Below are 44,085 nucleotides of genomic sequence, written 5' to 3'. Positions count from 1 at the left end.
AGCGGCCTACCCCGGCAAGCTGTAACGCTCGGCAAAGTACTGCCGAAAAAAGTCCACCGCCACCCGCACCTTGGCCGAACTGGCCAGCGGCGAGGTGTACACCGCCCAGATATCCGCTGGCTGGTGATAGTCCTCCAGCACCTGCACCAGCCGCCCGTCCTGCAGGCTGTCGTGCACGTCCCACCACGACCGCAGCAGTATTCCCCGCCCGTCCAAGCACCACTGGTGCGCCACTTCGCCATGGTTGGTCGACAGGCCGCCGGTCACCCGCACGCTTTCTTCGCCGTTAGGCCCCATCAGTTGCCACACACCAAACGGGTGATCACGCTCCTTGATTACCAGGCAATCATGGCTGGCCAGGTCGCCCAGCACCTTGGGCGTACCGCGCCGCGCCAGGTAGGCCGGCGCGGCGCACAGCACCCGGCGGTTACGCGCCAGCGGCTTGGCAATCAGGTTGGGGGCAATGGCATTACCCACGCGGATGTCCAGGTCCACGCCCTCCGCAATCAGGTCCACCAGGCGGTCGTGCACGTCCAGGCGAATGTCCAGTCGCGGGTAGCGTTCGGCCAGCTCCGACAAGGCCGGCGCCACGAAGCGCCGGCCCAGCCCCAGGCTGCTGGCAATACGCAGCTGGCCGGCCGGCTCGCGGTGCTGGGCGCTGATGTCATCGCCCATGCGCTGCACGGCATCGAATATCTGCAACGCCCATTGATACACCCGCTCGCCCTCCTCGCTCACCGTTACCCGCCGTGTGGTGCGGTGCAGCAGCCGCACCTCCAGGGTTTGTTCGAGCATGCGAATGCGTTTGCTGATGTACGCCGCCGACATACCCAACTCGTCGGCCACGGCCGCGAAGCTGGCACGTTTGGCCACCTGCAGGAAAATGTTGAGGTCGTCGAGGCTGGGCAGATTATTCACGTAGCGTGTTCCAAGAATCCATGATTGGCCAGATTATCTCCGAAGCAAGCCCTTATAGCATGGCCAGCACCTGTTCCCTAGACAACGAGTGCACCCCATGAGCAAGACCTTCAGAATCGCGGCAATCCCTGGCGACGGCATCGGCAACGAAGTACTGCCAGAAGGCATTCGCGTGGTCGAGGCCGCTGCGCGCAAGCACGGCCTGGATATCAGCTTCGAGTTCTTCGAGTGGGCCAGCTGCGATTACTACCTGGCCCACGGCAAGATGATGCCGGACGACTGGTTCGAACAGCTCAAGGACTTCGACGCCCTGTACTTCGGTGCCGTGGGCTGGCCAGACAAGGTGCCGGACCACATCTCGCTGTGGGGTTCGCTGCTCAAGTTCCGCCGCGATTTCGACCAGTACGTGAACATTCGCCCGGTGCGCCTGTTCCCGGGCGTGCCGTGCCCGCTGGCTGGCCGTGAGCCAGGTGACATCGACTTCGTGGTCATCCGCGAAAACACCGAAGGCGAATACTCCTCCCTGGGTGGCCGCATGTTCGAAGGCACCGAGAACGAGTTCGTGCTGCAGGAGTCGGTGTTCACCCGCCGCGGTGTCGACCGCATCCTCAAGTATGCCTTCGACGTGGCCCAGACCCGCGAGCGCAAGCACGTCACCTCGGCCACCAAGTCCAACGGCATGGCCGTGAGCATGCCGTACTGGGACGAGCGCACCGCAGCCATGGCTGCCAATTATCCGGAAATCAGCTGGGACAAGCAGCACATTGATATCCTCTGCGCCCGCTTCGTGCTGCAGCCCGACCGCTTCGACGTGGTTGTAGCCTCGAACCTGTTTGGCGACATCCTGTCCGACCTCGGCCCGGCCTGCGCTGGCACCATCGGCATCGCACCGTCCGCCAACCTCAACCCCGAGCGCAAGTTCCCGTCGCTGTTCGAACCGGTACACGGCTCGGCACCAGACATCTACGGCAAGAACATCGCCAACCCGATCGCGATGATCTGGTCGGGCGCACTGATGCTGGACTTCCTCGGCAACGACGGCGCCGATCCACGTTACCGCGCCGCCCACGACGACATCCTCAAGGCCATCGAGCAGGTCATCGCCGCCGGTGAGGTGACCCGCGACATGGGTGGCCAGCAGTCCACCCAACAAGTGGGCCAGGCCATTACCGCACTGGTCGAAGCCTGATGCACAGGGGCCGATTGTCAGAACTGTCTGACAATCGGCCCCTTGCCTCTTGCGAGCGGCGTGGATTGTATGCAAAATCTGTTAACCGTTAGATTCTAGTCAACTAAAGGTTAACAACCAAGGAAGGAGCAGCACCGCAGTACCCCGGATGCCTGCCGGGTATAACAAGTACGCCAACGTCCAGGAGACGATGATGTCGCACAAGAATAAAAAGATTGATGTGTTCCTGATTACCGTGAGCCTGATTGCCGTACTGCTCACCGTGATTGGCCTTGCAGCCTTCCCCGCCCAGGCTGAAAGCGCCGCCAACCAGTTGTTCGAGCTGTCCACCCGCACCTTCGGTACCAGCGTGCAGGTGCTGGTGTTCGCCAGTACCCTGGCCGTGCTGTACCTGGCCTTCAGCAAGTACGGCAACATCCGCCTGGGCAGTGGCAAGCCGGAATATGCCACCGCCACCTGGGTGTTCATGTTCATCTGCGCCGGCATGGGGTCGTCGACCCTCTACTGGGGTGTGATGGAGTGGGCCTACTACTACCAGACCCCGGGCCTGAACATCGCCGCCGCCACCCCGAAGGCGCTGGAATACAGCGTCGGCTACTCGTTCTTCCACTGGGGTATCAGCGCCTGGTCGATCTACGCCCTGGCTTCGCTGGCCATGGCTTATCACTTCCATGTACGCAAGAAGAGCGGCCTGAACCTGGCCTCGATCGTCGAAGCGGTGACCGGCTTCAAGGCCACCGGCCCGGTGGGCCGCAGCGTCGACCTGATCTTCCTGCTGACCATGATGGGCGCACTGACCGTGTCGCTGGCCCTGACCGCTTCTACCCTCACCCGTGGCCTGCATGACCTGACCGGCACCCCAGACACCTTCACCGTGCAACTGATGGTGATCGGTGGCGTGGCGGTGATGTTCTCGCTCAGCTCGTACATCGGTATCGATGGTGGCCTGCAGCGCCTGAGCAAGATGGTGTGCATCGGCGCGCTGGTGTTTGCTGCCGTGATCCTGCTGGTCGGCCCGACCCAGTTCACCATCAACAACACCGCCAACTCGATTGGCCTGATGATCCAGAACTACGTGCACATGAGCCTGTTCACCGACCCGGCCGGCGACGGCGCCTTCACCCGCAACTGGACGGTGTTCTACTGGCTGTGGTGGGTGTCGTACGCACCAGGCGTGGCCATGTTCGTCACCCGCGTTTCGCGTGGCCGGCAGATCAAGGAAGTGGTGCTGGCCCTGCTGCTGGGTGGCAGCTTCGGTTGCTGGTTCTTCTTCGGCGCGCTGGAAAGCTACAGCATGCACCAGTTCATCACCGGCGCGGTGGATGTACCGAAGATGCTCGCTGAACAAGGCGGCGAATCGGCCGTGACGCACTTGTTGCTGGCCTTGCCGTGGGGCCAGGTGTTCCTCGGTGTGTACCTGTTCATCATGGCCATCTTCTGTGCTTCGCACATGGATGCCGCAGCCTACGCGGTGGCCGCCACCAGCACCCGCAACCTGCGTGAAGGCGACGACCCGACGCCAACCCACCGCCTGTTCTGGTGCGTGGTGCTGACCCTGGTGCCGCTGGCCATGCTGTTCGCCAAGGCCTCGCTGTCGACCATGAAGACGGCCGTGGTGCTGACCGCGATCCCGTTCATGGTGATTTTGCTGGTGAAGATCTACGGCTTCTTCAAGTGGATGATCGCTGACTACGGCCAGGTATCGGCCCACGTCATCGAGGAAGAAGCTGCACGCATGGCTGGAGAGGAACCCACCGAGCATGCCCCGCGCAGCGCTGCTGCCGTGCATTGATTGAATCATCGGGGCTGTGCCACAGCCCCTTTGCAAGGCTGCAAATTTTTTTGCCTGATCTGTTAACCAACAGATACGCGTTAACCAACAACTATAAACCGAGCTTGTGAGATACCTGTCATGAACGACTTCAAACGCCTGCCCGCCGATTTCTGCGCGAATGCCGACGAGGCCTTCACCATCCCGGCCAACTTCTACACCCAGGCCGCCGTGTTCGAGCACGAGAAAGAAGCCATCTTTGCCCGCAGCTGGATCTGCGTGGGCCACCGCAGCGAAGTGGCAGACAACAACGCCTACATCACCCGCGAAGTGATTGGCGAAAGCATCATTGTCGTGCGCGGCCGTGACAGCGTGCTGCGTGCGTTCTACAACGTCTGCCCGCACCGTGGCCACCAGCTGCTCAGCGGCAGCGGCAAGGCCAAGAACGTCATCACCTGCCCGTACCACGCCTGGACCTTCAAGCTCGACGGCGAGCTGGCCCACGCCCGCAACTGCGACAACGTGGTCAACTTCGACAAGGAAAATTCCACCCTGGTGCAGCTGCGCGTAGAAGAATACGCCGGGTTCATCTTCATCAACATGGACATGGACGCCGGCTCCGTCGAAGACCAGCTGCCAGGTATGCAAGCCCGCATGCGTGAAGCCTGCGCGGTAATCGACGACCTGCACCTGGCCGCGCGCTTCGTCAGCGACACCCCGGCCAACTGGAAGTCGATCGTCGACAACTACCTGGAGTGCTACCACTGCGCCCCGGCGCACCCGGGCTTTTCCGACTCGGTGGACGTTGGCCAGTACAGCCACAGCCTGCACGGCAACTGGACCCTGCAGTACGGCCTGGCCAAGCCTTCGGAGCAGTCGTTCAAGTTCGACGAAAACGTGAAAGACCCGTCGTTCGCCGGCTTCTGGGCCTGGCCATGCACCATGTTCAACGTGCCGCCAGGGGCCAACTTCATGACCGTGATCTACGAGTTCCCGGTCGATGCCGAAACCACCCTGCAGCACTACGACATCTACTTCCTCAACAAGGACATCACTGAAGAGCAGCAGAAGCTGATCGACTGGTACCGCGAAGTGTTCCGCCCAGAAGACCTGCGCCTGGTCGAAAGCGTGCAAAAGGGCCTGAAATCGCGTGGCTACCGTGGCCAGGGCCGCATCATGGCCGACCGCGAGCGCAGCGGCATGAGCGAACACGGCATCGCCCACTTCCACAACCTGATCGCCGTGGCCCACCTCGACGATTGATGGCAACCGCTCCACGTTAATGTGCATGTAAAGGTGCGCGGCAGGGCCTGCCGCGCACCCCGGCAGTCGAGGTGAACCATGGCCAACACTTATGAAATGTTCAGCGTCCGCGTAACCGACGTGGAACACGCCACGCCGCTGATCAAGCGCTTTACCCTGGCCCGCGAAGACGGCGCGGCGATGCCCGCCTTCACCGGTGGCAGCCACGTCATCGTGCAGATGCAAGGCGCCGACGGCAGCCAGTTCAGCAACGCCTACTCGCTGATGAGCGACCCGCGCGACACCCGCAGCTACCAGATTGGCGTGCGCCTGGAAGAGCAGTCCAAGGGCGGCTCGGCGTTCATGCACCAGCAGGTGGAAGTCGGCACCCGCCTGACCATTTCGTCGCCCAACAACCTGTTTGCCCTGGACCCTTCTGCTGGCCGCCATGTGCTGATTGCCGGCGGTATCGGCATTACCCCGTTCCTCGCGCAACTGCATGAGCTGGAAGGCGGCAGCACCGACTACGAGCTGCACTATGCCTTCCGCGCACCGGAACACGGCGCGTTTCAGGAGCAACTGGCCAATGGCCCGCACGCGGCCAATACCCGTTTCTACATCGACAGCCTCGACCGCAAGCTCGACCTGGCCGCCTTGTGCGCCGGGCTGGACGAGCAAGCGCACCTGTACGTGTGCGGCCCCAAACCACTGATCGACGCGGTCATCGCCTGCGCGGCCCAGGCCGGCATTGCCGAGCACCGCGTGCATTGGGAACAGTTTGCCGCCACCCCCGTCACCGGCAGCGCCTTTACCGTGGTGCTGGCGCAGTCGGGCGTGGAGTTGCAGGTGGAAGAAGGCATGACCATTCTGCAGGCCATTGAAAAGTCCAAGGCCGCCAAGGTCGAGTGCCTGTGCCGCGAAGGCGTGTGCGGTACGTGCGAGACCGCCATTCTGGAGGGCGAGGCCGAGCATTATGACCAGTACCTGAGCGACGAGGAGAAGGCTGCCCAGCAGAGCATCATGCTGTGCGTCTCGCGCGCCCGTACGGCGCGGCTGGTGCTGGATCTGTAAGTTAGCGTTGCAAAGGCCGTCAACCAAAAGTTGACGGCTTGCGTATACTGGCAGGCTCTTGGCCCAGATCAGGACACCCTGCCGATGTTGGAAAACAGCTTTGCCTTCCGCCTCAAGGAACTGCTTGAGCATCACAAGCTGACCCTGCAAGCCGTGGGCACGGCCTTGGGCATCTCGCGCACCGCAGTGCACAAGTGGACCCGTGGCGGCGAGATCGACTACGACAACCTGCGCAAGCTGGCCGACTTTCTCAAGGTCAACTGGATCTGGCTACGCTATGGCGACGAAGCCCTGCAGAACATCCAGCAACCGCAGGTGGTCGAACTGCCGATGACCGACCTGCGCCGGCGCCTGACCGCCGAGATCATGGAAAGCGAAACGCGCATGAAGCTGGCCCAGGAAGGCGCGCGCATCGTCACCTGGGAGTGGAACCTGATCAGCGACGAAGTCACCTACTCGCCTAACGTCGAGCAGGTGTACGGCTGGCCGGTGCACCACAACGAAGACTTCTGGAAGCACCTGCCCGACGAAGACGTGCAGCGCATGCAGGCGATGTACGCCGAGGCGGTAGCCGAAGGCACGGGTTGTGAGTGCGACTTCCGCATCACCCGCCCCGATGGCGAAATACGCTGGATTTCCTCCCGCGCCACCGTAGTGCGCGACAGCGCCGGGCGCTCGGTGAAAATGGTCGGCATCAGCATGGACAACACCGAGCGCCAGGTGGCCCAACAGGCGCTGAGCCAAAGCGAGGAACGCTTCCGGGCAATCTTCGAACTGGCCTGGGGCGCCCTCGCCTACATCGACCCGGACGGCACCTGGCAGCGGGTCAACAACAGCCTGTGCGAGCTGCTGGGCTACCGCGCCGAAGAGCTCTACGGCATGACCTTCCAGCAGATCACCCACGCTGACGACCTGGCGCAGAACCTGCAGCTGTTACAACGCATGCTGGCCGGTGAAACCGAGCGCTACGAAGTGGAAAAGCGCGTGCGCCACAAGAACGGCGCGTACATCTGGGTCCGCGCCCGCACCTCGTTGCAGCGCCATGCCAATGGCGAGCCGGAACACCTGATCAGCGTGTTCGAAGACATCAGCGCCGAGCGCCTGGAACATGAACGGCTGCAGGCGCACATCGCCGCGCTGGAGGCTCGACTGGCCTCCCGCTAAGCACCCTATAGGTCGCCTTCGAAAGCCGAGCGCACAGCCTGCACAACGCGCTCGGCCCGCGCAGCATCCTCCAGTTGTGGATAAGCTTTTTTCAATTTACCGGACACGTGCCAGCCGTTTTCCTTGAGCGAGCGGATGATGCGATTGGCATCCTGATCGGGCATTTCCAGCACGTCCTTCAGGCGCTCCTGTGCACGCCGGAATACCACCAGCACCCGCGCTTCATCGGCCATTTCCTTGCGCACGGTTTGCGCAACGACCTGAGCGGTATACAGCACGTGTGCGGTCAAGTCCGGGTATCGCCAGGCTACGGCTGCATCATCGTACTCATCGAACATGAAGTTGCTCGACGTGCCGTCAGCGTATGTAGTGGTTTTGCCGAAACGGTACGACGCCCCATAGCGCTGCATGAACGGCCTGGAAAAAACATCCAGCACTTGGTCGTAGCCCACACGAAATGCGATTGAGCTGGTGATCGTGGCAGACACCGGCAGGATGACCCCAGCCGGCATGGCCTTGTCACGAATCAAGGTGTCGTTGATGAGAAACCGATGAATCCGACCGTTGCCATCACGCATTGGGTGGATGTACACGAAGCCGAATGCCAAAACTGCAGCTCTGGCTAATGATTCAGCACCCCGTGTAGCAGCTTCGAAGGCCTTGAGCCCCTCAATCAGCTCCGCGACCTGCGTGTAATGGGGCGCAATGTAGTGCACGATATCTTCGCGCATGGTCGCTTGCCCAACAAAAACAGGGGACTGCCGCAACCCTAGGCCAAGCGCTTCGTGCCCCAATATCCCGGCCTGTAATTTGTGCAGTGTTCGCTCGCTCAACGGCTCTTCGACAATGCCACAGTACCTGGCAATGACATGTGCAAACCGTTGGATTCTGTCAGCTTGGTCGGCTTCTTTTTCGATCAGAAAGCTGGCGCGCGACTCCTTGAAGGTCAACCAACTCGCACTGCGCATCAGAATGTCGGCACCAAATGCCTGGTCGAGTTCACCCAGCGCAGCCGTCAGGTCGAATGCCAACGCGTTTTGAATCTCCTCAGTACGGCGCAACATCGGGCAAAAGCCAGGCGTGCCAGGCAGGTTGTCATTTACCCGCCAGCGACGCACACGCAATGGCAGGGTACGTACCAAGTACTTTTGGCTGGCAACAGCATCGCAGTAAGCACCATTGCCAATATCCGGTATATCCAGACGGGTTGCGGTGAGCCATTCGTAGAAAAAACCGGTACGCCGGGCAAACTGGCCAAAGGGGGATTGCCTGCACCAGGCCTCGATCGGCTCAGGCCCCACGGCTGCGAACAAGCGCGCAAAGAATTCGAGGTGAATTTCCTCGTACTTAAGACCGAATTCGAAATGGCCTGCAAAGCTGTCGGATGGCCGATAGCTTGGCGGGTACTGATTCACAATGAGCCCGTCGCTGTCACGGCTCACCCGGGTCGTCCCGATCATCGATTCGACGCGAAGCGGCTGCACCATCGTGATGCCATACCGATCGGCCAACGCCTTGAAGCCTACCTGCATTGCTGAATCCTTTACCTTCGGTACGAAAACACTACCAATTAAAAGAATTTACGCGAAAACGCTAACCGGGTACGCACGAATTGACTAACGGCGTTGCGAAAACTTTAACAAAAGGCAGTTTCTGACGAAAAAAGCTAACAGAAAAGCATCAAGCGACCACCACCGCACTCCCCTGACGCAACCAGTCGATAAACCGTGCAAACAACTCGGACTGGGAGTTGATCTCCAGCTTCAGGTACAGGTTCTTGCGGTGCATGCGCACCGTCTCAGGCGAGATACCCAGCTCCAGCGCGGTGGATTTTACCGAGTGTCCGCGCAGAATCATGTGTGCCACCTCGCGCTCGCGGTCGGTCAGCACCTGGCAGCCAAAGCTGTCGAACGCCGCCTGCAAGCCGCCGCGCTCAACCGATGCGGTGCCAGGCTCCAGGTTATGCCGGGCATAGCGCCCCAGCAGTTCGCGCACCATCGGCTCCAGCGCCCGCAGCAGGTCGACCTGCCCGGCACTCAGGGGCGTACCGCTGCAACCTTGGAACAGGCTCAATGACAGCTTGCGACCCGCGCTGAGGTCGACGATGTAGTAGCTGTCTTCGCTGCAACCGGTGGCCAGGTAATAAGCCTTGTAGTAGTCGCTGTCGAGGAAGTTGTCGGGGGCGATTTCCTGCAGGTGGTAAAAGCCTTCTGCCAGGCCGCCTTGCACGGCCAGGCAGAACGGGTCAAGCAGGTAGCCGGCGCTGAAGTAGCGTTCCAGCACAGCGGCACGGTGCAGTTCGGGGATGCCTTGCTGGTACAACAGCTGCGGCGCCCGCCCCTGGCACTCCAGGCTGATCATCATCGATTCCACCTGCACCAGCTGGCCGATGGCAGCGGCCACATACTCCAGCGCCTCAGGCGTTTCGCTATTGGCCAGCGCGCGCTGCAACGCCGCATGCCATTGCTGCAGCGCGCCCATGGTGAGGGTAAGCGGGGTGTCGGGGGTGGCCTGGGTCATGCCCGGCAGTCTAGCCTGCCAGGCACGCCCCCGCACAGCCCTTTGCGCCAGGCTCATCGGCCCCGGTACAGGCCAAGCGCGGTGAGTTCGCGCGCGGTTTCGATGATGCACTGGCGCAGGGTCTCGACGATTTCATCCACCTGCGCATGGGTGATGATCAACGGCGGCGACATCACGTTCAGGTGCATGATCGGGCGTACCAGCAGCCCCTTGGCCTGGGCCTTGCTGTGGATACGCTCGCCGATGTTCACCTCATCCGGGAACAGCGCCTTGCTGGCCTTGTCGGCCACGAACTCGACGCAGGCCATCAGCTTCATGCAACGCACATCGCCCACCAGCGGCAACTCGCGCAGGCTTTGCAGGCGTTGCTCCAGATAGCTGCCAACGTCCTTGACGTGCTCCAGCAACTGCTCGCGCTCGATGATCTCGATGTTCTTCAGCGCCGCCGTGCAGCACACCGGGTGACCGCTGTACGTGAAACCATGGGTGAAGCAACGGCCCTTGCCCGGCTCGGCGATAACCTGCCAGATGCGCTCGGAGAAAATGCACGCGCCCAGCGGCAGGTAGGCCGAGGTCAGGCCCTTGGCGGTGGTGATGATGTCGGGGGTAACGCCAAACAGTTCCTCGCTGGCGAAGAAGGTACCCAGGCGCCCGAACGAGGTCACCACCTCGTCGGCGACGAACAAGATGTCGTAGGTCTGGCACAGCTGCCACATGCGCTGGAAATAGCCTTGGGGCGGAATGATCACCCCGCCCGACCCCATGATTGGCTCGGCGAAGAACGCCGCCACGTTGTCGGCGCCCAGCGAGAGGATCTTGTCCTCGAACTCGGCCACCAGGAAGTCGAGGAACTCGGCCTCGTCCATGTCGTCCGGCGCACGGTACGGGTTGGGGTTGGAGACGTGGTGGATCAGGTCATGGTGATAATCGAACTCCGGCACCCGGTCGGCGGCCTTGTTGCCGATCGACATGGTCAGGGTGGTGGAGCCGTGGTAGGCGTTGTAGCGAGCAATGATGTGCTTCTTGTGTGGCTTGCCGCGGCAGTTCTGGTAGTACTGGATCAGCCGGTAGGCGGTGTCGACAGCGGTCGAGCCGCCGGTGGTGAGGAACACATGGTTCAGGTCGCCGGGGGCCAGCTGCGCAAGTTTCTGGCACAGCTCGATGGCCACATCGTTGGCCATGTCGGAGAACGGGTTGGAATAGGCCAGTTGGCGCACCTGGTCGGCGATGGCCAAGGCCATTTCCTCACGGCCCAGGCCGATGTTGGTGCACCACATGCCGCCAACAGCATCAAGGAAGCGGTTGCCGTGGGTGTCGCGAATGTACGCGCCCTCGCCGGCGACGATGTTCAGTGCGCCTTGCTCGCGGTGCTCGTCGAACACATGGTAGCCGTGCATGTAGTGGGCCTTGTCGGCTTCCACCAGCGGGTCGTGGGCGATGGCGAATGCTTTGCTTGGGGTGGCCATGGGCAGCTCCTTGGCGGGAATCGTTGGGCAGTGTTCAGAAACCGGTCTTGACCGTGCTCCAGACCCGGGTAATGGCGCGCATGTCCTTGGGGCTCTGGTTTTTCTGCGCGAACAGGCGTTCGCGGGTGGATGAATCGGGGTAGATGGCCGGGTCCTGGCGGATGTCGTCATGCACCAGCGCTGTGGCGGCGGCGTTGCTGTTGGCGTAGTGGATGTAGTCGGTGACCTTGGCCATGGTCTGCGGCTGCAGCAAAAACTCGATGAAGCGGTGGGCGTTGGCCGTGTGCGACGCATCCTTGGGGATGTACAGGTTGTCGAACCAGATCAACGAGCCTTCCTGGGGGATGAAGAACGACAGCTTGATGTCCTTCTTCGCCTCCACCGCACGGGCCTGGGCGGTGGCGTAGTCGCCAGACCAGGTCAGTGCCAGGCAGACATCGCCATTGGGCAGGCTGGTGAGGTAGTTGACCGAGTCGAACTTGCGAATGTAGGGGCGGATGCTCAGCAGCAGTTGTTCGGCAGCCTTGAGGTCGGCCGCAGATGCGCTGCGCGGGTCCTTGCCCAGGTATTGCAGGGCCAGCGGGATGACCTCGGTGGGCGCGTCCATCAGGGTGACGCCACAGTCGGCGAAGCGCGAGACGATCTTGGGGTCGAACAGCATGGCCAGCGAGCCGATGGGGGCGTCGGGCATGCGTGCGGTGATCTTGTCGACGTTGTAAGTGACCCCCGAACTGCCCCAGGTGTAGGGCGCCGAGTACTTGAGGCCTGGGTCGTAGCCCTGCAGGTTGTTAACCACTTGCTGGTCGAGGTTGTGCCAGCTGGGCAGTTGCTGCTTGTCCAGCGCCTGGAACACCCCGGCGCTGATCAGCGGGGGTACCAGGGAGGCGTTGAGCATGACCAGGTCGTAACCGGAACGGCCGGTGAGCAGTTTGGTCTGTACCGTTTCGTAGCCGTCGAAGGTGTCGTAGATGACCTTGATGCCGGTGGCCTTCTCGAAGTCGGCCAAGGTGGTTTCGCCGATGTAGTCGGTCCAGTTGTACAACCGCAGCGTGTTGCCGCTGTCCACCTCTGCCGCCTGGGCAAGGCTGGCGCCAGACACCAGCAGCAGACCACCCATCACCTTCAGTACCTTGCGCATGGCAACTCCATCGTGTGAATGCTCCGGATCGAGCCGATGGGTTCACTATCGGGGGATTTGCCGAGGGGGAACATACCCCGAATGTGTGGGTGGTCGTTTTTTAGCAGGTGGATCTCAACAGCCTGCCGAATCTTTGGGGCTGCTTTGCAGCCCTTTCGCGACACAAGGCCGCTCCCACAGGATTACCGTCAGCTTCGATGCCTGAGCTGTCCTTGTGGGAGCGGCCTTGTGTCGCGAAAGGGCCGCAACGCGGCCCCTATGGTCAGTACAGGAGAAAGGTCAGGTCAGCGGGTACAAAGCCTCATCGAACTGCGCCAACCGCGGGAACACCAGCGGCTGATCATCCGAGAGCTGCTCCAGCCGCTGTCGGTATTGCTGCAAGAAGCCCTGGCGCGCCTCATCGCTGATATACGGCACATGCCAGGCCACGAACGGCGGCAACACCTCGAACCCCACGTAGGCCAGCGTACCCCGCAGAATCGGCCGCAACATGTCTTCCAGCGGCCCATGAATCGCCCCTTCGCCAAACATGTGCTCGCGCCCGCCCAGGGTCACGGTCACCAGCGCCTTCTTGCCCGCCAAACCACCCTGGTCGTAGAAGCGCTTGCCGCCATAGCACACCCCCGACACCAGCACCCGGTCGATCCAGCCCTTGAGCATGGCCGGCGCCGAGAACCAGAAGATCGGGAAGTTAAGCACCAGCAGGTCAGCCCACAGCAGCTTGTCCAGCTCCTGCTGGATGTCCTCGGCAATGGCACCGCGCTTGACCCCCTGGCGTTGCTCCAGGGCATACACCAGATACTCCGGGTTCTCACGCTGGGTAAAGTCTTCGGCACTGGCCACCGGGTTCCAGCCCATGGCGTACAAGTCGCTGACCTGCACCTGGTGGCCCTGGGCACGGAAGGTTTCCACGGCCTGGTCGCGCAGTGCGGCGGTAAACGATTGTGGCTCGGGGTGAGCGTGGACGATCAGTACATTCACTCGTGTTCTCCTTGCACAAAACAGGTTGTCTGGCCGCCGTCGCTTAGCCTTGCATCAGCTCGCCGGCACAGCGGGCGATGCGCTGGCAGGCATCGACCAGCGCATCGTTACCCAGCACCAGCCCCAGGCGAATATGCCCGGCGGCGCTGGGGCCAAAGGCTTCGCCGGCCAGTACCGACACGCCCTGGCTGTCCAGCAGGCGGTTGGCAAAGGCCTGGGCACTGAGGCCGGTTTCGCGGATATCGACCATCACGAACATGCCACCATCGGGCTTCAACGCCTTGAGGCCCGGGCAGCCAGCCAGTTGTTCGCACACCAAGTCACGGCGCTGGCGATAGGCCTCGCGCATGGCGTCCAGTTCGGGCAACTGCTGCTCCAGCGCCACCACTGCAGCGTCCTGGATGAAGTCCGGCGAACCGTACAGCATGCACAGGGCGAGGTTTTCCAGGTGCGTGGCCAGTTCCTTCGAGCCGACCACCCAGCCCATCCGCCAGCCGGTCATGGCATGCGATTTCGACAGGCTGTTGAGGGTGGCGGTACGTTCAGCCATACCCGGCAGGCTGGCTGGGCTGACATGTTCGCCTTCGTACAGCAACTCGCTGTACACCTCGTCGGAGATCAGCCACAGGTCATGGGCGATGCACAATTCGGCGAGTGCTTCCCAGGTCGCACGGGGCAGGCTTGCACCCGAGGGATTGTGCGGGCTGTTCAGGGCCAGCGCGCGGGTGCGCGGCGTGATGCGCTCGGCCACGTCTCGCGGGCAGACGCGAAAACCGTTCTCCGGCTTGACCGGCACCGGTATCACCTTGGCACCACAAGCACCGAACACGGCCTCGTACGTGACATACATGGGCTCGGCAACGATCACCTCGTCGCCCGGGTCCAGCACGCACTGGGCCACGCAGTACAGCGCGCACTGAGCCCCCGCCAACACGGTCACCTGGTCCGCACTGACGGCTTGGCCGCTGCGCTGCCGGTGGCGGTTGGCGATGGCCTGGCGCAAGGCCAGCTTGCCGCGCACATCGGCGTAATGGGTGTGGCCCGCTCGCAGGCTGTCGATGGCCGCCTGGACAATCGGCGCAGGGGTGTCGAAGTCCGGGTCACCCACCGACAGCAACAGGATGTCCTTGCCCTCGGCCTGCAGCGCCAGGGCGCGGTAGTGGATGTCCCAGGCAGCAGCCCCGTCGCCGGCGATGCGTTGGGTGAGCGTGGCGTAGCGCATGGCAATCTCCCTTCAATGGCGGGTTCAGTCGACGAGGATCTTCGGGTTGGAACTGCCCCACACGGTGTACAGGTCGGCGAGCAACGCGCCGTTGATGTCTTCCATTTCGGCCTGAGTGATCTCGCCCCCAGCCTGCTTGCCGAACAGCACCACTTCGTTGCCCCCTTTCACATCCGGGAAGTCGGTGACATCGACCATCAGCGTGTTCATCGACACCTTGCCCACTACCGGCACACGGTGGCCGTTGATCAGCACATGGCCCTTGTTGGTGAACGCCCGGCGGTAACCGTCGGAGTAACCGACGGTGATGTTGGCCAGCCGAGAGTCACGAGCCAAGGTAAAGGTGCGGTCGTAGCCGACGGTGTTGCCGGCCGGGTAGCTGTGCACGGCAGCCACACGCGACTTGAACTGCATGGCACGCTGGTACTCGGTGTGGCTCGGCACGGTGTCACCGAACAGCGCGCCACCGGTGCGCACCATGTCCAGGCGCGCTTCCGGCACCTCCAGCGTAGCGAACGAGTTGGCGGCGTGCAGGGTGAGCTTGCTGCGGTCGAGCTTGGCGTGCTTGATCAGCCAGTCGGTCTGCTCGTTGAACGCTGCCAGGCCCTTGCGCACATCGTCCTTGTCTTCCACCGCAAAGTGGGTCATCAGCGCAACCAGCTTGAGGTGCTTCTGGTCGGTGATCTGCAACGCTTCGCCACGGCCGGACCAGGTGCTCATCTCCACCCCGTTGCGGCTCATGCCGCTGGAATTGAGCGCCAGGTGGATGCGCAGGGGCTTGCCATGGCGCTCGGCGATGGCGTCGAGCTGGCGGGCGAATTCGGCACTGCCCACCAGTTCTTCCATGTCGTACTGCAAGGCCTCTTCCACTTCGCTGAGGCTGGCCAGGCGCACCCGTACCAGTTGCCCGGTAAAGCCACTGGCGCGGACCACGCGGGCTTCCTCGTTGCTGGCCACCGCCACACAGGGCACGCCCTGGGCAATGATCGACGGCATCACCAGGCCGACACCGTGGCCATAGGCATCGGCCTTGAGCACGGCACACAGCTTGGACTTGCCGGCCAGTTCGGCCTGCAAGGTGCGGATGTTGTGTTGCAGGGCGCTGGCGCTGATTTCGACCCAGGCGTTGCTGTTTTGCACGGTCAAAGCGGTGGTGCCGTTGTCCATCGACAGCGGCGGCGCAGCGTACAGCGGAGCCTGGCCAGTGATCAGCAGGGCCAGGGAAGCGGCCAGAAGGGTACGGCGAAATGGCATGGTGGTTTCTCTTGTTATGGGTGTTGTGCGCGGTTTAGCGCACACAGGTATGTTTGAGTTCGATAAAGGTCACGCCAGGTGTGGCGAAGCCAATGGCCAGGTCGGCCTGCAGCGCGTCCAGGTCTCGCGGCTGGCGCACTGCGCAACCAAAGGCGCGGGCCAGGCCGATGAAGTCCGGGTTGCGCGGCAGTACGCCGACCGGTTCGATGTCCAGGCCGAGCATGTCGTCACGGATCTGACCGAGGGCGTCATTGTTCCACAGCAGCACGACCAACGGGCGGTCCAGTTCTTCGACCGCAGTGGCCAGTTCCTGGGCGGTGTAAAGAAAACCGCCGTCGCCCACCAGCACCAGGCCTGGGCGGTGATCGGTGGCGAGCATGCCGCCGATGCCGGCCGGCAGGCCGTAGCCGAGGGTGCCGTAGCCGGTGGGGTGCAGCCAGCTGCGTGGCGCCCGGCTGGCGAAAGCGTAGTTGCCGGTGTAGGCCAGCTGGGTCATGTCGCTGCTGATGAACGCGTCGTCGGGCAGCACGGCGGCAATGCGGTCCAGAATGGCCTGGTGCGTGGCCTGCAATGGCGCATGCCCGTTGCGGATGGCCTGGCGCAGGTTGGCCACGGCGTCGTGGGCCTGAGCCGGTTCGCGGGCGAGCTCCGGCAGGTGGTCGAGCAAACCGCACAGGGTTTGCCGGGCATCGCCGTGCAGGGCCATGGCACAGGGGTAGAAGTCGTTGAACTTGCGCGGGTCGATGTCCACGCGCAGCAGTTCACCCGTGATCGGCAGGCGCTCGCGCCAGAAATCGGTGTCGGCCATTTCGGTGCCCACGGCCAGCACCACATCGGCCTCGCTGATGAGTTGCCAACCGGGCTCCACGCACAGGCTAGAGCCGGCATTGAGTGGCGCGTCCGGTGGCAGCAGGCCCTTGCCGGCCACGCTGGTGAACACCGGTGCCGCCAGGCGAGTGCTCAACTGCTCCAGTGGCTCGGCAGCGTGCAGCGCCCCCCCGCCGGCGATGATCATCGGCCGCTTGGCCGCCGCCAGCTTCAGGGCCGCCCGGTCGAGGGTTTCCCGGCACGGCTGGCCACGGCCGGGGCGGCGCACCACCTCGTTGCTCCAGTCGCGGCTTACCGGTGCGGCCAGCACGTCCAGCGGCACCGAAATGTGTACCGGGCGCGGCCGTTCGCTGTCGAACACGGCCCAGGCGCGGGCGATCAGCTCGGGCAGGTCTTCGCCGCGCAGGGCCACAGCGGAAAACGCGGTGATCGGCGCTGTCATGGCACGCTGGTCCTGGGTTTCGTGCAGGCAGCCCCAACCCTTGCCCAGGCTGGCGGTGTGGTTGACGCTGGAAATCACCAGCATCGGGATGGAGTCGGCATAGGCCTGGCCGATGGCGGTGGCGGCGTTGGTCACGCCCGGCCCGGTGATCACAAAGCACACCCCAGGCTTGCCACTGACCCGGGCGTAGCCGTCGGCCATGAAGCCGGCGCCCTGCTCGTGGCGGGTCAGCACATGGCGAATGCCACTGCCCGGCAGGCCACGGTACAGCTCCAGGGTATGCACGCCGGGGATGCCGAACACGGTCTCCACGCCGTAGTTGGCCAACAGCCGTACCAGCGCCTGACCGGCAGTCATGCTGTGGTTATTCATGTCGTTCTCCTTGCGCCTGGCCGAGACGGATCAACGCGTCGACCGCAGTGGTGCCACGGGCCCCCACCATCAATGGGTTCACATCCAGTTCCAGCAGGTGCCCGGCGTTTTCGCAGGCGTAGTCGGCCACCGCGCGGATGGCTGCAACCAGGGCGTCGAGGTCGGCGGCCGGGCGACCGCGGAAGCCTTGCAGCAGGCTGGCGCTGCGCAGGTTCAGCAGTGCGGCACGGATGGCGCTGTCGGTGGTGGGCAACAACAGGCTGACACTGTCTTTGAGCAGTTCGACCAACACGCCTCCGGCCCCCATCACCAGAGCCAGGGCAAAGTCGTGCTCACGCTTGATGCCAACGATCAGCTCGGCCAGCGGCGGCTCGGCCATGGGTTCGAGCAGTATCTGTTCGAATGCTACGTGCGGGGCGTAGGCGGCGATGCGCTGGCGCATCTGCACCAGTGCGGCTTCCAGCGCAGCAACATCGCGCAGGTTCAGCGCCACCGCACCGGCTTCGGTCTTGTGTGGCAACTGCGCGCTGACGGCCTTCAGCACCAGCGGGTAACCCACGCGTGCGGCGTCTGCCACGGCACGCTCGGGCGTGCTGAGTACGCCCGCGGGCACCGGCAAGCCAAAGGCGCGCAGCGCTTGCTTGGATTGCCATTCATCCAGCAACCGGCTTTCGCCCGTGAGCGCCTGCGGGCATAACGGGACGTGTGCGGCCTCGCCCTGCTCCAGCAGCCGCTGGCGGTTGCGTTGGTAGCCGACGATGCGGCCCCAGGCCGCCAAGCCGTCCTCGACGCCCTGCAAGGCAGCGATGCCGCGTGCATGGAGCCGCTCACGTGCGCTGGCGGGTAGCAATTCCGGGAAGGCCGAGGTAACGAAGCCGATCTTGCCGTGGCGTTCCAGCGCATCGCAGTAAAGCGCCAACAACAAGTCGCACTCCTTGCGTTCGCCGGTAAAAGCCGCCGGGTAATCCAGCACCAGCATGGCCGCGTCGGCTGCGCCGCTCAGCGTGCTGTCGAGCATGCGTTGCAGGGCGGCTTCATCGCCCCAGATGGCGGTGGTGAAATCCAGTGGGTTTACCAGGTTGGCATAGGCTGGCAGCACGTCGGCCAGTGCGGTCACCTGTTCTTGTTGAAGGCTTGGCAGGTTCAACTGGTTGCGCTCGGCATAATCGGCAATCAGGCCGGCATCACCACCTGAACAGGCCAATGCGATCAGCTCGCCGTCGACCGGCAAGCGTCCGCAAGCGGCGGCCTTTAGCGTTTCGACAAAACTGACCGGGCCACTGACACGGATCACCCCCAAGCGCTGGAACAGGCTGTCGTACAAGGCATCGGAGCCGGACAACGAACTGGTGTGGCTGAGCGCCAGTTCAGCACCGATCTGCGACACGCCCGTTTTCAGGGCAATGATCGGCGTGCCCTGTTGCAGCGCTTTGTGAGCGGCACGCGCGAAGCCCGGCACGTTTTTCAGGCCTTCCAGATGCAGGCCGATCGCCGTTACCCGTGGGTCGTCAAGCAGCACGTCCATCAACTCGGCCACACCCAGTTGCGCCTGGTTACCGACCGAGGCCATGTAGGCCACCGGCAGCGAGCGGTCGCTCATGGACAGGTTGTAGGCGAAGTTACCGCTCTGGGTGAGAATCGCCACGCCCTTCTCCACCTGTTTGCCGCCATGGGCCACCGGCCACAGGGCGGCCCCGTGCAGGTAGTCGAGCAGGCCGTAGCAGTTGGGGCCGAGCAAGGCCATGTCGCCAGCAGCGTCAAGCAGGCACCGCTGCAACTGTCGGCCCTCCTCGCCACACTCGGCAAAGCCCGAGGCATAGCAGATGGCGCCACCGGCCCCGCGGGCAGCCAGCTCGACCACACACTGCAAGGTCAGCTCGCGGTTGGTGGCGATGAACACCGCGTCCGGGGCATAGGGCAAGTCGGCCACCCGCGCTACGCAAGGGATGCCCTCCAGGCTTTCGTGCTGCGGGTTGACCAGCCACAGCCCGCCACCAAAGCCCCCTTCGGCGCAACGCTTGAGCGCCCGCGCCATGCTGCGCCCACCCACGAAGGCCAGGTGCCGGGGCGCCAGCAGGCGCTTGAGGTTGTCACGAATCGATTGCGACATGTGCGTTCTCCAGGCCGGTCAGCGCAGCAGCGGGCGCAGCAGTTCACGGGCGATGATGTGCCGCTGGATTTCCGAGGTGCCCTCCCAGATGCGCTCGATGCGCGCATTGCGCCAGATGCGCTCGACCGGCCCTTCATCCATCAGGCCCATGCCACCGAAGATCTGCACGGCTTCGTCGGCCACCTTGCCCAGCACTTCACTGGCGAACAATTTGGCCATGCCCGCCTCGCCATCGGTCATGCTGCCCTGGTCCATCTTCCAGGCAGTGTGCAGGGTAAGCATTTCGGCAGCGCGGATCTGCGTGGCCATGTCGGCCAGCTTGAACGACACACCTTGATAGCTGCCAATGGCCTGGCCGAACTGCTTGCGATCGGCGGCCCATTGCAGCGACAGGTCGAGGGCGCGCTGGGCCTGGCCTACGCAGTTGGCGGCAACCATCACCCGGCCGGCGGTGAGCCAGGCGTTGGCCACTTCCCAGCCTTTGTCGACTTCACCCAGCACCTTGCTGGCCGGTACCCGGCAATCGTCGAAGAACAGCTCATAAGTGTGATAGCCGCGGTTGCTCACGCACTTGGGGCCACGGCGGATGGTCATGCCCGGCGTACCACGGTCCACCAGGAAGGCCGTGACCGCGTTGCGCTTGCGCCCGTTGTGCTCGTAGGTGTCGGTGACGGCAAAGACAATGGCGAAGTCGGCATGGCCCGCGTGGCTGATGAAATGCTTGCTGCCATTGATGACAAAGTCATCGCCCTGGCGCACGGCGCGGGTCTTGATGGCGTTGGCATCAGAGCCGGCCCCCGGCTCGGTGAGGGCGAAACAGTCGGTTTTCTCGCCTTGCACGCAGGGCAGCAGATAGTCGTTGATCTGCTCATCCTTGCAGGCCATGAGGATTTTCGAAGGCCGGGCAACGAACACATGCAGCGCCCAGGACACCTTGGACAGCTCGCGTTCGATCAGCGCCTGGGACAGGTAGTCCAGGCCACCGCCGCCGACTTCCTCGGGCATGTTGAAGGCGTAGAACCCGGCAGCGAGGGCTTTGCCACGGATCTGCGCGGCCAGTTCCGGGGACACGGCATCGGCACGGTCCACCGCTTCCTCATGGGGCAGCAGCTCTTTGGCAACAAAGCTGCGTACCGCTTCCACCAACATTTCTTGTTCTTGGGTCAGTTGGAAATTCATCTGCGAAGGTCCTGGTCAGGGTCGGTATCGGGTTACTGGCCGGTGAAACGGGGGGCGCGACGTTCAACCGAGGCTTGCAGCGCCTCGGCGCCGTCCTGGCTACGGCCACACAGCAGGCCGGCATGGCGCTCGGCTTCCAGCTGTTCGGCCAGGGTGCGCCGGGCGCCGTCGCGGATCAGCCGCTTGGTTTGCGCGTAGGCGAAAGTCGGGCCGTTGGCCAGGCGCCCGGCCAGTTCGGCGGCTACGGCGGGCAGTTGTTCGTCAGGGCATACTTCGCTGACCAGCCCGGCTGCCAGGGCGCGTTCGGCGCCCCACAGTTCATCGAGGAACAACAGGCGCTTGGCCTGTTCGCTGCCGATCAGCCGAGGCAGGTGCCAGCTGGCGCCGGCATCAGGGCTGTAGCCCATGCTGGTGTAACCGGCCTTGAAGCGCGCCGAGGCGGCGGCGATGCGCAGGTCGCAGCACAGGCTGAGGTCCATGCCCCCGCCCACGGCGGTGCCGTTGATGGCAGCGAGGGTGGGTTTGTCGAGGCTGTGCAAGCGCAACATCAGGGCGTGGGCGGTTTCGGTCCAGCCATAGGTTTCCAGGGTGCCTGCGGCCTCGGCGGCGGCCCACTCGGCCAGGTCGGCACCGGCGCAGAAGCTGCGGCCGCTGCCGGTCAATACCACCACGCGTACGGCCGGGTCGCCGTTGTGGCTGTCGAGCAAGGCGTGCAGCTGCTTGAGGGTGGGGATATCCAGCGCGTTGCGCTGCTCGGGGCGGTTGAGGGTGATCCAGGCAACGCCGGCTTCGACCTTGCTCAACAGAGACGACGACGGGGTGGTCATGTGGGCCTCGGTATTGTTGTGTCTATTTGAGGGGCTGACGAGGGAGATACTAAACGAGTGTTCAACAAGGCGGGATGGGCTGTTACAACTTCGCACAACTTGGTTTTCGACGTTACACACCCCCTGCGATTGCAGGGGGTGTGCGACATGGGCTGTCGGTTCAGACGCCAGGCGCGCTGGGTGCCAAGGCCCCTTGCCGACGACGATTGACGAAGAAATACGCCGCATAGCACAGGGCAATGAAGCCAAAGCCCCAGTACAGCGACGGCCGCTGGGTTTCATCCAGCGCCAGGAACACGAACAGCGAACTGCACAAGGTGATGCACAGCAGCGGCACCAACGGGTACAGCGGCGCCCTGTACTTCAAGCCTTGCAGTTGCCCACCTTCACGCAGGTAGGCTTTGCGGAAGCGGTATTGCGCCAGGGCAATGACGATCCAGGTCACGGTGCCGGACATGCCGCTCACCGCCATCAGCACCATGAACAGGGTGTCGGCGGCAATGAAGCTGGTCATCAACGAGATCAACGCAAAGCACAGGGTGATGCTCAGCGCCCGCAGCGGTACACCACGCTTGCTCAGCGGCGACAGGCTTTTCGGCGCCATGCCGCTCTTGGACATGGCCCACAGAATGCGCGTGGACGCATACAGCCCGGAGTTGCCCACCGACAGGATGGCGGTAAGGATGACGAAGTTCATCAGGTCGGCGGCGTAAGGGATGCCGACCATGTCGAACACCTGCACGAACGGGCTTTCCATCAAGCCGGCCTGCTCGTACGGCACGATGGCCGACAGCACGGCAATCGCCAGCACATAAAAGATCAGCACACGGAACACCACGTTGCGCACGGCCCGCGGGATGCTCTTTTCCGGGTGCTCGGTCTCACCGGCGGCCACCCCCATGATTTCACACCCCTGGAAGGCATAGACCACGGTCATCATCACGGCGAAGACTGCCGACAGGCCGTGTGGGAACAGCGACTCGCCCACCAGGTTGTCCAGCATCGGTGCCGGTGCCCCGCTGCTCAGCGGGATGGCGCCAAAAATCACCAACAGGCCAATGACAATGAAACCGAGGATGGTCGCCACCTTGATGCCCGAGAACCAGTACTCCGCCTCGCCAAAAGCGCGGGTGGCCAAGGCGTTGAGGCCGAACAGCACGACCACGAACAGCGCCGACCAGTACCAGATCGGCACCTCGGGGAACCAGCGGGTCATCAGCATGCCGGCGGCGGTGAACTCCAGGCCCACCGTAGTGGCCCAGCTCATCCAGTACACCCAGCCGATCATGAAGCCGGTGGCGGGGCCGATGAACTTGGTGGCGTGGGCCTGGAACGAGCCGGACACCGGCATCTGCACCGACAGCTCGCCCAGGCAGACCATCACCAGGTACATCAGCAAGCCCGCCACCAGGTAGGCCAGGATCGCGCCCACCGGGCCGCCCTGGTTGATGGTCACGCCCGAGCCCATGAACAGGCCGGTGCCGATCACCCCGCCCAGCGACAACATGAAGATGTGGCGGCTTTTCAGTGCGCGGGTGAGCTGGATCTTCTCGTGGGTCTCAGTCATGGTGCACCTCGCCATTGCGGCCGGTGCGCGGTGTGGTGCGAAGGAAGGGCTGAGCACTAGGGCATGTCATTGTTCTTGTCTCCAGTAAGCCTCATGGACCGCGTACAGCACGGTTGCCATGGATTATTGGAAACAGATGTAAGGCGCCGTTGTACGAACGGATCGAAGATGTAAAAAGTCGTAAGTTTTTTGTACGTCAGCCCTGGATCAGCTGTTCCAGGGTGGCGCGGGCCTGACCGAGCTGGCTGGCCAATGGCTCGCCAAGCGCCTTCAACGCCTGTTCGTCGTGCTGCCGGGCCGCCTCTTCAAGGCAGCGCAATAGCGCCGCCAGGCCAGAAAAGCCCAGGGAGTCGCAACTGCCGGCCAAACGATGGGCCAGGTGCAGCACCTCGGTATTGTCCTGGGCCAGCAGCGCCTCGGCCAGTGCCGTGGCGTGCTGCTCCAGTGACTGGCGCAGCACCTTCAGCAAGCCCTGCAGCTTCTGCTCACCCAGCAGCGAACGGTGGGTGTCCAGCAGCGACCAGTCCATGTCTGCGTCAGTGCCAACCCCTTCGCTGGGCGCCACTTCGGCCAACGCCTTGCGCAGGGTCTCCAACCGCAACGGCTTGGCCAGTACCCCGTGCATGCCGGCCGCCAGATAACCCGATACCTGCCCCGGTTGCACCCCGGCCGTCAGCGCCAGAATCCGGCTGGCGCGGTTCGGTCCGGGCGAGGCACGCAGCCTCTGGCACAGTTCCACTCCACTCATGCCCGGCAAGTGTACGTCCAGCAGGATCAGGTCGAAGCGCCGTTGCGCGCAAACCTGCAGAGCCTGCCCGGCGTCTTCGGCAAAGCTCACCCGATGGCCATCGCGCAGTAGCAACCCACTCGCCACCTCGCGGTTCAGTGCCACGTCTTCGACCACCAGGATATCCAGGCTGAGCATGGGCGGCATGGCGGGTGACCGGCCCGGCACGGGTTGCCCGTGGGCCATTTCGAGCTCGAACCAGAAGCAACTGCCCTGCCCCGGCACGCTGTCCAGGCCGATGCTGCCGCCCAGTTTTTCCACCAGGTGCTTGCAGATCGCCAGGCCCAGGCCGGTGCCGCCATAGCGACGGGCCACGGCCTCGCTGGCCTGGACGAAGCGGTCGAAGATTTTCGCCTGCACGGCGGGCTCGATGCCGATGCCATTGTCACTGACCGACAGCCGCAAGCGCTGCGCGTGCTCGCTACTGGCAAGCACCCGCACCCCAAGCTGCACCTGGCCGTGCTCGGTGAACTTGATGGCATTGGCCAGCAGGTTGCTGAGCACCTGGCGCAGGTACTGCTCGGCACCGTGCTGGTACTCGCCCAACTGCTCATCGATATGCAGGTGCAACGTGTCGCCGTTGTCCTTGGCCATGGGCTCAAGCAGCGTCAACACTTCCTGGCACAATTGGCGCAAGGAAAAACCCACCAGCTCGGCCCGGCTCTCGCCTTCTTCGAGCCGGGCGAAATACAGCACTTCGTTGAGAATCGCCAGCAGCCCCTCGCCGGCCTTGTACAAGGCCTCGACGCGCTGACGGTCAGGCAACTCCAGCCGCCCGCCGCGCAACAATTCGGCCATGCCCAGAATGCCGTTAAGCGGCGTACGCAGCTCATGGCTCATGGTCGCCAGAAAGCGCGACTTGGCCAGGTTGGCAGCCTCGGCCTCGTCCTTGGCCCGAGCCAGGCTGGCTGTACGCCGCTCGACCATGGCCTGCAATTCGTCGCGCTTGTCCTGCAGCTCAAGCCGATCACGCTCGCGGCGCTCGATGTCGCTGAGGATGGCGCGGCGCATATCGTCCAAGGCATTGGCCACCGTGTCGATTTCATCCGGGCGCGATGAAGGGCGGCGGCCTAGGCGCAACGGCTCCTGCCACTGGCCGGCGCCAATACGGCGAGCGAACTCGGCCATCACTTGCAGGTGGCGGGTGACCAGTCGGTAGAAAAGCCCCGACAGCGCCACCGCCAACCCGCACAAAAACACGCCCATCCACAGCAGGCTGGTCAAGCCGGTGGCATACAGCCGCTGATGCACGGCCCCCAGGTCAATGGTCACTTCCAGCTCACCCAGGTGCCTGGCAGGCCCCGAAGGGGGCTGAAAGTCGAGCGGGAAGCGTTCGACGCGCAGCGGCCCTTTGGGCTCGGCCGCCCCTCGTAGCAGTTGGAAGTCGTCGCTGACCAGGCGCACCCGGGCCACATCGGAGAAGTCCACCAGGCCGCGCAGCTGGGTGTCCAGTTGCGCCTCGTCCAGGTCCCACAAGCTGCGCTCCAGGCTGGCCAGGTAGCCAGCACGGATCAGCGCCATGCGCGCGTCAATGTCGCGCATCTCGCGGCGGTACTCGAAGTACAGCTGCACCCCGCTGGCCAGCACGGTGAAGCACAGGCTGAACAACAGGATGAACAACAGCAGGCGGCGCAGCAGGCCGTCGGCGCGTAGCGGGATCATCGCGCATCCACCGGCAGGTTGATCATGTCCCTGTAGGTGACTTCACTCTGCTCCAGCCAGCGCGCGATCTCTCCGGCCTGGTTCATACGCTGCAACTGCGCGTCGATTTCGTCCATGTGCCGGCTCAGGGGTGATCGGCGCGACACCGCAACGCGCAGGTAGTCCACGCTCAGGGCGCTGGGCAATACGCGGATATCCTGCGCCCCAGGCAGGTGCTCGATGAACAGTTGGCCGGTGCGCCGCTCCTGGATCACATAATCGATGCGCCCACGGATCAGCTTGCCGAAGTTCTGCTGGCTGGAAGACACCCGCTCGATGTTCTGGTGGCGGGCCACGAAGCGGTCGAATTCGGCGCCGTAGCTTTCACCGTACAGCAGGCCGCCACGGTAGCCCGCAAGGTCCTCCAAGCGCTGGAACCGAACCGGCCGAAGGCGGTTGTAGAACACCGCCACTTCTTCGCGTACCACCGGCTCGGTGGAAAAACGCATGCGCTGGTCACGCTGGTCGCTGTTGTAGGCCAATACCACGTCCACCCGCCCAGCGGCGGCGTCCATCAGGCAGCGCTTCCAGTTGCCCAGCACCACCGTCTGCACGTCGTAGCCCATGCGGGTGAACAGCTCGCGCACCACGGTCGGCGCCAGGCCGCGCACCTGGTGGCCATCGCTCCAGGAGATCGGCGGATACACCGGGTAGTCGCAATAGCGCACCGTCTCGGCCGCACCGGCCTGCGCGGCGAGCATCACCAGCGCCACCCCCAAGGCGCGGAGGGTCATGCTGCCACGCTGGCAGTGAACAGGTAGCCGGTGCCGTGGATGGTGATGATCAATTGCGGCTCGGCCGGGTCATCGTGCAGCTTGCGCCGCAAGCGGCCGACCAGCACGTCGATGGAGCGGTCGTTGGGCACCCACTCACGGTTGCGAATCTGGTCCATCAACTGATCACGGCTGAGGGTATGGCCGCTGTTGCGCAGAAACACGCTGAGCAACTGGAATTCACCGTGGGTGAGCAGGGTTTGCCCCCCGCGCGCGTCAATCAGGCGGCGGCGGTCGGTGTCCAGCGCCCAGTCGGCAAACTGCTTCAGCGACTGCGCACAGGCAGGCACGGGGTGCACTTCGCGAGCATGGCGTACGCGGCGGATCAGGTTTTTGGCGCGGGACACCAGCTCACGGGGGTTGAGCGGTTTGATCACGTAGTCATCGGCGCCGCATTCCAGGCCGACGATACGGTCGATGTCGTCGTTGCGCCCTGTGATGAGGATGATGCCCACCTCCGAGCGCACCCGCAGCTCGCGGGTCAGGGTGAGGCCGTCCTTGCCGGGCAGGCGGATATCCAGCAGCACCAGGTCGACATCCTGGCTGCCGAGCAGGGCTTCGGCTTTTTCTGCCGTATCAGCGCAGTGTACGTCGTAGCCTTCCTGGGAAAGATAGGCCTGCAGCAAGTCACGAATAAGCGGATCGTCATCGACGATCAATACCCGAGGCGTCATTGCGTGTCGTCTCTTTTTATTGGTGTTGTTCTACACACTCGCGCCAGCAGCGTACTCGTTACTGAACAGGCGATCAACAGCCCTCGGGCAGGCTGAAACGGCGCCGACCACCGGCTTGCAGGCCATCGACCCAGGCTTCGCAGATAATCACGCCCTGCTCGGGCGTGAAGGTGCCGGGGTTGAGCCCCGACTCCAGCCACAGGCCGTCCAGCAGGGCGCTGAGGCTGATGGCGGCGAGGTCGGCATCGAAGCCCTGCCAGCCCTCGTCCCCGGCGAGCGAGGCCAGCAGCTGGCTCAGCTCCTTACGGTACTCGCCATAGGAATGGTCGTGCACCTGGTTGATTGCATCAGCTGTCTTGACCGCGCCCCAGAACGCCAGCCAGGCGTCAAGCAGTTGCGGGTCGAGCAACTCTGCGCAGAACGAAGCGCGGAAAAACGCCGACAACCGCTCGCGGGCATTGGGCGCGGCCTGGGCCATGGCCTCACGCAACAGGCCCATCACCCGCCCGGTAACCGCCAGGTAGGCCTCGGCCACCAGTTCGTCCTTGCCGGCGTAGTGGTGGCTGATCAGCCCTACCGAAACCCCGGCCTCGGCCGAGATCTTGCGGATCGAAGCCCCCTGGAAGCCATGGCGCTTGAGGCACACCAGGGTCGCTTCGACCAGGTTGGCTTTGCGCAATTCCGGCAGCATGCGGTGGTAGCGGGCTTCCTGGTTCATGGGCGGCTCTCGGTTCTGGGGCTGGACTGAACGACTGTACAACAAGCCGGCGTGCGTGATAAACCCTTGGCTCTCCTGCCCACAACAACAAAAGCGGCTGCCATGAACGACCTGATCACACGCGACCTGGACCAGGGCCTGCTGACCCTGGCCTTCAACCGCCCCGACAAGCTCAACGCACTGAATACGGCCATGTACCAGCGGCTGGGCGACCTGCTGTTGGCGGCCAGTGAAGACCCGGGCGTGGAGGCAATCATCATCACCGGTGGGCCGCAGTGCTTCACCGCGGGCAACGACCTGCGCGACTTTCTCGACAACCCGCCCGGTGATCTGGACAGCCCGGTATTTCGCCTGATGCGGGTGGTGATGGGCCTGGACAAGCCGCTGATCGCGGCAGTCAGTGGCGCGGCCATCGGCATTGGTGCCACCTTGCTGTTGCATTGCGACCAGGTGCTTGTCAGCCGTTCGACCAAACTGCGCATGCCGTTCGCGCCACTGGGTGTGTGCCCGGAGTTTGGCTCCAGCCTGCTGCTGCCTCGCTTGCTTGGCCAGGCCCGTGCGGCCCGCTTGCTGCTGGGCAACGAGTTGCTGAATGGCGAACAGTTGGTGGCCTGGGGGTTGGCCAACGAGCTGCATGAGGATGGCGAACAATGCCTGGCCGCAGCACGCACGCTGGCGCGGCAGCTGCAAGGCTACCCGCAGGCGGCGCTGCGTATCAGCAAGCGGCTGCTCAAGGACAGCCAGCGGGCCGAGCTGGAGGCGACGGTAGCGCGGGAGAGCCGGTTGTTTATCGAGTGTTTGCGTACTGAAGAAGCGCGGACTGTTTTACGGGGGCTGATCAAGGATTAAAAGCCTGGGGCCGCGGTGCGGCCCATCGCCGGCAAGCCAGCTCCCACCTCGATCGTAGCGCCTTCAAGCCATGTGCAGTACCTGTGGGAGCTGGCTTGCCGGCGATGGGCTGCAAAGCAGCCCCAATTGCAGGATCGCTAATAGCCGGTCATCTCCAGATACCCGCGCCCACCCGCACTCCCCGTCAACCGCACCGGCCCTTCCCAATACGGGAATCGTGTATCCATCCAGGCCTGCGGCTCCACTGCATCAACCTGTATATCCACCTCATGCTCCGGCACCTGCACCCGCCAGCGTATCGGTATCTGCTTGCCATTCTTCTGCTCGGCCCAGGCAAGGGGCTGCAGCTGAACCTGCGCTCCTTGCAGTGCAATCACTTCACCCTTTGGGCCAACCCAAGTACCAGCGCGATAGGCCTCACCCTGCGCCTCGCGCACCTGGAACAGCATCAGCTTGGCACCGCTGTCCAGATGCAGGGAAAACCAGTCCCACCCAGTCTGCCCGGCCGCCAGCGGCTGGCTGCTCCATTCCCGGTCCAGCCAGGCCTGACCAGTAACAGCAATGCACAGGCCGTCACGTTCCACCTCCCCCTGCACGCGGTAAAAAGGCTGGCTGTAATAATAGGAAGCCTGCCCCTTGCCGGATTTTTCGCTGTAACCCTGATCGCCGTGCAGCACCAAGGGCCGGTCACTGTGCAAGCGCAAGTCGTAGCGGAACGCTGCACCACCGCCGCTCATCCGCAGGCTTTCGATGCCACCGTTGCCCTGCAATGCCCATTCATTGATCCACGCCCGAAACGGCTGGGCCTGCACACCGGCCTGGCCGATACCACCGCGTGCCAGGGTTTCGCCAGACTGATGCCCACCCGGGCCGGTCAAAGCCACGTGCCCCATCCACAGGTTCGGGCTGTTCCAGTCTGCGGTTTCCGGGCCGGGGCGCAGTGCCGAGCGGAACAGCGTCCACTGCGCGCCCCAGTCGCGCCCCTGGGCGTCCTTGAGATTGGCAGTGACATACCACCACTCGATGCGAAATCCTTCGTGAGGGCCGTGGTCACGGGGGAACGCCAAGTGATACCCGCGGGTTACCTGGCTGAACCCGACCGCCTGCTGCCCAAGCCCGGCATAGCCTTGTGGCGCCGGTTGATCACAAGCGCACAGCAGGCCGCACAGCAACAACCACGCACTACGCTTCATCGGCAAACGGCCTCAACAGTTCGCGGGGCTGGCGGCGCGCCAGTTGCCACAGCGGCCAGGCGCTGGCCAGCAGGCTGGTCAACAGGCCCAGCACAGCCAGTTGCAGCAGTTGCGCAGGGAACACGTAGAGCGGCAAACGCCAGCCGAACGCCTGCACATTGACGACCGCCACCAGGCACCATGCCAGCAACACCCCCAGCGGAATGGCCAACAGTACCGTGAAACTGCTTAGCATCAGCGTTTGCCCCAGGCTCAACCACACCAGTTGCCTGCGTTGCACGCCCAGCGCCCACAGCGGTGCCAGCTGGCCGAGCCGGGTTTGGCCCAACGTCAGCAGGTTGATGAACAACGCCACCCCGGCCACACCCAGGGTGAGGCTGTTGAGTGCGGCGGTGGCGGCGAAGGTGCGGTTGACCACCTCGGTAGACCAGCTTTTCAGGCGTGCCTGCTCCACCACACGGCTGTCGTCCAGGGCGAAGTGCTGTTGCAACGCCGCCTTGGTGACGGGCACTTGGTCGGCGTGCAGGTCAACACTCAACCCCGTCAGCGTCGCCTCTGGCCAATGCGAACGCAACCAGCCGGCATTCACCAGCACATGGCCCTTGGGGTTGCCGTAGTCGGCATAGACCCCGACCACCGTCATGGCCTGCGAAGACAGCGCAAGGCGGTCCCCCACGTGCAGCTTCAAGCGCCTGGCCAATTGTTCACTGAGCATCACGGCCTGCCCGCTGGACAGTTGCTCCCAGGCGCGCGGCTGCTGTTCAAGCAACGGCCAACGTTTGAGGTAGAGGGGGTGATCGACGATACCCTGGACCTGCACTGGCCACCCCTGCAACCGGGTTTCAACACGCCAGCCAGGCAGCACCGCGATGACGGCAGATTGCTGGCCGAGCCATTCGGCCATTTGCAACCCTTGTTCGGTATCCCGGGGGGTGACATACAGATCGGCAGACAGACGCATGTCCAGCCAGCCAACGAACGTCTTGCGAAAGCCTTCGGTCATGCTACCCACGCCGACACTGGCCGCCAGCGCCAGCAACAACGCCATAAGCGCCAGGCTCAGGGCCGGCAGTTGCTGGCGGCTGTCGGCCACGAACCATTGCGCCAGGGGCCGCCGACAAAACCGCGTCAACCCGCCAAGCCCGTCGTCGAGCAAGGCGGGCAACAGGAGTGCCGACGCCAGCAACAGCCCGGCCAGCATGGCAAAGGCGCACGCCAGGCTGTTACCCAGCACGCCAAACCCCAAGGCCAGCAACAACAGCAAGCCTGCTGCGCACGCCTGGCGCCTTGACCACAACCCCTGTGCCAGCCGCCAGGCCTGAGGCTGCACCAGCGCCAGCAATGGCAGCCGGGCTGCACGCAACACGCTGCTCACCCCTGCCAGCAATGCCCCCAGCACACTCACCAGTACACCCGCCAGCCACCACCCTGCAGGCAGGCTCAGCGTGCCGGCCACCTGGGCGCCGTAGAGGCCGCGCAAGCTGGCAGCCACATCAGGCAACAACCACGCGGCCAGTGCATACCCACTGGCCACACCCGCCAGCCCGCCCAGCAGTGCGAACAGGCCCAGCTCCAATACCAATGCACACAGCAACGTGTTCAAGCTGACCCCACAGGCGCGCAGGTTACGTATCAGGCCTCGCCGCTGCTCCAGCGCCAGGCCGATGGCGGCGTGGGCGATGAACAGGCCAACAACGAACGCCAGCAGGCCAAGGGCGGTCAGGTTAAGGTGAAAACTGTCGGTCAGCCGCTGCAATCCGCCGTCGTCCTGCTGAGGTTGCAGTTCGAGCAGGGCCGCGATATCAGCAGGCAACGGCCCTGGCTTGCCGGCCACCAGCAACCGCGACAACTGCCCGGGTGCGTGCAGCAGGCGTTGGGCATGGCCGATGTCGACGACCATTATCCCGGGCGCCAGCTCAGGTTGCAGAACCACGGGGGGAAGCGGTTGCCCTTCGCTGTCGTGCCTTGGACCTGCGCCCAGTTGGCGCAACGTATCTGGCCCTACCCAGGCTTGCCCGGGTGTGCCGATGAATGCCTGCAGGTCGAATGCCTGGGGCTGCACGCCGGCAATGCTGCTGGTCGGCGGCAGGCTCAATGGATCGATGCCAATCAGCCGCACACTGCGCACAGGCTCACCAGACAAGCGCAAACGCCCTTCCAGCACGGGCGTCACCTGCCACCCCTGCTTGCGCAACTGCACGTACAGCCCCTGGTCGAAATGCTCACCCTTGCGCGGTACAAACTGCGCCTGCATCGGCCCGGCCAGCACGGCACTGGCCCGGGCATAGTCGCTGCGGGCCTGGCTGTTCAGTGCCTGTACGCCCGTCCACAAGGCCGTGGCCAGCCACAGCCCGGTGAAGATACTGACAAACTGCACCCGATGGCGCCGCCAATGGCTGAGCAACGCCAACAGGGCCAGCGACAAAAGCCTCATCACCCGTGCTCTGGCTGAACGCGGCCGGCCTGCAGGTAGCAACGCTGCTGCAAGCGTGCCGCCAGCCGCGGGCTATGGGTCACCATCAGCACACCACTGCCGGCCTCGGCGACCAGTTGCAGCAGCAGGTTCAGCACCTCGTCGCTGCAGGCTTCGTCAAGGCTGCCGGTAGGCTCGTCGGCCAGCAGCCACGCCGGGCGCCCGGCCAGCGCACGGCCAATGGCAACCCGCTGTTGCTGGCCGCCAGACAACTGTTCCGGGTAGCGCGCCAGCAAACCTGCCAGGCCCAGGCGTTCTGCCAGGTAGGCCACCCATTGCGGGTCATGCCGGCCGGCAAGCCTTGCCTGGAATGCAAGGTTCGTCGCCACGTCCAGGCTGCTGATCAAATTGTATTGCTGGAACACCAGGCCAATGCCCTGCCGCCGCCACTGCGCCAACGATGCCTCTGAACGGCTGTCGAGCGGCGTGCCGTCAATCAGGATCCGGCCACAGTCGGCGCGGTCCAGGCCGGCAACCAGGTGCAGCAAGGTGCTCTTGCCGCTGCCCGATTCGCCCATCAATGCCAGGCTGCTGCCGCGTGCCAGGCTCAGGTTGACGCCCTGCAGCACAGGCAGCGGGCCTTGGGGGGTGGGGAACGATTTGTGGAGCTGTTCGATGGCAAGCATCGAGGGGCCTTGGTGGGTTGTGGGGTTTGTTTAGGAATAGCAGGTTCAGGCCGTTTCCCAGGCATTAAACCACCCTGCTCAATCCCGAGCCATGATCGAAATTTTTATTAGTGGATCCACAAAAATCCGATAATCGCCCAAAACCTTGCAAATCATAGCACAAATCATTGACCGCGCATGAAGAGAATGGCTCTAATGGATCCATTAAATAAAAACAAAACCCGGAGAGCCTCCCCCATGTACCCCAAAAACACCTGGTACGTAGCCTGCACCCCCGACGAAATCGCCACCAAACCCTTGGGCCGGCAGATCTGTGGCGAGAAGATCGTGTTCTACCGCGCCCAGGAAAACCGCGTGGCCGCCGTCGAGGACTTCTGCCCGCACCGTGGTGCGCCGTTGTCGCTGGGTTACGTTGAAGACGGCAACCTGGTGTGTGGTTACCACGGTCTGGTGATGGGCTGCGATGGCAAGACCGTGTCGATGCCGGGCCAGCGGGTACGGGGCTTTCCCTGCAACAAAACCTTCGCCGCCGTCGAGCGCTATGGCTTCATCTGGGTCTGGCCAGGCGACCAGGCGCTGGCCGACCCGGCGCTGATCCCGCACCTGGAATGGGCCGTCAATGAAGAGTGGGCCTATGGCGGTGGGCTGTTCCATATCGGTTGTGACTACCGCCTGATGATCGACAACCTGATGGACCTCACCCACGAAACCTACGTGCACGCCTCCAGCATCGGCCAGAAGGAAATCGACGAGGCCCCGCCCGTCACCACCGTCACCGGCGACGAAGTGGTCACCGCCCGGCACATGGAAAACATCATGGCCCCGCCCTTCTGGCGCATGGCCCTGCGTGGCAACGGGCTGGCAGACGATGTGCCGGTGGACCGCTGGCAGATCTGCCGCTTCACCCCGCCCAGCCATGTGCTGATCGAAGTGGGCGTGGCGCATGCCGGCAAAGGAGGCTACCACGCGGAGGCGCAGCACAAGGCGTCGAGCATCGTGGTGGACTTCATCACGCCAGAGAGCGACACCTCGATCTGGTACTTCTGGGGCATGGCGCGCAATTTTGCGGCGCAGGACCAGGCGCTGACCGACAACATCCGGGAAGGCCAGGGCAAGATCTTCAGCGAAGACCTGGAGATGCTGGAGCGGCAGCAACAGAACCTGTTGGCCTACCCGGAACGCAACCTGCTGAAGCTGAACATCGATGCCGGTGGCGTGCAGTCGCGCAAGATCCTGGAGCGGCTGATTGCCAAAGAGCGCATGCCGCAGCCACAACTGATTGCCACCAGCGCTACCCCTGCCTGAGGAGAAGCCAAGATGATCGATGCCGTAGTGGTTTCCCGCAACGATGAAGCGCAGGGCATTTGCAGCTTCGAGCTGGCAGCAGCGGATGGCAGCCTGCTGCCCGCGTTCAGCGCGGGATCGCATATAGATGTGCACTTGCCCGATGGGCTGGTGCGCCAGTATTCCTTGTGCAACCACCCCGAAGAGCGCCACCGCTACCTGATCGGTGTGCTCAACGACCCGGCCTCGCGGGGTGGTTCACGCTGCCTGCACGAGCAGGTACAGGCCGGCGCACGCCTGCGCATCAGCGAACCCCGCAACCTGTTCCCGCTGGCGGAAGGGGCGCGGCGCAGTGTGCTGTTTGCCGGGGGTATCGGGATTACCCCTATCCTGTGCATGGCCGAGCACCTGGCGCAAAGCGGTGGGGATTTCGAACTGCACTACTGCGCCCGCTCGAGTGAGCGTGCCGCCTTTGTTGAACGCATTCGTAAAGCGCCTTTCGCCGACCGCCTGTTCGTGCATTTTGACGAGCAGCCAGAAACGGCACTGGACATCGCACGGGTGCTGGATAACCCGCAGCCGGATGTACACCTGTATGTGTGTGGGCCGGGTGGTTTCATGCAGCATGTGCTGGACAGCGCCAGGGGCCTGGGCTGGCAGGAGGCTTGCCTGCATCGGGAATATTTTGCCGCAGCGCCGGTGGATGCCAGCAACGACGGCAGTTTCTCGGTACAGGTCGGCAGCACCGGCCAGGTGTTCGAGGTGCCTGCCGACCAGACAGTGGTGCAGGTGCTGGAGCAGCACGGCATCGAGATTGCGATGTCGTGCGAACAGGGCATTTGCGGCACTTGCCTGACGCGCGTGCTGCAAGGCACGCCAGACCATCGCGACATGTTCCTGACCGACGAAGAGCAGGCGCTGAACGATCAGTTCACGCCCTGCTGCTCGCGCTCGAAAACACCCCTGCTGGTGCTGGATATCTGAACCGGCCTACGACGAGGGCAGAATCACCTTCATGCCCTCTTCCACCGTTGCCCCGCCGAAGGTTTCGGCGTAGCGCAAGGTGGCGTTGGCGTGCTCGCGCATGATGGCCTCGGCGCGGGCGCCCTGGCGATTGACCAAGGCATCGAACGCCGCATGGTGTTGCATGTGCGCGAAGTTGAAGCGCCGGTATTCGCGGGCCAGGTCGTGGCGGTCCACGGCCAGAGCGGTGACCGAGGCGAACGGCAGGTGGTCGTTACGCGCCAGGGCATCGGCGATGGCCGGGTTGTGGCTGGCTTCGATGATAACCTGGTGAAAGCGCATGTTGAGGTCGTGGTAGGCCTGCAGGTCTTCTTCGGTGACGAAGCCCTTGTCGAACAACTGGTCGCCTTCGACCAGGCAGCGTTGCAGCGCTTCGCGGGCCTGGGCTGACAGGCCACGTTCCGCAGCCTGGCGGGCAGCCAGGCCTTCCAGTACGCCGCGTACCTCGACGGCGCCGGCGATGTCATCGGCACTGACCGAACGCACCTGAAAACCCCGACCGCCAAAACGCACCAGCAGGCCTTCCTGCTCAAGGGTGCGAAACGCCATGCGCACCGGCATGCGTGACACGCCGAACAGTTCGGCGGTGGGGACTTCCATCAAGCGCTCGCCAGCTGCAAGCTCGCCCGAGGCGATCATCTTGCGCAACGCGACCAGCACCATTTGACCAGGCTTGCTCATCCGGGCTACTTCCAGGGACATGAGCGGGCATCTTAGCGTAAGGCGGGGAGGTGCTGTTGGCTTGTTCGGGCAATACGAGAGACGGTGCGGCGTGTCATTGGGGCTGCTGCGCAGCCCATCGCCGGCAAGCCAGCTCCCACAGGTACCGCACAGTTCGTCAGTACAGCGCAGTACCTGTGGGAGCTGGCTTGCCGGCGATGGGCCGCAAAGCGGCCCCAGTGCCTTAAAGGCGGCGCGGTAAAAGCTTTATAGCGACAGCGGATAGCTGACAATCAGGCGGGTCTGGTCGAAATCACTGTTGAAGCTACGCCGGTTGGTCGCGTTGTTCAGCCGGATGTTAAGGTTTTTCAACGCCCCGCTCTGGAAGGTGTAGTTCACTTCGGTATCGCGCTCCCACTCCTTGCCATTGCTGCCGGCCGCCGTGGTCGCGTTCTCGCCATGCCCGTAACGCACCATGGCCAGCAGCCCAGGCACCCCCAATGCGGCAAAGTTATAGTCGTAACGCACTTGCCACGAGCGCTCGTCGGCGTTGCTGAAGTTGCCGTTGAACATGTCGTTGCCCAAGGTACGGCCACTGCTGCCATACACCGACATCCACTGGCTGTCGCCACTGACCTTCTGCAACCCCAGGTACAGTGTATGACCACTGTGCGAGGCCGACAGCAAGGCGTAACCCGTGCGGCTCTGAATGTCGCCGATGCGCGCCTGGCCGTCATCCCGGTCGATGAAATAGCCAAGATTGGCCCCCAACGTCCACTCCCCCACCCGTTGGTTGTGCAGCAGGTTGAAGTAGCTTTGCTGGTAGATGTCCTCCAGCTGCGAATGCCAGGCTCCGATCAGTGTGCGCTGCTGGTTGAAGCGGTACTCGGCACCGGCGTAGTTGAAGCCGTCCGAGGTGACCCCGGGCGCGGCCCAGGCAGAAAGGTCTTGCATGTCGGACGAGTTGCGCAGGCTTACTTCACGGTACTGGCCGGCCTGCAGACTCAAGCCTTCGATCTCTCGCGAATCAAGCATCGCCCCACGGAATGTCTGCGGCAGCAGGCGGCCATCGTCGTAGCGCAGCAGGGGGATGTCGGGCAGCAGCTCACCAACCTTCAGTTCGGTCGCGGAAATACGCAGCTTCGCCGCCAACCCTGCCCGGCCATAGTCGTCGGCTGCACGCCCGTCATCGTGCACCGGCAGCAATTCGGAACCGCTGGTGCCACCGCCGCTGTCCAGCTTCACACCGAACATGGCGATACCGTCCAGGCCAACACCGATCAACCCCGGGGTGTAGCCAGAGCTGAACTTGAAAATGAAGCCCTGGGCCCACTCTTCGACCTTGCCCTTGGCCGCCCCCGGGTCGCGGAAATCGCGGTTGAAGTAGTAGTTGCGCAGGGTCAGCCCGGCCTTGGCATCGTCAAGGAAGCCCCCCTCCTCGGCCCAGGCCGGCAAACCCAGGCCAAGCGCCAGCGATACCGCCAGGACCGAACGGGCCAGCGTGCAAGTTGTGTGCATCATTATTATTGTTCTCCGCTTTACTTGGGCGCAGCCGTCCCCCGCAGGCTGCCCGGAGCCCGTGGTCGAAAGGCTGCATGAATGCCCGGCCGGGGCCGGGCGCTACTCAGTGGTTCAATGCGTCAGAACGGATACTGGCGCGGCACATGCTGCACGCTGACCCAGTGATCACGCGTGAACTCGTCAATGGCCCAGTCACCGTTGAAACGGCCAAGCCCGGAGTTCTTCTCACCGCCGAACGGTGCGTTGGCTTCGTCGTTCACCGGTATGTCGTTGATATGGCTCATGCCCGCCCGCACCTGGCGGGCAAAGCGTACGGCGCGCTCCAGGTTGCGGCTGAACACCGCACTGGAAAGCCCGAATTCGCTGGCATTGGCCAACGCCAGGGCATGGGCTTCGTCGCGTGCACGCAGCAAGCCCACCAACGGGCCGAAAATTTCGTTACGTGCAAGGTCCATGTCAGCAGTGACCTCGCCATACACATGCGGCGCCAGCAGGTTGCCGCTGACCCCGCCCTCGTACAGCGGCTCGGCACCTTCGCGGCGTGCCTGGCTGATCTTGTCCTGCAAGCCTTGCAATTGCCGGGCATTGATTACCGGCCCGATCACCGTGACAGACGCATCCGGGTCGCCCACCTCCAGCGCCCGGACACGCGCAACGAAGCGCTCGGCGAACGCGTCGTAAAGGCTGTCGTCAATGATGATCCGGTTCACGGCCATGCAGATCTGCCCCTGATGCAGGAACTTGCCGAACACCGCAGCATTCACGGCCTGTTCGAGGTCGGCATCGTCCAGCACCACGAACGGGCTGTTGCCGCCCAGTTCCAGCGCAACGTGCTTGAGGTGTTCGCCACCGCTGGCGATACGGCCGATGCCGCGCCCAACCGGCGTGGAGCCGGTGAAGGTGATCAGCGCCGGTACCGGGTGCTCGACGAAGGCATCACCGATGTCGCTGCCCGCACCGACCACCACGCTGAGTACCCCGGCCGGCAAGCCGGCCTCTTCGAAAATGCGCGCCAGCAGCAAGCCACCGCACACCGGTGTGTCGCTGGCGGGCTTGACCACCACCGCATTGCCCAGCGCCAGCGCAGGGGCAATCGAGCGTTGCGTCAGGTGCAGCGGGAAGTTCCATGGGCTGATCACCCCGACCACCCCCAGGGCACTGCGGTACACGCGGCTTTCCTTGCCCGGCACGTTGGAGTCGACAATGCGCCCGTGCACCCGTGACGGGAACGATGCCGACTCCAGCGCAATCGCCCGCGCCGCGCCCCACTCCAGCTGGGCCTTGAGCCGGGTACTGCCAGACTCGCGGATGATCCAGTCGATGATTTCGTCGCGGCGCCGGTCGAAGATGGCCACCACTTCGTACAACACCGCCGCACGTGCGGCAGGCCCCAGGGCCGCCCAATGCAACTGCGCCCGGGCCGCCTCCTGGTAGGCGGCATCGAGGTCGGCGCGGCTGGCCTGTTGAACTTGCAGCAACAAGTCGTCGTTGTAGGGGTTGTGCACCTTCAGGGTCTTGCCGGCGCTGCCGGCGCGCCACTGCCCGGCAATCGGCAGCAACTGAAGGTCTTGGTAACGGGGGCTATTGGCAGACATGCAAGGCTCCTTGGTCAGCAGGTAGGTTTGTTGGCAGCTTCAGGCTCACTGGCCTGTTGTGGCGCGCGCACCTGGATAAGGGCAATGGCCAGCGCACCGATCACCCCAGGCAGGGCAAAGGCAAGGAAGTTGTGCTGGATAGGCAACTGCAACGACAGCAGGCTACCCCCCAGCATGGGGCCGGCGATTGCACCGAGGCGGCCGATACCGGCGGCCCAGCCCACCCCGGTAGAACGGATGTGTGCCGGGTAGGCAATAGAGGCATAGGCGTGGATCACCGCCAGCGTGCCGATAGTGGTAGCGCCGGCAATCAGCAACAGCAGGTTCAGCAGCAGCGGGCCAGGGTTTAGCCCCAGTGCGGCCAACGACACAGCAGCCAGCACGAAGAACAGCGCCAGTGTGCGCTGCACACCAAGGCGGTCGGCGAGCCAGCCACCAAACAACGCCCCGACGGTGGCGCCGATGTTCAGCGTGACCAGAAACGCCAGGCTCGATCCCAGCGGGTAACCACCCTGCGCCATCAGCTTGGGCAACCAGGTGTTGAGGCCGTAACTCATCAGCATGCACATGGCGAACGCCACCCACAGCAACAAGGTGGGCAGGGCCTGGCCACGGCCAAACAACTGCGCCAGGCGCGCCTTGTCTACCGGCTCGCCGCGCCCCGACAAACGCAACTCGGTGCCTGGACGAAACGCCGGATCGACTTTGGCCAGCAGTTGCTCAAGCTCCGCACGGCGCCCCTTGATTTCAAGAAACGCCGCCGATTCCGGCAGGTAGCGCAGCATGAACGGCACAGCGAGCACCGGCAGTACCGCCACATAGAACACCGCCTGCCAACCCCATTGCGGGATCACCACGATCGCCAGCAACGCCGACAGCACTGCGCCCACCGAGTAGAAGCTGGACATGACGGTAATCAGGGTGCTACGCCGACCTTGCGGGGCGAATTCGCTAATCAGGTTGACGGCGCTGGGGACCAGCGCGCCAAGGGCCAGCCCGGTCACCAGGCGGCACGCGCCGAGCTCCAGCGGCGTCCTTGCATGACCGGTCATGAACGCCGCCAGGCTGGCCAGCAAGGTGGTGAGGATGATCAGCCTGCGCCGGCCGAACCGGTCGGCCAGCGGGGCCAGCAAGGTACCGCCAAACAACATGCCGAACAGTGCGCAACTGCCAAGCGTGCCGGCTTCGATGGCGCTGAGTTGCCATTCCTGCATCAGGCGCGGCACTACCGAGCCATAGATCACCATGTCATAGCCGTCGAACAGCATGATGAAACAGCCCCACAACAGTATCAGCAGATGCGTGCGATTGAAGGGTGCAGCATCGATCACTTCGCTTACGGAAGTCGTCTTCATAGCCACCTCGGTTCTTGTTTTTGTTGGGTGTCGCGCGGTGTGCGTCGGGTTCAGGGTTCGATGGTCTGGGTCGGCACTTCGATCAGCACTGGCCGGTCACTTTCCAGCGCCGCTCGCAGTGCCTCGGTGAACGCACTGCCGGTTGCCGCATGCACCGCGTGCACGCCATAGCCACGGGCAATGGCACAGAAGTCCAGGCCTGGCACGTCCAGCCCGGGCGCGTCGTTGACATCCAGTACATCGGCAAACCAGCGCAACGCGCCGTAGGTGCCGTTCTTGAGGATGATGAACACCACCGGGATGTTGTATTGCGCGGCGGTCCACAGGGCAGTGATGCCGTAGTTGGCCGAGCCGTCGCCGATCACACCAATCACCCGCCGGCCGGGCGATGCCAACTGCACCCCAACCGCTGCCGGCAGACCAAAGCCCAAGCCACCGGCAGCCGGGAAGAAATAACTGCCCGGCTCACGCATTTCCACACGGCGCCAGAACGCACCGACGGTGCTGGTAGACTCCTTGACGTAGATGGCATCTTTGGGGGCCAGTGTATTGAGCAGATCGAACACTGTTTCCGGGCGTAGCAGGCCACCGTCATCTGCCACCGCTTCGGCAGCCGGCAAAGCGACCGGCATCGGCCTGCCGCTTTGTGGCACACCGCCGAGCACGGCTTCGAGGGTGAGCGCGATGTCACCGACCAGGGCATCACCCATTGGTGCGCGGGCCGCTTCGCCCGGGTCGCAGGTCAGGTGCAGCAGCTCGCAGTCGGCCGGCAGGTAATGGCCCGGGGCGAACTGGTGATAACGAAACACCGGGGCTCCCACCACCAGGATCAGGTCGTGCCCGGCCAGGTTATGGCTGATACCGGCGATGGCTGCTGGCAATACCCCACGGAAGCACGCATGCCGAGTCGGGAACGGGCAGCGCGACGCAGAAGGCGCCACCCAGGCCGGCATGCGCAGCTTTTCCGCCAACTGCACAGCCAGGCCATTGGCGCCGCTGCCATCGACATCCGGGCCTAGCACCAGCACCGGGTTGCGCGCTGCCGCCAGGCGTTGGCACAGGTGCTGCAGCTGCGCCGGCGACGGCAACCCGGCACTGCCCACCTGGCGCCGCGCCAGGTGCTCGACCCCGCCTGGCGCCTCACAAGCCCAGTCGTCATACGGGATCGATACATACACCGGCCCGCGTGGTGGCAGGCTGGCCGTGTGGATCGCCTGGCTCAGGGCGCGCGGCACGTCCTGTGCTGTAGCAGGTTCGTGGCTCCACTTGACCAGCGGTTTGGGCAACTGTGCGGCATCGACATTGGCCAGCATCGCTTCCACCCCGATCATCGAACGCACTTGCTGGCCGGCGGTGATCACCAACGGGCTGTGCGAGTACCAGGCATTGGTCAGGGCGCCCATGCCATTGCCGGTGCCTGCAGCCGCGTGCAGGTTGACGAAGGTCGGCTGGCCGCTGGCCAGTGCGTAACCATCGGCCATGCCGACCACGGCGCCTTCGTGCAGGCCGAGGATGTAGCGGAAATCCTCCGGGAAGCCCTTGAGAAATGGCAGCTCGTTGGAGCCGGGGTTACCAAAGATAGTGGTCAGGCCATGTTGGCGAAGGATGTCGTAGGTGGCGCCGTGAACAGTTTTCATAAAGCCCCTTGCAGCTTGTTTTTGGAATTCGGGTTACTTTTGCAGCCACCACAAGATTGATCAAATCGATACTATCTTTACCAAAAATAAAACCTATCTATGTGAAGCCGCCGCCCCATGAGCCACATCGACCTGAACCTGATCCGCACCTTCGTCACGCTTTACGAAGCCCGCAGCGTCACCTTGGCCGCCGAGCGCCTGTTCGTCACCCAGCCATCGGTAAGCTACGGCCTGGCCCGCCTGCGCGAACTGTTCGACGACGCCCTGTTCAGCCGCACGCGTGACGGCATCCAGCCAACCTTTGTCGCCGACCAGCTTTACAGCACCCTGCGTGATGCGCTGACACGTATCGAAGGCGCCGTGCAGAGCACTCGCCAGTTCGACCCTGCCACCACCGAACGCAGGTTTCGCATCGCCCTCTCCGACCTTGGCGAAATGGGCTTCTTGCCGCTGATCCTGGCGCGTCTGAACCGCGACGCCCCACAGGCCGAAGTCGAGGTGCTGCCGCTGCAGGTCGACCAGGTGGGCGACTGGCTGGCCAGCGGCAAGATCGACGCGGCCATCTGCCGCCCACCCGTGCCGGGCACTCGCAGCCAGGTACTGCTGCGCGAGCGTTATGTGTGCCTGCTCAGTTGCGACCACCCACGCATCGGCACTGAACTGAGCCTTGAGCAGTTCATTGCCGAACGTCACATCAGCGTTACCCGTACCACTGGCCATGGCAGTGTCGAAGACGTGCTCAACAGCATGCAGCTGCAGCGGCGTACCAGCCTGCAGGTGCCGCACTTCTCGGTGTTGCCGAAGATCATCCCCGGCACCGACCTGCTCGCCGTGCTGCCGGCACAGATCGCCCGGCTGTTCATGCAGGACGGTGGCCTGAAAATGCTTGAGTTGCCGTTCCAGGTCCCCGCGTTCAATGTTTCGTTGAACTGGCACCCCAACAGCGACAACTCCGCCGCCCTGCAATGGTTTTGCGCCACGGTCGCCGAGGCGATCATCGACGGCCAGGCTTAGGCATCGGCCATCACTGGCCGAGCCGGGCTGGCCGCCGGCCGCAGCAACAGCAGGCACCCTGCCGCCAGCACGAACACGCTGGCGAACACCCCGTACAGGTGCAGCGGTTGCCAGCCACCATCGAGCAACACACCGGCCACGGTGGGCGACAGGATCGCCCCCATGCGCCCGATGCCGATGCCCCAGCCCACGCCTGTCGCACGTACCGAAGCGTCATAGACCACCGGCGACAATGCATACAGCCCGGCCACGCAGCCATTGGAAAACAGCCCGATCAGCAGCCCCAGCGCCAGCGCCGCACTGACCGACGCGCCATTGGCCACGAACAACACCAGCAGCGCTGCGGTGATAAGCATGAACAACGCCAGCACCCGCGTGAGCGGCCAACGCGAAGCCAGGCCGCCGATCAGCGCCGCACCGAGGATGCCGCCGACGCTCAGCAGCACCCCGCCGGTAATGCCCTGCTGTGCCGACAGGCCAGCGGCGACCAGCAGTTTCGGCGTCCAGCTCATGACGAAGTAGAAGCCGAACATGACCAGGAAAAACAGCAGCCAGATCACCAGCGTGGTGCGGCGCATGGCAGGCGCCAGCAGTTGCCGGAAGCCGCTGGCGGGGCCCTGTTTCCTTGCAGTGGGTGTTGGCAGTTGTGCCAGCGCCGGCTGGCCGAGGCGAACGGCCAGGCGATTGACCCGTGCCAGTGCATTGGCCGGGCGACGCGCCAGCAGAAAGTCCAGTGATTCCGGCAACCACAGCAGCACCAGCGGGATCACCAGCACGGTGACAATGCCGCCAAACAGGAATACCGAGCGCCAGCCCCACTGCCCCAGCAGCCACACCGCCAGCAAGCCGCCCAACGTCGCGCCCAGGGCGTAGCCGGTGGACTGCAGGCTCACCGCCAGCCCGCGCCAGCGTTTGCTGGCGTACTCACTGGCAATCACGTT

General features: G+C 63.8%; 35 protein-coding genes (1 of these 35 only partly in view). 9 read left to right on the top strand and 26 right to left on the bottom strand.

Annotation, left to right across the window (positions count from 1 at the left end):
* Nucleotides 1-6 precede the first annotated feature (6 nt).
* Nucleotides 7-918, bottom strand: coding sequence for a LysR substrate-binding domain-containing protein (locus A0O30_RS25530; protein WP_105948539.1), 912 nt, complete (start codon nt 916-918; stop codon nt 7-9).
* A 97-nt stretch (nt 919-1,015) separates the two neighbouring features.
* Between A0O30_RS25530 and A0O30_RS25525 the strand changes: the two genes are divergently transcribed.
* From A0O30_RS25525 to A0O30_RS25505, 5 genes are all read left to right on the top strand, one after another.
* Nucleotides 1,016-2,107, top strand: coding sequence for a tartrate dehydrogenase (locus A0O30_RS25525; protein WP_105948538.1), 1,092 nt, complete (start codon nt 1,016-1,018; stop codon nt 2,105-2,107).
* Between the two features lie 193 nt (nt 2,108-2,300).
* Nucleotides 2,301-3,899 carry a BCCT family transporter gene (locus tag A0O30_RS25520; RefSeq protein WP_105948537.1) on the top strand — a complete coding sequence of 533 codons (1,599 nt, stop codon included), beginning with the start codon at nt 2,301-2,303 and terminating at the stop codon, nt 3,897-3,899.
* Nucleotides 3,900-4,019: 120 nt separating this feature from the next.
* A complete protein-coding gene (locus A0O30_RS25515) occupies nt 4,020-5,141 on the top strand; it encodes an aromatic ring-hydroxylating dioxygenase subunit alpha (protein WP_105948536.1) in 1,122 nt (373 codons plus the stop codon).
* Between the two features lie 78 nt (nt 5,142-5,219).
* The gene (locus tag A0O30_RS25510; RefSeq protein ID WP_105948535.1) at nt 5,220-6,191 is read left to right on the top strand and encodes a PDR/VanB family oxidoreductase; all 972 of its coding nucleotides are present in this window, start codon (nt 5,220-5,222) and stop codon (nt 6,189-6,191) included.
* An 84-nt stretch (nt 6,192-6,275) separates the two neighbouring features.
* The gene (locus tag A0O30_RS25505; protein WP_105948534.1) at nt 6,276-7,355 is read left to right on the top strand and encodes a helix-turn-helix transcriptional regulator; all 1,080 of its coding nucleotides are present in this window, start codon (nt 6,276-6,278) and stop codon (nt 7,353-7,355) included.
* Between the two features lie 5 nt (nt 7,356-7,360).
* Here A0O30_RS25505 and A0O30_RS25500 read toward each other — a convergent pair whose 3' ends face one another.
* The 16 genes from A0O30_RS25500 to A0O30_RS25425 all read right to left on the bottom strand — a co-directional run bounded on the left by A0O30_RS25500 (nt 7,361) and on the right by A0O30_RS25425 (nt 27,914).
* Entirely contained in the window at nt 7,361-8,887 is a 1,527-nt protein-coding gene (locus A0O30_RS25500) for a Fic family protein (protein WP_105948533.1), read from the bottom strand.
* A 148-nt stretch (nt 8,888-9,035) separates the two neighbouring features.
* On the bottom strand, nt 9,036-9,875 hold the full coding sequence (locus tag A0O30_RS25495; RefSeq protein ID WP_177410313.1) for a helix-turn-helix transcriptional regulator: 840 nt from the start codon (nt 9,873-9,875) through the stop codon (nt 9,036-9,038).
* Between the two features lie 53 nt (nt 9,876-9,928).
* On the bottom strand, nt 9,929-11,341 hold the full coding sequence (locus A0O30_RS25490; RefSeq protein WP_105948531.1) for an aminotransferase: 1,413 nt from the start codon (nt 11,339-11,341) through the stop codon (nt 9,929-9,931).
* Nucleotides 11,342-11,375: 34 nt separating this feature from the next.
* Complete coding sequence (locus A0O30_RS25485) at nt 11,376-12,479, bottom strand: polyamine ABC transporter substrate-binding protein (RefSeq protein WP_105948530.1); 1,104 nt, start codon at nt 12,477-12,479, stop codon at nt 11,376-11,378.
* A 279-nt stretch (nt 12,480-12,758) separates the two neighbouring features.
* A complete protein-coding gene (locus A0O30_RS25480; protein WP_105948529.1) occupies nt 12,759-13,460 on the bottom strand; it encodes an NAD(P)H-dependent oxidoreductase in 702 nt (233 codons plus the stop codon).
* Between the two features lie 43 nt (nt 13,461-13,503).
* Nucleotides 13,504-14,682 carry a pyridoxal phosphate-dependent aminotransferase gene (locus A0O30_RS25475; protein WP_105948528.1) on the bottom strand — a complete coding sequence of 393 codons (1,179 nt, stop codon included), beginning with the start codon at nt 14,680-14,682 and terminating at the stop codon, nt 13,504-13,506.
* A gap of 24 nt (nt 14,683-14,706) precedes the next feature.
* A complete protein-coding gene (gene alr / locus A0O30_RS25470; RefSeq protein ID WP_105948527.1) occupies nt 14,707-15,936 on the bottom strand; it encodes an alanine racemase in 1,230 nt (409 codons plus the stop codon).
* 34 nt (nt 15,937-15,970) lie between these two features.
* Nucleotides 15,971-17,578, bottom strand: a complete 1,608-nt coding sequence (locus A0O30_RS25465; RefSeq protein ID WP_105948526.1) for a 5-guanidino-2-oxopentanoate decarboxylase — start codon at nt 17,576-17,578, stop codon at nt 15,971-15,973.
* Entirely contained in the window at nt 17,571-19,688 is a 2,118-nt protein-coding gene (locus tag A0O30_RS25460) for an acetate--CoA ligase family protein (protein WP_105948525.1), read from the bottom strand. Before A0O30_RS25460 ends, A0O30_RS25465 begins: the two co-directional genes overlap by 8 nt.
* An 18-nt stretch (nt 19,689-19,706) precedes the next feature.
* Nucleotides 19,707-20,867, bottom strand: a complete 1,161-nt coding sequence (locus tag A0O30_RS25455; protein ID WP_105948524.1) for an acyl-CoA dehydrogenase family protein — start codon at nt 20,865-20,867, stop codon at nt 19,707-19,709.
* Nucleotides 20,868-20,899: 32 nt separating this feature from the next.
* Nucleotides 20,900-21,694: an enoyl-CoA hydratase/isomerase family protein gene (locus tag A0O30_RS25450; protein ID WP_105948523.1), complete on the bottom strand. Its 795-nt coding sequence runs from the start codon at nt 21,692-21,694 to the stop codon at nt 20,900-20,902.
* A gap of 160 nt (nt 21,695-21,854) precedes the next feature.
* Complete coding sequence (locus A0O30_RS25445) at nt 21,855-23,261, bottom strand: amino acid permease (protein ID WP_105948522.1); 1,407 nt, start codon at nt 23,259-23,261, stop codon at nt 21,855-21,857.
* 196 nt (nt 23,262-23,457) lie between these two features.
* Nucleotides 23,458-25,710 (bottom strand): ATP-binding protein, encoded by a 2,253-nt coding sequence (locus tag A0O30_RS25440; RefSeq protein WP_105948521.1) that lies wholly within the window; start codon nt 25,708-25,710, stop codon nt 23,458-23,460.
* Nucleotides 25,707-26,483: an ABC transporter substrate-binding protein gene (locus tag A0O30_RS25435; protein ID WP_105948520.1), complete on the bottom strand. Its 777-nt coding sequence runs from the start codon at nt 26,481-26,483 to the stop codon at nt 25,707-25,709. Before A0O30_RS25435 ends, A0O30_RS25440 begins: the two co-directional genes overlap by 4 nt.
* Nucleotides 26,480-27,196 (bottom strand): response regulator, encoded by a 717-nt coding sequence (locus A0O30_RS25430; protein ID WP_016715658.1) that lies wholly within the window; start codon nt 27,194-27,196, stop codon nt 26,480-26,482. The genes A0O30_RS25435 and A0O30_RS25430 overlap by 4 nt, the downstream gene beginning before the upstream one ends.
* A gap of 73 nt (nt 27,197-27,269) precedes the next feature.
* Nucleotides 27,270-27,914, bottom strand: a complete 645-nt coding sequence (locus A0O30_RS25425; RefSeq protein WP_105948519.1) for a TetR family transcriptional regulator C-terminal domain-containing protein — start codon at nt 27,912-27,914, stop codon at nt 27,270-27,272.
* A 102-nt stretch (nt 27,915-28,016) separates the two neighbouring features.
* Between A0O30_RS25425 and A0O30_RS25420 the strand changes: the two genes are divergently transcribed.
* Complete coding sequence (locus A0O30_RS25420; RefSeq protein ID WP_105948518.1) at nt 28,017-28,763, top strand: enoyl-CoA hydratase-related protein; 747 nt, start codon at nt 28,017-28,019, stop codon at nt 28,761-28,763.
* A 137-nt stretch (nt 28,764-28,900) separates the two neighbouring features.
* On the opposite strand, the gene A0O30_RS25415 is transcribed toward A0O30_RS25420, so the two are convergent.
* The 3 genes from A0O30_RS25415 to A0O30_RS25405 are packed head-to-tail and all read right to left on the bottom strand — an operon-like array spanning nt 28,901 to nt 33,055.
* Entirely contained in the window at nt 28,901-29,956 is a 1,056-nt protein-coding gene (locus A0O30_RS25415) for a lipocalin-like domain-containing protein (protein WP_105948517.1), read from the bottom strand.
* Nucleotides 29,946-32,390, bottom strand: a complete 2,445-nt coding sequence (locus A0O30_RS25410) for an FtsX-like permease family protein (RefSeq protein ID WP_105948516.1) — start codon at nt 32,388-32,390, stop codon at nt 29,946-29,948. The genes A0O30_RS25415 and A0O30_RS25410 overlap by 11 nt, the downstream gene beginning before the upstream one ends.
* Nucleotides 32,390-33,055: an ABC transporter ATP-binding protein gene (locus tag A0O30_RS25405; protein WP_105948515.1), complete on the bottom strand. Its 666-nt coding sequence runs from the start codon at nt 33,053-33,055 to the stop codon at nt 32,390-32,392. Before A0O30_RS25405 ends, A0O30_RS25410 begins: the two co-directional genes overlap by 1 nt.
* 237 nt (nt 33,056-33,292) lie before the next feature.
* On the opposite strand from A0O30_RS25405, the gene A0O30_RS25400 reads away from it, so the two are divergent.
* On the top strand, nt 33,293-34,360 hold the full coding sequence (locus tag A0O30_RS25400; RefSeq protein WP_105948514.1) for an aromatic ring-hydroxylating dioxygenase subunit alpha: 1,068 nt from the start codon (nt 33,293-33,295) through the stop codon (nt 34,358-34,360).
* A 12-nt stretch (nt 34,361-34,372) separates the two neighbouring features.
* Nucleotides 34,373-35,323, top strand: a complete 951-nt coding sequence (locus A0O30_RS25395; RefSeq protein WP_105948513.1) for a PDR/VanB family oxidoreductase — start codon at nt 34,373-34,375, stop codon at nt 35,321-35,323.
* A 6-nt stretch (nt 35,324-35,329) separates the two neighbouring features.
* Here the strand turns inward: A0O30_RS25395 and A0O30_RS25390 are convergent, their stop codons facing one another.
* The 5 genes from A0O30_RS25390 to mdlC form a co-directional block, all read right to left on the bottom strand.
* The gene (locus A0O30_RS25390) at nt 35,330-36,043 is read right to left on the bottom strand and encodes a GntR family transcriptional regulator (RefSeq protein WP_016714586.1); all 714 of its coding nucleotides are present in this window, start codon (nt 36,041-36,043) and stop codon (nt 35,330-35,332) included.
* A gap of 246 nt (nt 36,044-36,289) precedes the next feature.
* Nucleotides 36,290-37,543 (bottom strand): OprD family porin, encoded by a 1,254-nt coding sequence (locus tag A0O30_RS25380; RefSeq protein WP_177410312.1) that lies wholly within the window; start codon nt 37,541-37,543, stop codon nt 36,290-36,292.
* Nucleotides 37,544-37,662: 119 nt separating this feature from the next.
* Entirely contained in the window at nt 37,663-39,138 is a 1,476-nt protein-coding gene (locus tag A0O30_RS25375) for an aldehyde dehydrogenase family protein (RefSeq protein ID WP_105948512.1), read from the bottom strand.
* Nucleotides 39,139-39,152: 14 nt separating this feature from the next.
* Entirely contained in the window at nt 39,153-40,493 is a 1,341-nt protein-coding gene (locus tag A0O30_RS25370) for an aromatic acid/H+ symport family MFS transporter (protein ID WP_105948511.1), read from the bottom strand.
* A 50-nt stretch (nt 40,494-40,543) separates the two neighbouring features.
* Entirely contained in the window at nt 40,544-42,130 is a 1,587-nt protein-coding gene (gene mdlC / locus A0O30_RS25365) for a benzoylformate decarboxylase (RefSeq protein ID WP_105948510.1), read from the bottom strand.
* A gap of 117 nt (nt 42,131-42,247) precedes the next feature.
* Between mdlC and A0O30_RS25360 the strand changes: the two genes are divergently transcribed.
* A complete protein-coding gene (locus A0O30_RS25360; RefSeq protein WP_105948509.1) occupies nt 42,248-43,144 on the top strand; it encodes a LysR family transcriptional regulator in 897 nt (298 codons plus the stop codon).
* Here the strand turns inward: A0O30_RS25360 and A0O30_RS25355 are convergent.
* Nucleotides 43,141-44,085: the 3' portion of an MFS transporter gene (locus A0O30_RS25355; RefSeq protein ID WP_105948508.1), read on the bottom strand. It continues 387 nt past the right edge of the window; 945 of the gene's 1,332 nt are visible here — the last part of the coding sequence; its start codon lies off the right edge, out of view; its stop codon occupies nt 43,141-43,143. The genes A0O30_RS25360 and A0O30_RS25355 overlap by 4 nt on opposite strands.

This window comes from Pseudomonas sp. LLC-1 (assembly GCF_002992185.1).
In the GTDB taxonomy this organism is placed as follows: Bacteria; Pseudomonadota; Gammaproteobacteria; order Pseudomonadales; family Pseudomonadaceae; genus Aquipseudomonas; species Aquipseudomonas monteilii.
This window is presented reverse-complemented; position numbering and strand designations above follow the sequence as displayed.

Bases quoted from the DNA above. Each gene is read 5' to 3' on its own strand.
- A0O30_RS25375 (WP_105948512.1), bottom strand. From the start codon at position 39,138: ATGTCTGCCAATAGCCCCCGTTACCAAGACCTTCAGTTGCTGCCGATT.
- A0O30_RS25420 (WP_105948518.1), top strand. From the start codon at position 28,017: ATGAACGACCTGATCACACGCGACCTGGACCAGGGCCTGCTGACCCTG.
- A0O30_RS25390 (WP_016714586.1), bottom strand. From the start codon at position 36,043: ATGAGCAAGCCTGGTCAAATGGTGCTGGTCGCGTTGCGCAAGATGATC.
- A0O30_RS25460 (WP_105948525.1), bottom strand. From the start codon at position 19,688: ATGTCGCAATCGATTCGTGACAACCTCAAGCGCCTGCTGGCGCCCCGG.
- A0O30_RS25395 (WP_105948513.1), top strand. From the start codon at position 34,373: ATGATCGATGCCGTAGTGGTTTCCCGCAACGATGAAGCGCAGGGCATT.
- A0O30_RS25525 (WP_105948538.1), top strand. From the start codon at position 1,016: ATGAGCAAGACCTTCAGAATCGCGGCAATCCCTGGCGACGGCATCGGC.
- A0O30_RS25380 (WP_177410312.1), bottom strand. From the start codon at position 37,543: ATGATGCACACAACTTGCACGCTGGCCCGTTCGGTCCTGGCGGTATCG.
- A0O30_RS25520 (WP_105948537.1), top strand. From the start codon at position 2,301: ATGTCGCACAAGAATAAAAAGATTGATGTGTTCCTGATTACCGTGAGC.
- A0O30_RS25410 (WP_105948516.1), bottom strand. From the start codon at position 32,390: ATGAGGCTTTTGTCGCTGGCCCTGTTGGCGTTGCTCAGCCATTGGCGG.
- A0O30_RS25495 (WP_177410313.1), bottom strand. From the start codon at position 9,875: ATGACCCAGGCCACCCCCGACACCCCGCTTACCCTCACCATGGGCGCG.
- A0O30_RS25405 (WP_105948515.1), bottom strand. From the start codon at position 33,055: ATGCTTGCCATCGAACAGCTCCACAAATCGTTCCCCACCCCCCAAGGC.
- mdlC (WP_105948510.1), bottom strand. From the start codon at position 42,130: ATGAAAACTGTTCACGGCGCCACCTACGACATCCTTCGCCAACATGGC.
- A0O30_RS25430 (WP_016715658.1), bottom strand. From the start codon at position 27,196: ATGACGCCTCGGGTATTGATCGTCGATGACGATCCGCTTATTCGTGAC.
- A0O30_RS25465 (WP_105948526.1), bottom strand. From the start codon at position 17,578: ATGAATAACCACAGCATGACTGCCGGTCAGGCGCTGGTACGGCTGTTG.
- A0O30_RS25475 (WP_105948528.1), bottom strand. From the start codon at position 14,682: ATGCGCTACGCCACGCTCACCCAACGCATCGCCGGCGACGGGGCTGCT.
- A0O30_RS25445 (WP_105948522.1), bottom strand. From the start codon at position 23,261: ATGACTGAGACCCACGAGAAGATCCAGCTCACCCGCGCACTGAAAAGC.
- A0O30_RS25450 (WP_105948523.1), bottom strand. From the start codon at position 21,694: ATGACCACCCCGTCGTCGTCTCTGTTGAGCAAGGTCGAAGCCGGCGTT.
- A0O30_RS25425 (WP_105948519.1), bottom strand. From the start codon at position 27,914: ATGAACCAGGAAGCCCGCTACCACCGCATGCTGCCGGAATTGCGCAAA.
- A0O30_RS25500 (WP_105948533.1), bottom strand. From the start codon at position 8,887: ATGCAGGTAGGCTTCAAGGCGTTGGCCGATCGGTATGGCATCACGATG.
- A0O30_RS25515 (WP_105948536.1), top strand. From the start codon at position 4,020: ATGAACGACTTCAAACGCCTGCCCGCCGATTTCTGCGCGAATGCCGAC.
- A0O30_RS25440 (WP_105948521.1), bottom strand. From the start codon at position 25,710: ATGATCCCGCTACGCGCCGACGGCCTGCTGCGCCGCCTGCTGTTGTTC.
- A0O30_RS25455 (WP_105948524.1), bottom strand. From the start codon at position 20,867: ATGAATTTCCAACTGACCCAAGAACAAGAAATGTTGGTGGAAGCGGTA.
- A0O30_RS25415 (WP_105948517.1), bottom strand. From the start codon at position 29,956: ATGAAGCGTAGTGCGTGGTTGTTGCTGTGCGGCCTGCTGTGCGCTTGT.
- A0O30_RS25490 (WP_105948531.1), bottom strand. From the start codon at position 11,341: ATGGCCACCCCAAGCAAAGCATTCGCCATCGCCCACGACCCGCTGGTG.
- A0O30_RS25435 (WP_105948520.1), bottom strand. From the start codon at position 26,483: ATGACCCTCCGCGCCTTGGGGGTGGCGCTGGTGATGCTCGCCGCGCAG.
- A0O30_RS25485 (WP_105948530.1), bottom strand. From the start codon at position 12,479: ATGCGCAAGGTACTGAAGGTGATGGGTGGTCTGCTGCTGGTGTCTGGC.
- A0O30_RS25370 (WP_105948511.1), bottom strand. From the start codon at position 40,493: ATGAAGACGACTTCCGTAAGCGAAGTGATCGATGCTGCACCCTTCAAT.
- A0O30_RS25505 (WP_105948534.1), top strand. From the start codon at position 6,276: ATGTTGGAAAACAGCTTTGCCTTCCGCCTCAAGGAACTGCTTGAGCAT.
- A0O30_RS25360 (WP_105948509.1), top strand. From the start codon at position 42,248: ATGAGCCACATCGACCTGAACCTGATCCGCACCTTCGTCACGCTTTAC.
- A0O30_RS25510 (WP_105948535.1), top strand. From the start codon at position 5,220: ATGGCCAACACTTATGAAATGTTCAGCGTCCGCGTAACCGACGTGGAA.
- A0O30_RS25400 (WP_105948514.1), top strand. From the start codon at position 33,293: ATGTACCCCAAAAACACCTGGTACGTAGCCTGCACCCCCGACGAAATC.
- alr (WP_105948527.1), bottom strand. From the start codon at position 15,936: ATGCCATTTCGCCGTACCCTTCTGGCCGCTTCCCTGGCCCTGCTGATC.